The following is a 56,921-nucleotide window of genomic DNA, read 5'->3' on the forward strand; positions in this document are numbered from 1 at the left end:
TTGATGGTGTGCGCGGTGGTGGCACGGCGCTACGCCATGCAGGGCCACCACCGCGTCGTCGAGGACAGCCGCGAGGCCGACTGAGGCGACCCGCGGGCGTGGCCCGCCGCTACAGCCAGCGCCCGTATCGGCGGATGTAGATCACCTTCACCAGCTGGGTCAGCGCGCAATAGGCCAGCACGGTGGCCGCCAGCCATGCGTAGTACACCGGCGGCATTTCCAGCATGCCGAGCTTGTGGCCCAGCCCGGTATACGGGATCAGCATGCCGATCGCGATGATCGCGGTGGTCAGCCCCAGCACCGGCGCGGCCGCGCTGCTCTGCAGGAACGGGATGCGGCGCGTGCGGATCATGTGCACCACCAGGGTCTGGGTGAGCAGGCTCTCGATGAACCAGCCGGACTGGAACAGCGACTGGTGCGCCGGCGTGTTCGCGCCGAACACGAACCACAACAGCGCGAAGGTGGTGATGTCGAACACCGAACTGGACGGCCCCACCAGCAGCATGAAGCGGCCGATGTCGCTGGCGTCCCATTTTCGCGGCACGCGCAGGTACTCCTCGTCCATGCGGTCGAACGGGATCGACAGCTGCGAGATGTCGTACAGCAGGTTCAGCACCAGGATCTGCAGCGGCAACAGCGGCACGAATGGCAGGAACACGCTGGCAATCAGCATGCTCAGCACGTTGCCGAAGTTCGAGCTGGCAGTCATCTTGATGTACTTGATGATGTTGCCGAAGGTGATGCGGCCTTCCAGCACGCCCTCCTCCAGCACCATCAGGTTCTTCTCCAGCAGGATGATGTCGGCCGACTCCTTGGCGATGTCGGTGGCGGTGTCCACCGAGATGCCAACATCGGCATCGTGCAGCGCCGACGCGTCGTTGATGCCGTCGCCGAGGAACCCCACGGTATGGCCCTGGCGCTGCAGCGAGCGCACCACCGCGGCCTTCTGCAGCGGCGACATCTTGGCGAACACCGTGGTGCGCTTCACCAGTTCGTCCAGCGCCGCCTCGTCCAGCGATTCGATGTCGCGGCCCTGCACCGAGTGGGTGACGTCCAGCCCCACCTCGCGGCAGATCTTGCGCGTCACCGCCTCGTTGTCGCCGGTGATGACCTTCACCTCGACTCCGTGCTGGTGCAGGGCGTTGATCGCGGTGGCGGCCGAGTCCTTCGGCGGATCGAGGAAGGCGAGACAACCAACCGCGGTGAGCCCGTTCTCGTCGGCCACGCTCCAGGCGCGCTCGGCCGCCGGTTCGCGGCGCACCGCCACCACCAGCACGCGCAGGCCGTCCTCGTTGAGCCGGTGCGTCATCGCCTTGATCTCGCGGCGGCGCTCGTCGGTCATGGCCTCCACCCTGCCACCCACCTGCGCGAATGCGCAGATCGCCAGCATCTCCTCGACCGCGCCCTTGCAGATCAGCAGGTGCTCGCTGCCGCCGTTCGCCACGACGACCGACATGCGCCGGCGCTGGAAATCGAACGGGATCTCGTCCACCACGCGGTAGCGCGCCGCGGTCGGCTCCAGGTCGCGGTGCTCCAGCACCGCCTTGTCCATCAGGTTCTTCAGGCCGGTCTGGAAGCGGCTGTTGAGGTAGCCATACTCCAACGCCTCGTCGCTCTCCTCGCCGTCGAGGTCGAGGTGGCGCTCCAGCACGATCTTGTCCAGCGTCAGCGTGCCGGTCTTGTCGGTGCACAGCACGTCCATCGCGCCGAAGTTCTGGATCGCGTTGAGCCGCTTCACCACCACCTTGCGCTTGGACATCGCCATCGCGCCCTTGGCGAGGTTCGCGGTGACGATCAGCGGCAGCATCTCCGGGGTGAGGCCCACCGCCACCGACAGCGCGAACAGGAACGCCTCCCAGAAACCCTGCTTGTACCACTGGATGCCCAGCACCACCGGCACCATCACCGCCATGAAGCGGATCAGCAGCCAGCTCACCGAGTTCACGCCGCGGTCGAAACTGGTCTGCACGCGCTGGCCGCTCATGCTGTGCGCCAGCGAGCCGAGGTAACTGCGCGTACCGGTGGCCACCACCACCGCGCTGGCGGTGCCGGAGATCACGTTGGTGCCCATGTAGCAGACGGTGGGCAGATCCAGCGGATTGCCGACCGATTCGACGCCGTGCGCATGGATCGGCGCCACCTTCTCCACTGGCAGCGATTCACCGGTGAGGATCGCCTGGCTGATGAAAAGGTCCTTCGCCGTGAGCAGGCGCAGGTCGGCGGGCACCATGTCGCCCGCACCCAGATGCACGATGTCGCCCGCCACCAGCTCGCCCACCGGCACCTCGATCTGCTCGCTGTGGCCGTCGGAGGCCTGCCGCGTCACCGCGGCAGTGTTGCGCACCATCGCCTTCAGCTCCTCGGCCGCGCGCGAGGAGCGGTACTCCTGGGTGAAGGTCAGCACCACGCTGATACCCACCATCGCCGCGATGATGATCGGCCCAGTGAGGTCGCTGTCGTCGGCGAACAACTGCACGCCGGCCAGCACCAGCAGCACGATGATGAAAGGATTCTTGAACGCGCGCAGCAGCTGCAGCGACCAGTGCGGCGGCTTCTCGTGCGAAACCTCGTTGGCACCGTCGCGATGCAGCCGCTCGGTGATCTGCGCCTCGTCGAGGCCGGCCGGCGTGCTATCCAGCGCGGCCAGCAGCGCCTCGTTGTCGCGGAACGCCTCCTGCGCCACCGCCACGTGCAAGGGCGCCGACGCGCCCTTCTCGGCCGTCCTTGAGAGGGCGCCCTGGATGGATTGCTTGATCATGACCCGCTTCCGTGAATTCGCTGATGCCTGCCGCCGGGGCGAGTCCGCGGAATCAGTCCGCCAACCGCATCGACGCTGTTGCGCCTGGCCACGCATGCGGCCGGAACGGTTCCGCGCCTGGCGGAGGCCATCCCTTGCATGACGTCACGGCAGCCATCAGCGACTGGATACCAGCGCGAGATGGACGGATGATGGCAGCGCGTCGCCGCGGGCCCGGGTTGTCGCCGATGCATGGCCGCCGGCGTCGGCGCGGCGGTGCAGTTCGACCACATTGCTGCCGGCCGAGCGGTCCAGCGGGGCGGGCACGGTGATGGTGTAGGTAACGCGCACGGCCTCGCGACGGCCAGCCAGAAGCCGGCGCAGCATGCGCAGCAAAACGGAATCGCGAAGGAGCTTCATGGCCCATCTCCTCGTTACGGCGCCCGCGGCGCCGGAGAAGGTGGGCCGGTCTTCCCTAGTCGAGGAAAGCGCCAGCCGACCGCAGGCGGTCGCCGCAGATCATCAGCTTGTTATGCAATGCCGGCATCCGATGCTCGCGGATGTCGACGTTGCGACTAGGGTAAACGTCCATATGCCTTGGTTAGTCAGGACAGGGGGCCCGCCGACGCGGACGCGCCGGTGGGCGCGGGCATTGTCGTGCTGCGTTGCCGCAGTGTCAATCCCGGCAAGCGCTCCACACGAATGAAAGTTGTTGCGCATGCGGCCAGCATGTCCCGTTCCGCTCAGCCCAGCACCGCCGATGGGACCGCCTGCAGCAGCGGCGATACCAGCCAGTGGTCGACCAGCAGGAACGCGAACAGCGCCATCAGGTAGACGATGGAGTAGCTGAACACCTTCATCGCGTACAGCTCGTCCGGCGGATTCAACAGGCGCACCGCGTAATACAGGAACGCCCCGCCCAGCACCGCGGCGCCGCCCAGGTAGACCAGCCCGCTCATCCCGGTCATTGCCGGCAGCAGGGTCACCAGCACCAGCAGCACGGTGTAGAACAGGATGTGCCAGCGGGTGAACACCACGCCGTGGGTCACCGGCAGCATCGGCACCTGCGCGCGCGAGTAGTCGTCGCGGCGGAAGATCGCCAGCGCCCAGAAATGCGGCGGCGTCCACACGAAGATGATCAGGCACAGCTGCAGCGCGTACGGGTGCAGCGAACCGGTGACCGCAGTCCAGCCCAGCACCGGCGGAATCGCTCCTGCGAGGCCGCCGATCACGATGTTCTGCGGCGAGGCGCGCTTGAGGAACGCGGTGTAGATCACCGCATAGCCGATCAGCCCGGCAAAGGTCAGCACCGCGGTCAGCGTGTTTACCAGCAGCACCAGCACCAGCATCGAGGCGATGCCCAGCAGCAGCGCGAACACGAACACCTGGCGCGGATTGAGGTGCCCGGTGGCCAGCGGCCGGTGCGCCGTGCGCACCATCACCTTGTCGATGCGCTGGTCGATCAACTGGTTGAATGCGGCAGCCGAGGACGAGGCCAGCCAAATGCCCAGCGTGCCGAACACCAGCGCGCGCCACGGCGGCATGCCGGGCACGGCAAGGAACATGCCGATCACCGCGCAGAACACCAGCAGCGCAACGATGCGCGGCTTGGTCAACAACAGGTACTCGTGGAAAACGCTCATCTTCAGTGTCGCCCCAACGACAGGAACATCGATTCGTCATGCTGCCGCTGCGTGCGTGCCAGCGTGGCCAGCAAGGTGAACAGCAGCAAGGCCGCCACGCCATTGTGCGCGGTCGCCACCGCCAGCGGCAGGCCGAAGTACACATTGCTGATGCCCAGCAGCACCTGGCCCGCCAGCGCCAGCGCGATCGCCAGACCGCACAGGCGCAGCCCACGCCGGGCGGCCTTGATCGCCAGCCAGCCGAGGTAGCAGAACACCACCAGCGCACCGAGCCGGTGCGCGATCTGGATCGCACTGCGCGCGGCCATGTCCAGCACGCCGCCTTCGTAGTTCACGCCGATCCCGCGCCACAGCACGAATCCTTCGCGGAAATCGGTCGGTGGCGCCCACTGACCGAGGCACTGCGGGAACGAGCCGGGACCGTAGCCGCAGGCCAGCGCCGCGTAGTTCGCCGAAGTCCAGCCACCCAGCGCGATCTGGCACAGCAGCAACACCAGGCCGATCGCCACCAGCCGACGCAGATCGGCCAGACGATCGTCCACCGCCGCCACGCCGGCGAAACGCAGCGCGGCATACGCCAGCAGCGCGAACGTGGTCATGCCGCCGAGCAGGTGGCCCATCACCACGACGGGCTTGAGCAGCAGGGTCACCGTCCACATGCCGAGCATCGCCTGGAAGATGATCACCGCCAGCGCCAGCACGCAGATCTTCCAGGCGCCAGGCCGCGGCAGCCGGATCGCGGCAAGCAGCGGCAGCGCGATCGCACAGGCCGCCAGCAGCGACGACCACAGGTGCTCGCCGCGCATGTACAGGCCCACGCCGAGCGCCGCGAATACGGCGCCGGCGAGCACTGCCAACAGCGTGTCGCGCCGGCGCCCGCTCGCCAGCAGCGCCAGCAGCAGCACCAGCACGCCGAGCGTGCCGGCGAAGAAGCGGTGCACCTGCTCGCGCCAGGCCTTGTGCGCCTCGTACGGCCGATCCGGGAACGCCGCGTCGGCATGCGCCACCGCCTGCGCGTGCTGCGGCCAGGTCACCTGGCCGTAGCAGGTCGGCCAGTCCGGGCAGGACAGGCCGGCGTTCGACAGCCGCACGAACGCGCCAAACATCACCAGCCCGAACGCGAACACCGCCGCGAACAGCGCCAGCCAGCGGAGAATTTTCAGGGAGCGTGCCGACATCACTTGATCACCTTCACCATGTCCCGCAACAGCCCGGGGCCATCGAAGCCGGCCGGGTACAGCGACAACGCGGTGCCGTTGGACTCCACCAGCACGGCACTGACGCTGTCTGGCGTGGACGGCACGTAGGTTGCCAGTTTGCCGTCGACATCACGACCGAACGCCCAGTACGTGCTCATCGCCACGCGCCGGCCCGGGTCGACCGGTGGCGCACCGACATACAACAGGCGCAGGCGCGACTGATTGCGGTTGAGCATGACCCGTGCCTTGGCGATGCCGGTCAGCGTATCGAAGCAGCGCGCCGCGCAATCCGGGCCGGCCAGTGCGATCAAAGTGAAGCGCGGCTTGCTGTCGCGCCACGGCCACGAGCTGCCGTCATCCAGGCGCACCTGCAGCTGCTCGTCGACGAAATTGCGCTGCGGCAGGATCGGCTCGCCGTTGCCCCTGGTGCCGGGCTGCCAGCCGCTCCAGCTGAGCAGGCCGGCGACGATCATCGGCGCGGCGAACACCAGCCCGATCAGCAGCAGGAAGATTCGGCTCTTGCGCAAGGCGGCGGGATCAGCAGCTTTCATCGGACTTCATCGACCTTGGTGGAATCAGGATTTGCGCGGTTTGCGCTTGCGATGCACGACCAGCAGGATGACCACCGCGGCGAGCGCAAAGGTGAACCACTGGAATGCATAGGCACGATGCCGCGCCGGTGGCATCGAGGAAAAATCGAGGGTGTGCACGCGCTCGTAGATCGCGGCCGGGTCGGGGTCCAGCGCCAGCAACCGCGGGTACAACGGGCGACCGAGGTCGCTGGCGACTTCCGCCGGGTCCAGAAAGATGCTGTTCTTCGGCCACCGGGCCTGTCGCTTCAGCGCATCCCCGCCCATCTCGAAACCGACCGGCGGCGGCGGTACGTACAAGCCCTGCAGGCTCACCTCGCCAACGGGCAGCGCCGGCAGCTGCGGCGTCTTGCCATTGCCGTTGCCGGGCAGGAAGCCCAGGTCGACCAGCAGCAGTTGCGCATGGCCCTCCAGCGCCAGCGGCGCGAACACCTCCACCCCGCCGAGGCCGTCGTGCTTCGGGTTGTCCAGCAGGTACAGGCGGTCGGCAAGGTAGCGGCCACTCACCCGTACCCGCGGGAAGCCGTCGGCCGGCGGCGCTTCGGCCACCCTGGCGAAGTCCTGCAGCGGCGCGGCCGCCGATGCGGCATACCGCCGCAGAAGTGCTTCCTTGAAGTCGGCACGGTGCAGCTGCCACACGCCCAGACGTATAAACAGCAAGGCCCCGGCCACCGTCAGCAGCAGCGCCCACCACGAAGGACGGCGAAACCCGTTCACGCCGGACGCCTGCCAGCGACCGCTATACTGGCCATGTCGAACTGGATCGGATCAATCACGTGGAAACCATCTATAAAATTGCGCTGGTGGTAGTACTGCTGGTGGTCGTCTTCAGCCTCGGCCAGGCGCTGTACTTCATGATGACCGACAAGGACGACGACAAGCGCACCGTGTGGGCGCTGACCCGCCGCATCGGCCTGTCGCTGCTGTTCATCGCCATGGTCGCGTTCGGCATCTGGATGGGCTGGCTGCACCCGCACGACGTCGGCCAGTGATTGTAGCCGCCACCCGGCAGCCGTTTCCCGTCAAACGAAAAAGCCCGCCATCCGGCGGGCTTTTTCATGCCCGAACCCGATTCGGAGCAATGCTCTTCATGAAGGGTCCGGCCATGGATGGCCGGTTTTTGATCTTCGCTCTCCACGACAGGACGTCGCGTCGCCCTTCTGAAGAGTCCGGCCCGGACGGCCGGTCTTGCTCTTCGCGAGAGGACCTCGCGTCAAAGTATGTAGACGAACATGAACAGGCCGAGCCAGACCACGTCGACGAAGTGCCAGTACCAAGCCACCGCCTCGAAGCCGAAGTGATGGTCCTTGTTGAAGTGGCCCTTCAGCACGCGCAGCCAGATCACCGCCAGCATGATCGTGCCCAGCGTCACGTGCAGGCCATGGAAGCCGGTCAGCAGGAAGAAGGTGGAACCGTAGACGCCGCTGTGCAGGGTCAGGTTCAACTCCTTGTACGCCTCCATGTACTCGTGCGCCTGGAAGTACAGGAAGGTGGCGCCCAGCAGCACGGTCAGGCCCAGGAACAGCAGGATCTTGCCGCGATGGCCGGCGCGCAGCGCGTGGTGCGCGATCGTCACGGTGACGCTGGAGGTGAGCAGGATCAGCGTGTTCAGCAGCGGCAGACCCCACGCCGGCACGGTGCGGAATGCGCCACCGACCTGCTCCGGGCCGTTGCCGCCATTGGCACCCCACGACGCCGCGTAGTCGCTCCACAGGAACTGGTGGGTCAGCACGCCGTGGCCTTCGCCGCCCAGCCACGGCACCGAGAACATGCGGATGTAGAACAGCGCGCCGAAGAACGCGCCGAAGAACATCACCTCGGAGAAGATGAACCACATCATGCCCATGCGGAACGAGGTGTCGACCTGCGGGTTGTAGCTGCCGGCCAGTGATTCGTGAATCACCGAGCGGAACCAGCCGAAGAACATGGCCAGCACGCCGATCACGCCGACGGTCAACACGGTCTTGCCGAAGCCGGCCTCACCGGGCTCCGCGTTCAGCCAGTGCGCGGCACCGAACACGGTGGTGAACATGACCACTGCGGCCACGAACGGCCAATAGCTCTTGGCCGGAACAAAGTAAGCGTCGTGCTGCTGACCCATGGTGTAACCCCGTGGATTTCTCTTGATGACTTTTGCCCCGTCACGCCGCCCGGGGAACTGCATGCCGGACGTCGAAGCCGACCGGTCGAAAAAACATGTAGCGACTGCGCTGCTGCTATTTCATCAACACTATCTGCACGAACGAGATCAGGAAGAAGAACAGCACGATCGCCACCAGCACCGTCACGGTGCGCCGCACACCCTTGTGGCGATCGTTGTCGACATCGTCGGTGGCCGGGTGATTCGTGGTCTGCTGCGTCATCTCGGTTCGTCTCGTGCAGTGTCCCGGCCATTCGGCCGGGACGCTGCGGCAATGATCAATCGTTCACGTGGCCGTGCGCCAGTTCGTCGTCGTGAATCACCGGCGGCACTTCGAAGGTATGGTGCGGGGCCGGCGACGGCACCGTCCACTCCAGACCCTTGGCGCCTTCCCACACGCGGTCGGTGGCCTTCTTCTTGGAGAAGAACGCGCAGTGGATAAGCACGCCGATGAAGATCAGCTGGGTGGCACCGAACAGGAAGCCGCCGATCGAGCTGATCATGTTGAAGTTGGCGAACGCCACGTTGTAGTCGGGGATGCGGCGCGGCATGCCGGCCAGGCCCAGGAAGTGCTGCGGGAAGAACAGCACGTTGACCCAGATCACGCTGTTCCAGAAGTGCACCTTGCCCCAGAACTCGTTGTACATGTTGCCGGTCCACTTCGGCAGCCAGTAGTACGTGGCGCCGATGATCGCGAACAGCGCACCGGTCACCAGCACGTAGTGGAAATGCGCCACCACAAAGTAGGTGTCGTGGTACTGGAAGTCGGCCGGCACCAGCGCCAGCATCAGGCCGGAGAAGCCGCCGATGGTGAACAGGATGATGAACGCGATCGCGAACAGCATCGGCGTCTCGAAGGTCATCGAACCGCCCCACATGGTGGCGACCCAGTTGAACACCTTCACGCCAGTCGGCACCGAGATCAGCATGGTGGCGTACATGAAGAAGATCTCGGCGCCCAGCGGCAGGCCCACCGCGAACATGTGATGCGCCCACACGATGAACGACAGGAACGCGATGCAGGCGATCGCGAACACCATCGCCTTGTAGCCGAAGATCGGCTTGCGCGCGAAGGTCGGCACGATCTCCGAGATGATCCCGAATGCAGGCAGGATCATGATGTAGACCTCGGGATGGCCGAAGAACCAGAAGATGTGCTGGTACAGGACGGGGTCGCCGCCGCCGCCCGGGTTGAAGAAGTTGGTGCCGAAGTATTTGTCGGTGAGCAGCATGGTCACCGCACCGGCCAGCACCGGCATCACGGCGATCAGCAGGAACGCGGTGATCAGCCAGCTCCACACGAACACCGGCATCTTCAGCAGGTCCATGCCCGGCGCGCGCATGTTCAAGATGGTGGCGATGATGTTGATCGCGCCCATGATCGAGCTGATGCCCATCAGATGGATCGCGAACACCACGTAGGCCAGCGAATCGCTCTGCAGCGCCAGCGGCGGATACATCGTCCAGCCGCCGGACGGGCCGCCACCCGGCAGGAACAGCGTCGACAGCATCAGCAGGAACGCAAACGGCAGGATCCAGAACGACAGGTTGTTCATGCGCGGCAGCGCCATGTCCGGCGCGCCGACCATCAGTGGGATCATCCAGTTACCGAGGCCGACGAAGGCCGGCATGATCGCGCCGAAGATCATCACCAGCGCATGCATGGTGGTCAGCTGGTTGAAGAAGTACGGCTGCATCAGCTGCAGGCCGGGCTTGAACAGCTCGGCACGGATCGCCATCGCGAAGCTGCCGCCGATGAAGAACATCGTCAGCGCGAAGATCAGGTACAGCGTGCCGATGTCCTTGTGGTTGGTGGACATGCACCAGCGCTGGAAAAAACTTTTCGGCGCGCCGTGGTGATCGTCGTGCTGATCATGGGTGGCTGCGTAGGACATGGCCTTGCACCTCTAACCTGGAATATTGAATGCGACTGCGAAAAAACGTGTGCCGTGAGCGGCTGCGGGCGACGAGGGATCAGCCCTGCTTGCCGGCAACCGGAGCGGCGACCTGCGCGGTTTGCGGTGCCGGCGCCGGCGCGGCGGACTGCGCCTCCTGCTCGGCCAGCCACTTGGCGAAGTCCGCCTTGGACTTCACCACCACCACGATCGGCATGAAGCCGTGATCCTGGCCGCACAACTCGGCGCACTGGCCGCGGTAGGTGCCCGGCGCGGTGAAGTTGGCCCACGCCGCATTGATGATTCCGGGGATCGCGTCGATCTTCCAGCCGGTCGCCGGCACCCACCAGGAATGGATCACGTCGCCACTGGTGATCACGAAGCGGATCTTGGTGTCGACCGGCACCACCAGCGGCTTGTCGACGTTCAGCAGGTAGGTGCTTTCGTCGCCCACCTTGACCGCGAACGGGTCCATGCCCGAGCCGAGCTGGCGGGTCTGGTCGCTCTGCGAATCGAGCTTGGACATGAAGCCGACCTTGTCGATCGACTTGCCCAGGTAATCGACATAGTCGTAGCGCCACTTCCACTGGTAGCCGGTGACCTTGACGGTCATCTGCGAACCGGTGGTGTCGGCCCAGCTGGTGAGGCCGCCGGTGGCCAGGTAGGCCAGGGTGATCAGGATCAGTACCGGGATGGTGGTCCAGACCACTTCCACCGTGGTGTTGTGCGACCACTTCTCGGCCACCGCGCCGCGCGATTTGCGGAAGCGGAACATCGCGACGAACATCGCGCCGAACACCAGCACGCCGATTACCGTGCACACGGCGAGCGAAATGTTGTTCAGGTGGTACGGCACCTGCGACCAGGTGCTCGCGCCGCGCTCCATGTTCAGCTGCCACGGGCCGGGGGCGGCCAGGGCCACGCTGCCGAACGATGCAAGGGCGAGAGCCGCCGCTGCCGTGAATGATCGCCTGATGCCGCCAGATGTCATGTCTTGCACCTTTGTTGAACCTGCTTGCGTGGCTGGTTGAAGTCGGCCAGCAACACCATGAGTTTCTTCGACAGCTCGACGCGTTCCTGATCCGCCAGGAAAACGCCGATCTCCAGTTCGCGTCCGTGCGATGACAGCAGCAGGCGCTGGCGCCCATTGCCCGACTCCAGCAGCACGCGCACCCAGTACGACTGGAAACACATGCGGCGCCGGCCCGGCAGGGATTGCACCTCCAGCGACACGGCGTCGAGGGTGATGCGCTCACTACAGTCACCAGCCCGCCAGGCCACGCTCAAGGCGATGGCCACGGCGACGGATTCCACCAGGGCGAACAGCGGAGCGAACACATTCCCCTGCCACGCCCCCAGCCCAGCCGTCATCAGCACCAGCGCTACTAGAACCACGATCAGTCGACGCAGACCGCGCCGGCTGAGCGTGCGATTGGGCTTGAGCCACATCGTCACGCGGGGCAAGCCGGCGGTAGCTGGTCGAAGCACGATCATGGGGATCCGGCGTGCCTGGAACGCCGGAATGATAGGCCGCGGCGGCGCAACGGGCAAGAATGTCGCACCGGCTTGACCTGGATCAGGGAATCAGGCTGCACCGGCAGGGCGCGCTTCGATGGCCTCCCGATCCCCGCAGATTGCACCGCACGCGTACAATTGCGCGTTCCCCTCCGCCTGCGCGAACCCCAGCGACCAGCCCGTGACCCAAGCCATTCTCCGCCCCGAACTTCCCACCGATGGCACGCCAGCGCGCGCGCGCATCACCGCCGCCTGGCTGCGCGACGAGACCGAAGCCGTCAACGACCTGCTGGCCCAGGCCACCCTGCCGCCGGCCGAGCGCGAGCAGGTGATCGACGTCGCCGCCGGCCTGGTTACCCGCGTGCGTGCGCGTGCGAAGGACCAGAGCGCGGTCGAGTCCTTCATGCGCCAGTACGACCTGTCCTCCGAGGAAGGCGTGCTGCTGATGTGCGTGGCCGAGGCCCTGCTGCGCATCCCGGACAAGGCCACCGCCGACAAGCTGATCCGCGACAAGCTCGGCGAGGCGGACTGGAAGAAGCACCTGGGCCAGAGCGAGTCGCTGTTCGTCAACGCCTCCACCTGGGGCCTGATGCTGACCGGCCACCTGGTGAACCTGGCCGAGGACACCCGCCACGATTTCACCGGCGCGCTGAAGCGGCTGGTCGGTCGCGCCGGCGAGCCGGCGATCCGCCTCGCCGTGCGCCAGGCGATGCGCATCATGGGCCACCAGTTCGTGATGGGGCAGACCATCGACGAGGCGCTGGACCGCTGCGCGAAGAAGGAATACGCGGTCTACCGCTACTCCTACGACATGCTGGGCGAGTCCGCGCTCACCGCCGAGACGGCCGAGCGCTACCAGGAGGACTACCGCCGCGCCATCGGCCGCATCGGCGCGCGCGGCCCGTTCGCCAACCACACCGACGCGCCGTCGATCTCGGTGAAGCTATCTGCGCTGCATCCGCGCTACGAAGTGGCCAAGCGCGAAGACGCACGCCGCCTGCTCACCGCCAAGCTACTGGAACTGTCGCAGCTGGCGATGAAGCAGGGCATCGCGCTCTCGGTAGACGCCGAGGAAGCGGATCGCCTGGAGCTGTCGCTGGATATCATCGGCGACGTGTTCGCGCATCCGTCGCTCGAAGGCTGGAACGGCCTCGGCATCGTGGTACAGGCCTACTCCAAGCGCACCCCGTTCGTGATCGACTGGCTGGTCGAGACCGCACGCGCCGCCGGCCGTCGCTGGTACGTGCGCCTGGTCAAGGGCGCCTACTGGGACGCCGAGATCAAGCGCGCGCAGGAACAGGGCCTGGCCGGCTATCCGCTGTACACGCGCAAGCCGAATACCGACGTGTCCTACCTGGCCTGCGCGCGCAAGCTGTTCGACGCCGGGGTCGAGCTGATCTACCCGCAGTTCGCCACCCACAACGCGCACTCGATCGCCGCCGTGCATCACATCGCGCGCGGCCGCCCGTTCGAGTTCCAGCGCCTGCACGGCATGGGCACCGACCTGTACGCCGAGGTGATCGGCCTGCAGAACCTCAACGTGCCGTGCCGCGTGTACGCGCCGGTCGGCACCCACGAGGACCTGCTGCCGTACCTGGTGCGCCGCCTGCTGGAAAACGGCGCCAACACCAGCTTCGTCAACCGCGTGGCGGATGAAACCCTGCCGGTGCGCGAACTGGTCGCCGACCCCTGCGAGACGGTGCGCCGCTTCGCGTCCATTCCCCACCCGCGCATCCCCTTGCCGGTCAACCTCTATGGCGAACTGCGGAAGAATTCCATGGGCATCAACTTCTCCAACGACAACGAACTGAAGACGATGGCCGACGCGGTCAACGCGAACGCCGGTCCGTGGACCGCCGCCCCGCTGGTGCCCGGCGCAACGGCCGTCGGCCCGACCGTGTCGGTGACCAACCCGGCCGACCGCCGCCAGGTCGTGGGCAGCTACGTCAGCGCCGACAGTGTCACCGTCGACAAGGCAGTGGCCAATGCCGTCGCCGCCCAGCCCGGCTGGGATCGCCTGCCCGCCGCCAGTCGAGCCGCGATCCTCGAGCATGCGGCGGAGCAGCTCGAAGCACGTCGCGCCGAATTCATCGCCTTGTGCGTGCGCGAGGCCGGCAAGAGCCTGCCCGACGCGATCGCGGAAGTTCGCGAGGCGGCCGACTTCCTGCGCTACTACGCCACCATGGCGCGCCGCCTGTTCGGCCAGCCCGAGCAGTTGCCCGGCCCCACCGGCGAGAGCAATCAATTGTTCCTCAACGGTCGCGGCGTGTTCGTCTGCATCAGCCCGTGGAACTTCCCGCTGGCGATCTTCCTGGGCCAGGTCAGCGCCGCACTGGCCGCCGGCAACAGCGTGATCGCCAAGCCGGCCGAGCAGACTTCGCTGATCGGCCACGCCGCGGTGAAGCTGCTGCACGAGGCCGGCGTGCCACTCGATGTGCTGCAGTACCTGCCCGGCGATGGCGCCACCGTCGGCGCCGCGCTCACGAAAGACCCGCGCGTGGCCGGCGTGGCCTTCACCGGCTCCACCGAAACCGCCTGGGCGATCAACCGGAGCTTGGCCGCGCGCAACGCGCCGATCGCCGCGCTGGTCGCCGAGACCGGCGGCCAGAACGCGATGATCGCCGACTCCTCCGCCCTGCCCGAGCAGATCGTCAAGGACGTGATCGCCTCCGCGTTCCAGTCCGCCGGCCAGCGCTGCTCGGCCGCGCGCGTGCTGTTCGTGCAGGAGGACATCGCCGACAAGGTGGTCGACATGCTCGCTGGCGCGATGGCCGAACTGAAGGTCGGCGACCCCGGCCAGCTCTCCACCGACGTCGGCCCGGTGATCGACGAGGACGCGAAGAAGATCCTGGTCGACCACGCCGCGCGCATGGACGCCGAGGCAAAAAAGATCGGCGAAGTCGCGCTTGATCCGGCGACCACCGCCAACGGCACCTTCTTCGCCCCGCGCGCCTACGAGATTCCGTCGCTCGCCACGCTGACCCGCGAAGTGTTCGGCCCGGTGCTGCACATCGTGCGCTGGAAAGGCAGCGAGCTGGCCCAGGTGGTCGAGCAGATCAACGCCACCGGCTACGGCCTCACCCTGGGCGTGCACAGCCGCATCGACGACACCGTGGAATACATCCGCAGCCACGCCCGCGTCGGCAACTGCTACGTCAACCGCAACCAGATCGGTGCGGTGGTCGGCGTGCAGCCGTTCGGCGGCGAAAGCCTCTCCGGCACCGGCCCCAAGGCCGGCGGCCCGCACTACCTCTTGCGCTTCGCCGGCGAACGCACGCTCACCATCAACACCACCGCCGCCGGCGGCAACGCCTCGCTGCTGACCATCGGCGAGTAAGCGGCGGAATTCGGGAAACCCCGCGCCCTTCACCTTTCTCCTTCAAGTTCGCCTGGGGGAGAGGGTGTGGCGAGGGAGCTCTCCGACATTGCCGCGATGCCGATGCAGCGAGTACGTTGCATGCCATTGCACGGAGCGTTGGCATGACGAAACAGAGAAATGGGCAAGCCGAGTTCGCTCGCTGGATGGGACCTTTGCTGGATGCCCTGCGCGCACTCGGCGGTTCGGCCAAACCACAGGAAGTGTCTCGCTGGATCGCGCGCGAGCTGAGCCTCCCGTCCGAGATCACCGAAGCCACCCTCAAGTCCGGCGCCAATCGCTTCCACAACCAGGTGCAGTGGGCTCGCCAGTACCTGGTGTGGCAAGGCCTTCTGGACGACAGCAAGCGCGGCACATGGACCCTGAGCCCGTTGGGTTGGAAGACTCGTCTCGACGAAGACGCGGCGCGAACCCTCTTCCTCGACCGGGTAAAGATCCAGCAGGCCGAACGCAGACAGCACGCGACCACGGAAACTCGCGTCGAGTCCAAAACGGCCGATGCCGAATCACCTGGGGAGCTGCAGGATCTTGGCCTGCTCGATGTCCTGAAATCCCTGCCGCCCTATGGTTTCGAGCTGATTTGTGGCCGCCTGCTGCGCGAGCACGGGTTCGAGGAAGTCGAAGTCACCCAGCGTTCGCGCGATGGCGGCATCGATGGCTACGGCCTGCTGCGCCTCAGTGCCTTCGTGAGCCTGCGTGTGGCCTTTCAGGCCAAGCGCTACAAGGATGTCGTCGCACGAAGCGCGGTGGGCGAATTCCGCAATGCCCTGCTCGGTCGCGCCGAGAAAGGTGTATTCATCACCACCGGCCGCTTCACTCAGGACGCTGAGGCCGAGGCCACTCGCGACGGCGTAGTGCCGATCGAGCTGATCGATGGCGAACAACTGACCGAGCTGTTCCAGGACAAGCTCATCGGCGTGAAGCCTAAAATGGTATATGAGATCGACCATGCCTTCTTTGACGAATTCCGCCGTGAATCCTGAGCGAAGCGCTACGCGCGATGCGACGGACGCCGATCTCACCAGCATGCTGCAGCGCCTGCGCGAGGCGCAGGCACGCGAGCAGATGCCCGCCTGGCCACTGCGTGCGCAACGCCTGCATCAACTGGAGACGATGCTGCTCGAACAGCGCGAGGCATTCGCCACGGCGATCGACGCCGACTTCGGCCAGCGCCCGCGCGAGGAGACCGACCTGCTGGAGATCTTCCCCAGCCTGTCGGCGGTCCGCCACGCGCTCGGCCATGGCCGTCGCTGGATGAAACCACGACGGCGCCTGGCCGACCTGCTGTTCCTGCCTGCGCGCACCGAGCTGCGCCCGCAACCGCTGGGCGTGGTCGGCATCATCGTGCCGTGGAACTACCCGCTGTACCTGGCGATCGGTCCGCTGGTCGACGCGCTGGCCGCCGGCAACCGCGTGATGCTGAAGATGAGCGAATACACGCCGCGCTTCTCGGCGCTGTTCGCCGGGCAGGTGGCGAAGTATCTCCGGCCCGACGAAGTGGCCGTGGTGAACGGTGACGCGGACGTGGCACAGGCATTCTCCGCACTGCCGTTCGACCACCTGTTGTTCACCGGCTCCACCGCGGTCGGCCACCACGTGATGCGCACGGCCGCGGCCAACCTGACTCCGGTGACGCTGGAGCTTGGCGGCAAGTCGCCGGCGATCATCGGCCCCGGCGCGCGCTTCGAGCACGCGGTGGAGCGCATCGTGTTCGGCAAACTGGTCAACGCCGGGCAGACCTGCATCGCACCGGACTACGTGCTGCTGCCGCGCGCACGGGTGGCGGAATTCATCGACCTCGCCGGCAAGGCGATGGCGCGGATGTACCCACGACTGGAGCGGAACACGCAGTACGCCAGCATCGTCTCCGACCGCCAGTACCAGCGTCTCGCGGCGCTGCGCGATGGCGCGCTGGCGGCCGGCGCACGCGTGCACCCGCTCGGCGAGGCGACGGAAGATCCGGCGCGGCGATTGCTGCCGCCGCAGTTGCTGACCGAAGTCGACGACAGCATGGCGGTGATGCGCGAGGAGATCTTCGGCCCGCTGCTGCCACTGCTGCCGTACGACGCGCTGGACGACGCCATCGCCCATGTCGCCGCCCGCCCGCATCCGCTGGCGCTGTACCTGTTCGAACACGACCAGGCCCGCATCGACCGGGTGCTGGCGCGCACCCACGCCGGCGGCGTCAGTGTCAACGACACGCTGTACCACATCGCCCAGCACGGCCTGCCGTTCGGCGGCGTGGGTGCGTCCGGCATGGGTGGCTACCACGGCGAGGCCGGCTTCCGCACGTTCTCGCACCTGAAACCGGTGTTCCGCCAGGCCCGCTGGAACGGCGCCGGCCTGCTCAACCCACCGTACGGCGCACGCTTCCGCCGCATGTTGGCGCTGCTGCTCAACCGCGGTTGAGGCGCAACATCCGCACATAAAAAAACCTCCCCGCGCGAGCGGGGAGGTTTTTCACGGCACGCCGCGTGACGGCGCTCAGAACTTGTAGGTTGCCGACAGGCTCAGCAGGTTGCCGTAGTCGTCGAAGTTGCCGGTGACCACGTCGCCGGTGGAGCTGGTGCTGTTGATATGCGCCTGGTTCACGAAGATATGCGCGTACGAGGCGTTGACCTCGAAGTGTTCGCTGGCCTTGTAGCCGATGCCCACGGTCGCCAGCTTGCGGGTGGAATCCGGCACGCGCACGTCGCGCACGGCGTTGTAGCTCGGCGAGGTGTCCACCGCGATGCCGGCACGCAGGGTGATCTTGTCGTTGAGGTAGTAGTCGCCGCCGACCGAGGCGTAAACCGTGTTGCGCCAGTTGAACGTCTCGGCCGTATCCGGCTGGCCGGGGTTGCCGTACTTGACGCGCAGCTCCTTGAACACGTCCCATTTGGTGTAGGCCAGGTCGATGCCCAGGCCGAACTTCTCCGCCTGGTGCCAGTAGCTGGCGCTGATCACCGCCGGGGTGGTGAAGTCGGCGGTACCGGTGGTATGTGCGAACGGCGGGATGCTGCTGGCGAGTGCCGGATTGCTCAGCAGCAGGTCGTAGCCCGGGGTGGTGGTGAAGTTGCCGGTACCCTGCAGGTGATGGCTGATCTTGGAACGGTAGTTCAGCGCCAGCTTGTCGTTCGGGGTCAGCTTCCAGAAGCCGCCAACCTGGTAGCCGTAACCCCAGTCGTCGCCCTTGATCCGGGCGAAGCCGTCGACGCCCGGCGGAGTCACCGCCGCCACGCCGGCCGCGGCGGCCTGGCCTTGCTGCACGGCCGCCTGGATCATCGCGGTGCCCTGCGCCGGCGAGAGCTGGCCGGCCGCGATGGCTGCCTGGATCTGCGCAACACCAGCGGCGGTCTGCGCGCCGATGCCCTGCTGGATGCCCAGGCCCACGGCGTTGAAGTTGATGGCGCTGCTCAGCTCGGCCGAGGTGCGCTGCGCGATCGCGCTGACGCCCAGGGCGAAGCTGTCGGTCAGGTCGTACGAGGCCGAGAAGGTCGCATCGAGCGACTGGAACTTGGACTTGACGCCGTTGTAACGGCCGACCCAGTCACGGTCGTACTCGGTCTGGAAACCGAACGGCACCGAGAAGCCGAAGCCGAGGTGCAGCTTGTCCGACACCTTGGACGCGAGGAAAAACGCCGGGACCGGCAACGTGGTACCGGCGTCGCCGCCGTTGCCGCCGCTGATCGGGCGACCCAGCACGTCATGCGCGCTGCCGCTGAACTTGGCACTGAAGTTGATGGCCGTGACGTCGGCCTGGAAATAGGTGCCATCCAGCTCGCTCATGGCGGCGGGGTTGTTGGCCACCACCGAGGCGTCGCCGCCAGCGGTGGCGGAGCCGGCATAGGCCCGGCCCAGCCCCTTGGCGCTGTTTTCCTTGAGCTGGAACGCGCTGGCATCGGCATTGCCAGGTGCAAACAAGGCACCCATCACCGCAACGCTCAGCGCAGCCAGGGCCAGTGGACGGGCAGCGCCCGAGAAGGAACGGAAAGACGTGTGCATCGCTAGCTCCTGCATGTTGTTGGTGCAGCTCGGGACAGTAACCGGGGCATAACCGGCGAGAAACATGAATTCATACGTGCGTTTGAACTTCCTGCGCTGGACTCTGCCCTCTTGCACAGGGCGTTGCAAGTGCGCTCGCAACAATTTACTAACATCAGCATATCCGCCGGGTGGCGCAAACTGCCGATGCCCGGTTCATCGACGGGCACTGCTACCCTCGTCGCCCGGCAGCTCACCCTGCACTCCCTCCCCGATCCGACACGGTGTCGCCATGCCATGTTTCGTCTATGCCAGCCTGCGCAAAGCCGACAGCTACCTGTGGCTGGCGCAGCGAGATGCGTTCGACACGCTGCCCGAGCCGCTGCTGCTGCTGTTGGGCGAGCTGCGTTTCGTGATGGAGGTGCAGCTGGACGAGCAGCGCAAGCTGCCGGTCGAGGATACCGCGCAGGTGCTCGAACACCTGCGCACGCAGGGCTGGCACCTGCAGCTGCCACCGCAGGAAACCCTGGCCACCGCCAATCATCCCGCTTATACGCATTCGCCGAGGGATGATCGGGGCGAGTGAATCGCGCATCATGTCGCCGGCGTTAACACTTGGTTACCGCCTGCACAGCCAACGATTTCTATACTGCCCCCCATGACCCAGCCCAAATCGCGCCGCCGCCCTCCTCTCCTGCACGCCCTGGCCTGGTTCATTCCGGGCCTGCTCGCGGTCGCCGTCGCCGGCCTGGTCACCCATCCACTGACCCTGGTTCCATTGCTGCTGGCGAACGCGCTGACCATGGCCGCGATCTGCCATGCGATCGGCTTCGATCCCGAGCCGCACTTCGGCCGCACCGTGCTGCGCCGTGGCGCCGCCCACCTGGTGATGTTCACCGGCTACACCGTGCTGGTGTTCGTGCTGGTCGCCTGGCCAATGCTGCAACTGACCCACCAGCCCAGCCTCAGCGCGGCGCTGGTGCTGGCCGCGGCGCTGGTGCTGGCGCTGGTCGCGCTGTGGCGGCTGTGGCCGGCGTTCGGTCTGGTGTTCGTGTGGGACGACGCCTATCCAAGCCAGCGCGACGGCTCGTGGATCTTCACCGCCACCCTGCGCAGCATCGCGTTCGGCCGCCACCTTTCGCTCGAGGAGCGTTTCTTCAGCCACTTCCTGCCGGCCGCGTTCGCGCTGCTGGTGCTGGCCTTCGGCGCGATCGCGCTGACCGGCCTGTACGGCGTGCTGTCGCCGGAGCCGCGCGTCGCCGCGCTGGCGATCTATGGCGTGCTGCTGCTGCCGCTGGGCTGCCTGGTGATCGCCAACCGCACGCTGCGTGCGCTGCTGTGCGAACGCCACCAGCCGCGCCGGCGCAGCGATGTCGACGGCCGCGCCGCGCCCGCGCCGCGTCCGGTGCTGAGCGAGCAGGAGCGCACCGCCGGTACGCCGGAACAGGCCGCCGCGCTGCTGGCCGCCACTCGCGATGGCGACATCGAGCGCGCGCTGGCCCTGGTCGAGGCCGGTGCCGATCCGGACACCGCGCCGGGCACCGACGACCGCGACCAGCGGCCGGTGCTGATGCTGGCCGCACTACTGCCGGATACCCGCCTGTTGCGCACGCTGATCGCCAGGGGTGCCGACGTGAACCGCGCCAGCGGCGGCATCACCCCGCTGCTGGCCGCCACCCGTGACAGCTGGCACGGCCGCGCCGAGGCGGTGCTGACCCTGCTCGCCAACGGCGCCAGCCCGCTGGTCACCGATGCCGAGGGCAACACGCCGCTGCACGGTGCCGCGCTCAGCGGCGACGCCGGCGTGGCAGCGATGCTGCTGGACGCGGCCGCACCGATCAATGCATTGAACAAGGCCGGCATCAGTCCACTCGCCACCGCCTGCCGCGCCGCCAACTGGCCGCTGGCAAAATTCCTGCTGGAACGCGGCGCGAAGCCGGCCCCAGCCGACGGCGAACCGGCGCTGGTAGCCGCCGCCGGCATCGCCGACGACGATGCCGAAGGCGTGAAGCTGCTGCTCAAGCATCGCGCCGCGGTCAATGCGGTCGACGCGCGGCACCGGCATGCGCTGCTCGCCGCCGCCGCCGAAGGCCATGAGCAAGTCGCCCGCGTGTTGTGCGCCGCCGGCGCCGACGTGAACCTGGTCGACCGCCACGGCAGCAGCGCGCTGATGGAAGCCTCGCGCGCCGGTGCCGGCGGCATCGTGCAACTGCTGGCCGAAGCGCAAGCCGACGCCGGCCTGCGCGACAGCCACGGCCGCGATGCGTTGACCCTGGCCTGCCAGTCGCCGCGTGCGCACGCCGACACGGTACGCGCGCTGCTGGCCCTGGGTGCCGAGCCGAAGACCGCCGGCAGCGACGGGCGCAGCGCGCTCGATCACGCCGCCGGCGCCGGACGCTGGGATCTGGTTGCCCTGCTCGACCCCGACACGCCGCTGCCGGCCAGCCTCAGCCAGGACGTGCTGGGCGAAGGCAACGACACGCCCGCGCATTTGCTCGACGCGCTGCGTTTCGGCCACTGGGCGATCGTCTCCGGCTTCGTCGAGCGGGTGCGCGACTGGCCGCAGACGGAGCTGGCCCGGCTGTATCTGCAGCTGGCTGCGCCGGGTCTTGGCGCGGCGCGCCGCTGGTTGCTCGACCACGGCCTGGACGCCGAGGCGCGGCTGGAGGCACCGCGCATCGACGACGCTGAAACCGCCGACGCGCCGAGCCTGCCGCCGCTGGGACAGCGCCTGTTCGACGCCCTGCTGCCACAACTGCCGGACGCCACCGAAGCGCTGGACGACCTGCTGCAGGCCGGCGCCAGCCCGGCCGGCGCCGGCCTGCTGGCGCAGGCGCTGGCGCATCTGAACGGGGCCGCGCAAGGTGCCGCGCTGCCGCTGAACCTGCTCGAACGCGGCGCCGACCCGTTCGGCGCCGACGCCCGCGAGCGCACGCCGCTGCAACTGGCCGCGACCAATGCGCAGCTGCCGCTGCTGCAGGCCCTGCTGGCGCGCGGAAGCGACCCGAACACGCGCGACCGCGACGGCCGCACGCCGCTGTTCGCCGCGCTGGAGCACGGTGCGCAGGCGTTGCCGCTGGCGCGCGCGCTGATCGCCCACGGCGCCGATCCCGAAGCCACCGACGCGAATGGCGAGACCCCGCTGGGGCTGGCGCTGGAGCACCCGGCGGTGGAGCGCTGGCTGGACTGGCGCGACTGGCCGCGGCCGAACCGCGCGCTGCGTGCCGACGACCTGCCTGCCGCCGCCAAGGCCGGCGCACTGGCCAGCGTGCAGCGCCTGCTGGAACTGGGCTTCGCCGTGGATACCCGCGACGAGCAGGGCGCCACCGCCCTGCTGCACGCCTGCGGTGCCGGCCATCGCGACATCGCCGCCTGCCTGCTCGACGCCGGCGCGGACGCCACATTGCCCGCGCTCAGCGGCGTCACCCCGCTGGCCGCCGCAGTGGCCGCGCGCCGCGAGGCGCTGGTCGCGCTGCTGCTGCAGCACCAGGTCGCCGTCGACCAGCGCCTGCCGAACCAGGCCACCGCACTGATGGTGGCCGCCGCGATGGGCTATCCGGAGATCGTCGAACAATTGCTGGACGCCGGCGCGGCGGTCAATGCGGTCGACGACGCCGGCCGCAGCGCGCTGCATGCGGCGGCGCAATTCGGTTTCGAGCACAACGACAGCCTGCGCGCACGGCGCCTGTTCGACCGTCTGCTCCAGCACGGCGCCGACATCAACCACGCCGACCACGAGGGCAAGACGCCGCTGCTGCTGCTGCTCGGCGCGCAGTTGCGCCCGGGCAGCGCCTGTGACGCCACCCACCTGGGCGCGCTGGTGCCCCTGCTGCTGGAGGCCGGCGCCCGGGTCGAACATGCCGACCAGCGCGGGGTGACCGCGCTGCACGCCTGCGCCATGCATGCGCTGTTGCCGCCGGCGCGCGTGCTGCTGTCGCGCGGCGCCGACCGCAACGCGGCCGATGCATTCGGGCGCACCGCGGCCGACGTGGCGCGGCAGCTGGGCTACGTTGACATCGCCCACGAACTGGCCGCGCGCAGTGGGGCGATCCCCAGCGTGCGGCAGACCCTGCGTCAACCGGCACAACCGGCCGACTGAGCAGCCGCGGCTTCAGCACTACGCGGGGTTGGCGGCCAGCGCGCCGCGTGGCCGCAGTGCATGCCACGCGGCCACCACCTGTGCGGTATCGATTTCGTCCACCCGCCTGATCGCCGGTAGCCCGCCAAGCAGGTGCACCGCACTGCCGGATGCGCTGCGCGGCATCCACATGTGTGGTGATCGGGCACCCATCAGCACCACCAGTGGACAGCCCACGGCCGCGGCCAGGTGCGCCGGCCCGGTATCCACCGAAACCATGCTGTGGGCGATTTCCAGCAACGCTTTCAGCCGGCCGAGCGGCAGTGCGGCAGCGGCTACCTGCGACGCGCCCCTACCGGTGACCGCCATCACGGTACGGAGATAGCCGGTCTCGGCCGGCGATCCGCATAGCAATATCTGCGCCTGCGGCAACCGGCAGCTGATAGCGCGAACCAGCGAAGCCCAGCGTTCCGCCGGCCAGGATTTGTCGTCATCCTCGGCGGCACGCACGCCGTTCCAGCGCATCGTGCGTTTGTTGGCCGGCTGCAACAGCACCAGCGGGCGCCCGAGCATGCCCTGTGCGCGCAGCCACGCATCGCACTCGGCCCGCTCAGCCGCGCTGACCTGCAGCTCCGGCGCAGCACAGGCAGGGGCCGCAGGCAGCCCGGCGAGTGAGCGGAATGCGGCCGGCGTTGCGTCGCCGAAACGCAGCAACCAGTCCACCCAGTGCTCGTCCGCCTTCGACGGCATGTCTTCGATGAAGGTGCAGTGCTCGGCCGGCACGCCGGCGAGTGTCAGCATCGGACGGATCTTGGTGCGCGTGCGCAGCTGCGGCTCGCAGATGTAGAACGGCGCCGCGCGCAGGCGATGCAACGCCAGCGCCGCCCGCCACCGCCGCGGTCGCATCCAGATCGGCCCGTATTGCGAGCGCAGCGGAATGCACCCGGCCACCTCCGGCTGCGCCGAGTACAGCACCGGCGACCAGTCGCCCAGCGTCAGCAACTGGCACGGCCGGCCGTAGCGCCATCGCAGTTTGCGCAGCAGCGGTTGCAACAGGATGGTGTCGCCGAGCCGTCCGAAACGGATCACGACCGGGCCGGGTACTGCGGAGTCAGGAATCGCGGGCATGACAGCGAGCAACGCCGGACACCACCCGCGGTTGACGCGTCACCCCCGTTTTTTTATGTGCGGGCGGCCGACGACACCCTTCCAGCGCGTGCCTGGCGGGTCAATCCTCACCGCGGAGCGGGTCATCGACCTCGCGCTGGCGCTCGCGTTCCGCGCTGCGCTCGGCATCCGCCTCGAACAGCTGCTGCAGGTCGAGCATCGCCTCGCGCGTGCTCTGGATCAGCTTGGTCTCGTCGTCGTAGACCAGCGCCTGCTTCTTCAGCAAATCCTCGTCGTAGCGGCGGAAGCGCTCGACCCGGTCGGCCGCCAGCTCGTGCGGCAGGCCCAGCGCCTCCAGCGTCTTGCGGGTCATCTTGAGGCTGGAGTGGAAGGTCTCGCGGATCGGCTCCTCGACGCCCATGTCCATCAGCCGGAACACGTGCTGGCGGTTGCGCGCGCGGGCGATGATCTTCAGGTGCGGGTACTGCCGCCGCACCAGCCGCGCGGTGCGCAGGTTCGCCTCCGGATCGTCGGTGGCCAGCACGAACACCTCGGCCTTGTCGGCCCGCGCTGCGCGCAGCAGTTCCGGCCGTGCCGGATCGCCGAAGAACAGGTTGACGCTGCCGAAGCGGCGTGACTGGTCCACCTGGTCGGCCGAATGCTCCAGCGCCACGAACGGGATGTTCTGCGCGCGCAGCACGCGGGCGATGATCTGGCCGACCCGGCCGAAGCCGGCGATGATCACCCGCGGCGTGTCGGCCTCGATCGCATCGAACTCGCGCGACGGCTTGTTCGGCCTCACGTTCAGCGCCTTCGCCGCCAGCACCACCAGCAGCGGGGTCAACGCCATCGACAAGGTGATCGCCAGCACCAGCGCGTCGCGCTGGGCCACGCCGATCAGCCGCTGCTCGGCCGCCTGGCGCAGCACCACGAACGCAAACTCGCCGCCGCAGGCCAGCAGCACCACCAGGCGCAGCGTGTCGGAACGGTTGAGCCCGCCCAGCAGCCGCCCCAGCGGCCACAGCAGCACGCTCTTCAGCGCCAGCAGCGCCAGCACCAGGCCGAGCATCCAGACCGGCCGGTGCAGCAGCAGCGACAGGTCCATCGACATGCCCACGCTGATGAAGAACAGCCCCAGCAGCAAGCCCTTGAACGGTTCGATGTTCGATTCCAGCTCGTGCCGGTACTCCGAATCGGCCAGCAGCATGCCGGCCAGGAACGCGCCCAGGGTAGCCGAGACGCCGGCCATCTCCATCAGCAGCGCCACGCCCATCACCACCAGAAGCGCGGTGGCAGTGAACACCTCCACCGAATCAGCCTTCGCCACGAAACGGAACACCGGGCGCAACAGGTAGCGGCCGCCGACGATCACCGCCACGATCACCCCGATCGTGCGCAGCACTGCGAACAGGTTGAAATCCTGCGCGGTGGAGGAAGCCAGCAGCGGCACCGCGGCGATCAGCGGGATCGCTGCCAGGTCCTGGAACAGCAGGATCGAGAACACCTGGCGGCCGTAGGCGGAACCGGCCTCCTTGCGCTCGGCCAGAATCTGCAGGCCGAACGCGGTGGACGACAGCGCCAGGCTACCGCCCACGATCGCCGCGCCCTTGCCGCTGAGGCCGAACAGGAAATAGCCCGCCGCCGCGATCGCCACGCTGGTCGCCAGCACCTGCAGCATGCCGGTGCCGAACACCGAGCGGCGCATCACCCACAGGCGCTGCGGCGACAGTTCCAGGCCGATCACGAACAGCATCAGCTCGACGCCGAACTCGGAGATCGTGGCCACCCCTTCGGTGTCGTGGACCAGGCCCAGCAGCTGCGGCCCGATCGCCACGCCGGCGATCAGGTAGCCGAGCACCGCGCCCAGCCGGAAGCGCTTGGTCAGCGGCACCGCGATCACCGCGGCGAGCAGGAACACCACCGCGGTCTGCAGGAAATGATGGCTGTCCACGCGCTGGCGGCTCCGGTCGGGGGTGGCCGATTATTCCACGCGAGGGATGACCGCACGGCATACCCGCATCGTTTCCATGGCAGGTTGCCGAAAAAGACCGGGCCCGCACGAGGCGGGCCCGGTCTGCATGCGGGGGCAGCGTGCCGCTTAGTGTTTCGGCGCGTCCTTCAAGCCGCGGTTCTCCAGCATCGGCTCGATCTCGGGATCGTGACCGCGCCAGTCCTTGTACATCTTCGCCAGTTCCTCGGTGTTGCCGCGCGAGAGCACCATCGCGCGGAAGCGGTCGCCGTTCTCGCGGGTCAGGCCGCCGTGTTCCTTGAATCCGATGAAGGCGTCGTCGGCCAGCATCTGCGTCCACAGGTAGGCGTAGTAGCCGGCGGCGTAGCCGTTGCCCCAGATGTGCTGGAAGTAGCTGGAGCGGTAGCGCGGCGGCACGTAGCTGAGGTCAATGTGATCCTTCTTCAGCGCGGTGGCCTCGAACTGGTCGGCGTCCTGCAGCGGGGCGTCGGCGCCGAGCATGTGCCAGTTCATGTCGAGCATCGCCGCGGCGACCAGCTCGGTCATCTCGTAGCCCTTGTTGAACTTGCCGGCCTTCTTCATCTTGTCGACCAGCGCCTGCGGCATCGGCGCGCCGGTCTGGTAGTGCTTCGCGTAGTGGGCGAACACCTTCGGGTCAGTGGCCCAGTGCTCGTTGAACTGCGACGGGAACTCGACGAAATCGCGCGCCGTGTTGGTACCGGACAGGGTCGGGTACTGCTCGTCGGCGAAGATGCCGTGCAGCGCATGGCCGAACTCGTGGAACATGGTGATCACGTCGTCGAACGAGAGCAGCGCCGGCTGGCCCGCCGCCGGCTTGCTGAAGTTGGCGACGTTGTAGATCACCGGCTTGGTGCCCAGCAGCTTCGACTGGGTGACCAGGTTGTCCATCCAGGCCCCGCCGTTCTTGTTGTCGCGCTTGAAGTAGTCGGTGTAGAACAGCGCCATCGAGCTGCCGTCCTTGTCGAACACCTCGAACACGCGCATGTCCGGCTGGTACACCGGGATGTCATGGCGTTCCTTGAAGGTCAGCCCGTACAGCTGGTTGGCGGCGTAGAACACGCCGTTCTGCAGTACGTCGTCCAGCTCGAAGTACGGCTTGATCTGGTTCTCGTCGAGGTCGTACTTCGCCTTGCGCACCTGCTCGGCGTAGAAGTTCCAGTCCCACGGCTCAAGCTTGAAGTTGCCGTGCTGCTTGTCGATCAGCGCCTGGATGTCGCCCGCCTCGGTCTGCGCGCGGGTGGTGACCGCAGGCACCAGGTCCTGCATGAACTTCAACGCCGTTTCCGGCGTCTTCGCCATCTGGTCGTCCAGCTTCCACGCCGCGTAATTCGGGAAACCGAGCAGCTTCGCCTGCTCGGCGCGGATCTGCGCCAGCCGCTCGATGGTCTTGCGGGTGTCGTTAGCGTCGCCCTTTTCGGCGCGATTCCACGAGGCTTCGAACAGCGCCTGGCGAGTGGCGCGGTCGGCGAGGTCCTGCAGCTCCGGCTGCTGGGTGGTGTTCTGCAGCGACAGCACGTACTTGCCGTCCTGCTTGCGCTCCTTGCCGGCCTGCGCGGCGGCAGCCAGCTCGGCGTCGGACAGCCCGGCCAGCTTCGCCTTGTCGGCGATCACCGGCGCGGCGTCCCGGGTGGCGGCCAGCAGCTTGTTGGTGAAGGCGGTGCTCAGCGTGGACGCTTCCTTGTTGAGATCCTTCAGCTTCGCCTTGTCGGCGTCGGAGAGCTTGGCGCCGGCATGCACGAAGTTCTTGTAGACCACCTCGACCAGGCGGGCGGATTCCGGATCGAGCTTGAGCGTGTCGCGCTGGTCGTAAACCGCCTGCACGCGCTGGAACAGCTTGCCGTCGAGGTGGATCGCGTCCTCGTGCGCGGCCAGCTTCGGCGCTTCCTCTTCCTGCACCTTCTGCAGCGTGTCGTTGGTATTGGCACCGGTGACGGCGCTGAACGCCGCCATCACCCGATGCAGCATGGCGCCGGATTTCTCCATCGCCACGTAGGTGTTCTCGAACGTGGGCGCGGCGGGGTCGCTGGCGATCTTCTCGATCTCGGCCAGCTGCTGGCGCATGCCTTCCTCGATCGCCGGCTGGTAGTCACCGTCGTGGATCCTGTCGAACGGCGGCGCCTGGAACGGCAGCGTGCTGGCGCTGTAGAACGGGTTGCTGGTCATGGCGGTGGCGGTACTGCTGGCGGCGGCGACGGAGGCGGCCGGCGCGGGTGGATTGGCGGCTTCGTGCGGCTGCTGCGAGCAGGCAGCCAGGGCCATCGTGGTGGTGATCACAATCGTGCGCAGACGAAGCATCCGGTTTCCTCAGGTTGAGATGTACCCGCACGCGGGCACGGCAAGTCGTAGTCGCCGACTGTAGCGGCAGCGCGGGCACTTTTCCAAACCGCGCGAGGAGTCGCGTTCAGGCCGCGCGCAGGTCGCGCAGTTGCCACGCCGCGCCGATCAGCAGGTACAACCGGTGACGCACCACGCTCATCGGCAGGTCGGTGATGAGGTCCACGTCGGTGCGCAGGTCGGCGACCTTCGCCTGCACCTGCGCCGCCGGGTCGGTCGCGCCAAGGCTGGCGTCGACCGCATCCGGGTCGGGTTGCGCCGCACGCCAGCGCTGGAACAGGGTGTCGTCACGCAAGGCCTGCTGCAGCGCCGCGGCGAAGTCATCCGGGCCGGCGCCGTCGTACGCGAAGCGCGGGTCGCTACCGCGCGCATGGGCCAGGTCGGCGATCGACAGGTAGTAGTGGTTGCGGGCCATGGTGTCTCCGGGAGGCGAGCTGGGCTTCCATCCCAGCACGCGGCACGTGAAGTTCAGTCCAACGCCGCCACGGCAGCGCGCAGATAGCCAGCCGCCAGCGCCGGCGCCACGCCGTGCGGCAGCACGCCCAGGCATGGCGCCGGTAGCAGCTCGCACAGCGTGGACAGGTTTTCCTCCGGCGCGTCCATCGCTGGGTCGACGCGATTGCCGATCCAGCCGAGCAGGCGGCAGCCGTCGGCCACGATCGCACGCGCGCTGAGCTGGGCGTGGTTGAGGCAGCCCAGCCGCAGGCCGACCACCAGGATCACCGGCAGCTGCCACTGCCGGGCGATGTCCGAGGCGAACAGCCCCGGCGCCAGCGGCACCAGCCAGCCGCCCACGCCTTCCACCACCAGGCATTGATGGCTTGTGTTCAACCGTTCGAAGGCCGCGTGCAGCGGTGCGAGAGAAATTTCCACGCCATCGTGCGCCGCCGCCAGGTGCGGCGACAGCGGATCGCGCAGCGCCACCGGGTTGATCAGCGCATACGGCAGGTTCGCGTCGCTGCTCGCCGCCTGCAGCGCCAGCGCGTCATCGTTGCGCAGGCCATCGGGCGTCTCCGCGCAGCCGCTGGCGACCGGCTTCATGCCGCAGGCGCTGTAGCCCGCCGCACGCAAGGCATGCAGCAGCGTGCACGCCGCATGCGTCTTGCCGATGCCGGTGTCGGTGCCGGCGATGAACAGCGCGGGCGTCATGGCTGCGCTCCGTGCCGGCCGAAACGATTCGGCACCGCGGCGCCGCGAAGGTCTTCGCGCTGTTCGGCCAGGCTCACACCGCATCTCCGTCATGATCGCTCGGCGCATAATACGGGCTTTGCTGCAGGACCCGTCGCATGTTCGAACTGAAAACCCATACGTACGCCAGCAAGCGCGAGCACTACGCGGACCTGGTGCAACAGGCGCGCGGCATCCTCGCCGGCGAGCGCGACCTGATCGCGAACGCGGCAAATTTCAGTGCGCTGGTCTACCACAGCCTGGCGCAGGTGAACTGGGCCGGTTTCTACCTGTACGACGGCACCGAGCTGGTGGTCGGCCCGTTCCAGGGCAAGCCGGCGTGCATCCGCATCGCGCTCGGCCGCGGCGTCTGCGGCACCGCCGCGCAGACGCGGCAGACCCAGCTGGTGCGCGACGTCAACGCGTTCGCCGGGCACATCGCCTGCGACGCCGCCTCGCAGTCGGAGATCGTGGTGCCGCTGGTGAAGGCCGACGGCAGCCTGCTCGGCGTGTGGGACGTGGACAGCCCGGTCACCGACCGCTTCGACGAGGACGACCGCGCCGGGATGGAGGCGCTGTGCGCGGTATTCATGGCGTCGGTGCACGGCTGACCGCCGCGACGCGCCGCCTCAGCGCTCGCGCGGCTGCTGCAACAGGGTAGCCACCGCCTGCCGCGCCTCGTCCACGCCGGTGCCGGCGGTGGAGGAGAACACCTGCGCGGTGGCATGCAGGCCGTCGGGAAAGCTCTTGCGCATCGCCGCCAGCGCCTGCAGCGCCTGGTTGCGCGAAAGCTTGTCGGCCTTGGTCAGCAGCAGGTGGCAGGGCAGTTGGGTGGCGAAGCAGAAGTCCAGCATCATCCGGTCGAACTCCTTCAGCGGATGGCGGATATCGGCGATCAGCACCACGCCACGCAGGCTGCGCCGCTGGTGCAGGTAGGCGTCGATCTCCTGCTTCCAGTGCTCGCGCATCTCCAGCGGCACTTTGGCGTAGCCGTAGCCCGGCAGGTCGATCAGCCGCAGGTCGGATACCTGCTGGCCGTCGACGATGGCGGACGGTCGTGCCGGCGACACTGACACGTCCCGCGGCGGCGGCAGGCTGAACGCGACCATCTGCTGGGTGCGGCCGGGGGTCTTGGAAGTACGTGCCAGCCCCTTGTGCCCGGTCAGCGCATTCAGCGCGCTGGACTTGCCGGCATTCGAGCGTCCGGCAAACGCCACCTCGGCGCCCTGGTCGGCGGGAAGCTGGCTGATGCGGTGGGCGGCGAGCACGAATTGCGCGCCCTGCAGGGGATTCGACATGGGGATGGTTTGACCAAGGTAGGGTGGCACGGGATAATTCTGAGGTTTCTGCCTGTTGCTGGCTGCATGGCCGCAATCGCTGGCAGTGTTCGCAAGTCTCTCGGGAGTCAAGTGTATGAGTTTTCGGTCCGCTGGTTTTCGACCCACGGTTCTCGGGTCTGCCCTGGCCCTTGTGCTGGCGCTGTCCACCAGCGCCGTGATGGCACAAGACACCAAGCCGGAGACTGCCACGCCAGCCGCCGCCAGCACTGCGGCGGCACCCGCCAGTGCAGCAACGGCCGCGGCGCCCGCCACGGCCGTTGCCACCGCCGCGGTGAAGCCCGGTGACGCCACCGCCGGCCAGGCCAAGGCCGCGGTCTGCGGCGCCTGCCACGGCATGGACGGCAATTCCGCCGACGCGCAGTACCCGAAGCTGGCCGGCCAGAGCGAGCAGTACATCGTGCGTCAGCTGACCAGCTTCAAGGCCGCCAAGCGGCAGAACCCGATCATGATGGGCATGGCCTCGCCGCTGTCCGAGCAGGACATGCACGACCTCGGCGCCTACTTCGCCAGCAAGACCCCGCTGCCCGGCGTGGCCGACCAGGCGCTGGTGGAACACGGCCAGACGCTGTTCCGCCAGGGCGACGCCACGCGCGGCATCCCGGCCTGCATGGCGTGCCACAGCATCGACGGCCGCGGCAACCCGGGCGCGCTGTACCCGCAGCTGGCCAGCCAGCACGCGCAGTACGTCGAGGCCACGCTGAAGGCCTGGCATGACGGCACCACCTGGGGCGACGACGCCCATTCGCAGATCATGCCAACGATCGCCAAGCAGCTGAGCGCCGACGACATCGCCGCCCTGGCCAGCTACATCGAGGGCCTGCATAGCGCCGACAGCAAGCCGGTTGCCACGCCCTGATCGAATCCGCGCCGACCGAAGGGTCGGCGCTGTCGTTTTGCGTTCCGCCTTCTTGAGGTCTGCCATGTTGAAGCGTCTGCCGTTCCTGTGTGCCGCCCTGCTCGCGCTCGCCGCCTGCAGCCATGACAGCAACAGCGGCAACGCTGCTCCGCAGGCTGCGCCAGCGGCCACCAGCAGCGCCGAAGCCGCGCCGGCCAGCACCGCGACCAGCAGCACCGCACCGGCCACGGCCGGCACTGCAGCACCCGCCGCCACCGGCACGGCCACCGCCGCAACCACCGCTGCTGCGCCCGCGCCGGCCGTGGCCGCGGCGCCGTTCGTCGACAACGGCAAGTGGGTCGAGGGCAAGAACTACTTCCTGATCGACCCGGCGCAGCCGACCAGCCACCCCGGCAAGATCGAGGTGACCGAGGTGTTCTCCTACGGCTGCCCGGCCTGCAACGGCTTCCACTCCACCGTCGACCAGATCGCCAGGAGCCTGCCGCCGAATGCGGTGATGAACTACCTGGCCGCCTCGTTCCGCCCGGACGAGAACTGGCCGATGTACCAGCGTGCGTTCTACGCGGCGCAGGCGCTGGACCTGGTCGGCAAGACCCACGACGCGATGTTCGACGCGGTGTGGAAGAGCGGCGAGCTGTCCACCTACAACCTGAAGTCCAGCGGGCTGAAGCCGCACGAGGCGTGGCCGACCATCGAGGACGCGGCGAAGTTCTACGCCAAGTACGGCGTCGACCCGAAGGAATTCGTCGGCGTCGCCAACTCGTTCACCGTCAACACCAAGATGAAACGTGCCGACGACCTGATGAAGGCCTACGGGGTGGACAGCACGCCGACCATGATCGTCAACGGCAAGTACCGCTTCACGGCGAGCTCCGCCGGTGGCTACGCGCAGTCGATCGAGCTGACCCAGTGGCTGGTGGCCAAGGAAGCCGCCGGCAAGTAGGCCGGTTCGGTTAATCTGACCCGTACGGCGGCCCCATCGCCAACCCGCGAAGAGAAACCCATGTTCAAGCGATTCGCCCCCCTGCGTGTACTCACCCTGCTCACCGGCCTGCTGCTGGCCAGCGCCTGCACCGCGCAATCCAGCACCGCGCCGTACACCGAAGGCAACGAGTACGTCACCCTGCCCGCGCCGTACCAGCGCTACAGCAGCGAGGGCAAGGTGGAGGTGGTCGAGGTGTTCTCCTACGGCTGCATCCACTGCGCGCAATTCGCGCCGACTGCCGAGAAGCTGCGCAAGCAATTGCCGGCCGGGGTGGCCTTCGAGCTGATGCCGGCACCGTTCAACGCCGAGTGGCTGCCGTACGCGCGCGCGTACTACGCGGCGAAGCAGCTTGGCGCGGTCGAGCGCACCCACCTGAAACTGTTCGAGGCCAAGTTCGCCGAGCATTACCCGATCAACTCGCTGGACGAACTTGCCGACTTCTACGCCCGCGAAGGCGTCGACCGCGCCGGGTTCATGCGCTTGGCCACCTCACCCGAGGCCACCGCGAAGATGAAGGATGACCTGGCGCTGATCCAGAAGTGGCAGGTGGACGGCACCCCGACCATCGTGGTCAACGGCAAGTACCGCGTGGCCACCGTGCACTCGTTCGACGAGATGGTTGCGGTGACGCAATGGCTGGTCAAGCGCGAGCTGGCCGGCAAGTAGGCATCGCCCACCGCGCCGGGCGATGCGGCTGGCGCGCCGTTCATATCCGGTGGATCATGCTGGGCGCAGTGCCCGGCGCCTGAGCGTGCGCACCGGCATCCCCTTCCCGTGCAGTGTGTTGCAATGACCCGCGCCGCCACTCCCCAAGCCGCCCCTGCCGAGCGCCGCCTGCGCCTGCTGAGCTGCAACATCCTGGCCGGCGCCAGCGTGCAGCGCTATCGCCAGTACGTCACCCGCAGCCTCAACGCGGTGCTGCCGGGGCGCAGCAAGATGGATAACCTCGACCGCCTGGCCGAAGTGCTGGCGCAGTTCGACGTGATCGGCCTGCAGGAGGCCGATGCCGGCAGCCTGCGCTCGGGCTTCCTCAACCAGACCCGCTACCTCGCCGAGACCGCCGGCCTGCCGTTCTGGAGCCACCAGCCGAACCGCGCGATGGCCCGGCTGGCGCACTCGGCGAACGGCCTGATCAGCCGGCTGGAACCGCACACCGTGCTGGACTACCCGCTGCCCAGCCGGATCCCCGGCCGCGGCGCGTTGCTGGCCCAGTTCGGCGAAGGCGACAACGCGCTGGCGGTGATGATCGCGCACCTGTCGCTGAGCGCACCGGCGCGCGCGCGCCAGCTCGGCTTCATCGCCGAGCTGCTGCAGGATTTCCCGCACGCCGTGCTGATGGGCGACCTCAACACCGAACCGGGCAGTGCCGAGATGCAGCAGCTGTTCGCCAAATCCACCCTGCAGCCGCCGGCGCAACCGACGCCGACCTTCCCCAGCTGGAAGCCGCGGCGCGCGCTGGACCACATCCTCACCTCGCCGTCGATCCAGCTGGAGAAGACCTGGGCGCTGCCGCAGGCGTTCTCCGACCACCTGCCGCTGGCGGCGGAGATCCGGTTGCCGGCGCACGTCGGCGGCAAGGCCTCGCCGAGGCGCGCGCGATGATCGCGGCAGCGTGGCGACGGGCCTGGCCCTGGCTGGCCCTGCTGCTGGTGGCCCTGCTGGTGACATGGCTGCGCTACGGCATGGTCGAGTCCAGCGCGATCGGCCAACGCTGCAGTGCCGGCGGCCCCTGGTGGTGCCGCTGGCGGCAGTGGCTGGTGCTGGGCTTCCTGCACGACGTCTACGGCATCGCGGCACTGGCCGCGACCGCGCTGGCACTGTTGCGGAAACGCGCGTGGCTGGCCTGGCTGGCCGCTGCGCTCGGCATCGTCGCGCTGCAGTTGTACTGCGTCGAGAGCGGCGCGCTGGCGCTACTGGCCGGCTGCCTGTGCCTGCTGCACCGGCAGGCCGCGCGCGCGGCGCCATTCGAGCAGCACCGGCACGGCCAGCAGCAGGTTCAGTCCCAGCCATAGCCATGCCACCGCGGTGAGCCCGGCCTCCTGCACCAGCACGGCCGCCGCCAGCAGCGGCAGCCAGGGCGCGAGGAAGCGCTCCTCCAGCAGCGGCATCGCCGCCGCGTGCCGCTCGCCCAGCCAGCCGAGCAACGCGTAGCCCAGGCACGGCAGCCAGAACAGGCCCAGCGGGAAATCCCGGTAGCGGCCGTCGACCGCCAGCAGCAGTCCGTAATACGCCAGCACGAACAGCCAGCCGGCGCGCAGCCAGCGCGGCGGCGCGGCGGACGCGCTCGTGCCGGCCAGCCGCGCGGCGATCCGGCGCGCCAGCCGCAGCGCGGTGAGCAGGGCCAGTGCGCAGGCGGCGAACGACAGCGCCCACTCCCAGCCGTCGCGGCAGGCGTACAGCATCTGCCGGAACTGCCACGCCAGCGCGCAGCCGCTGGCCATGCCGGCCAGTGCCAGCGCCAGATGACCGCGCCGGCGTCGCTGCCGGCCGCCGGCCAGCATGAACAGCGCGGCGCCGGCGACGCCGGCGAGCCAGCCGGCCCACCAGCGCGGCTCCTCGGTCACCGGCCCCTGCATCGCGAACTTCGGCCGCGCCTGCACGTCGAAGATGCCCCAGTAGCCGCCCACGGTGCCTTCCTGCGCGCGTTTCCACGGCTGGTCGAACGCCTCGATCACGTTGTACGGCATGTGCACGGTGGCCGCGTAGCGCAGGAATTCGCGCAGGTAGCGCGCCTCGTTGACCACGCTGGCGCTGGCCGCCTGGCGCGGCCGCCCGGCGCTGGGCCAGCCGGTCTCGCCGATCATCACACGGCGGCCGGGAAACGCCTGCTGCACCTGCGCGTACGCCGTCGCCACATGCTGCACCGCGTCTTCGGGCGACACTGGCTGGTCTTCCCAGTAGGGCAGGATGTGGATGGTCAGGTAATCCACCGAGCCGGCCAGCTCGGGGTGGCGCAGCCAGAACTCCCACACGTCGGCATACGTCACCGGCACGTGGACCGCCGCGCGCACCTGGCGCAGATAGCCGGCCAGTTGCGCCGACGACAGATCGCCGCGCAGCAGCACCTCGTTGCCCACGATCACCCCGCGCAAAACCTGCGGATACTTGTTCGCGGTGGCGATGCCCAGCTCGACCTGCTGCGCGTTCGCCTTCGCGTCGCCGCCCAGCCAGATGCCCAGCAGCACCTTCATGCCGTAGCGCCCGGCGATCGCGGGCACCGCGCTGAGGCCCTGTCCCTGCGAGTACGTGCGTACGCAGTCGAAACGCTGCGACAACGCGCGCAGGTCCGCGTCGATGCGCTCGGGGCTGATGTAGGCGTTCACGTCCAGCGGCGTCTCGCCGGCCAGGCGGAACGGCGCATACGAGACGCAGGCGATCCGCGCCGACGGCGCATCCGGCAACGCCACCGGCCGGCCGATCGCCCACCACCAGTACACCCCGGCCAGCGTCGCCAGCAACAATGCCAGCCACGCCGGCCAGGTGCGACGAAAGACGGGCGAAGCTGCTGCTGACATGCCGATTCCGTGGATGCGGGAAGCCAAACGTCGCAGCTTACCAGCGCCGGCCAGCGCTACGCGCACTCACCGAATCGCGACAAGCGGTTCAGGCGCATCGACTACACTGCCCGCGATCCACCGCAGGAGTCCCCATGTCCGTTTTCCTCTTGCCACGGCGCATCCTGCTCGCCTGGCTGCTGCTCGCCGGCTGGCTGCTGACGAGCGCAGGGGCGCATGCCGCCGAACCCGCCGACGCCCGGCGCGCGGCCTTCAAACAGGCCTACGCCGCCGCCCAGCAAGGGGGTAACGACTGGCAACCGCTGGCCACCAGCCTGCACGATTACCCGCTGTATCCGTACCTGCCCGCGGCAGCGCTGCAACACGACATCCAGCAGATCGACCGCGCCAGCGTGGAGTCGTACCTCGCGCAGTACCCGGACAGGATCCCCGCTGCCGACCTGCGCCGCGCGTTCCTGCGGGAACTGGCGCGGCGGCAGGACTGGAGCACGTTCCTCGCGCTGTACCAGCCCGGCCTCGGCGACACGCTGGCCTGCGACGCGCTGCAGGCGCGCCTGGCCGGTGGCGGCACGCTGGATTTCGAGCGCGACCTGGCCACGCTGTGGGCCAGGCCGAGCCTGCCCGATGCCTGCGACCCGGTGCTCGCCGCCGCGCACGACCAGGGCCTGCTGACCGACGCGCGCTTGTGGACGCGGATCGACCGTGCGGCCGACGCCGGCCAGGCCGGCACCATCGCCAACCTGGCCGGCTGGCTGGCCGAACCCGGCCGCGCCAGCGCGCTGCAACTGGCGCAGGCACTGCGCGATCCGGCCGCCGCATTGAACGCCGCGCGCAGCTGGCCCGACCAGCCGCGCCAGCGCCAGGCGGCCACGCTGGCGCTGGTCCGCCAGGCCCGGCGCGACACCGACGCCGCCGACACCGCCTGGCAGCAACTGCGGCCCCGCTTCAGCTTCAGCGAGTCGCAGCGCAACCAGGTCATGCAGACCCTGGCGCTGTACCACGCCACCGATTTCGACGACGGCGCACTGGCCCGCCTGATCGCCCTGCCCGCCGCCGCGCAGACCGACGGCACCCGCGAATGGCGGGTGCGCGTGGCGCTGGCGCAGCAGGACTGGAGCGCGGTGCTGGCCGGCCTCGACGCGATGCCTGCCAGCCAGCAGCAGGACGGCGAGTGGCAGTACTTCCGCGCCCGCGCGCTGGCCGCGCTGGGCCGCGGCGACGAGGCACGCCGGCTGCTCGACGCCCAGGCCGACAAGCCCACCTTCTTCGGCTTCCTGTCCGCCGACCGGCTCGACCAGCCGTACGCGATCTGCCCACTGACCCTGGCCGACGACCCGCAACGCGAACAGGCGCTGCTGGCAAACCCCGGCCTGCTGCGCGCGTTCGAGCTGTACGCGGTAGACCTGCCGAAGCTGGCCCGGCGCGAATGGGCGCGCGCCTTGCAGGATGCCGACCCGGCCACCCAGCGGATGGCCGCCGACCTGGCCAACCGCCGCGGCTGGTACGACCGCGCCGTGTTCACCCTGAGCAGCGGCGACGCACTGCGCCTGTACGACCTGCGCTTCCCGCTGGCCAGCCAGGACGGCCTGGTGCCGCAGGCCGCCCAGGCCGGGATCGAGCCGGCCTGGGCCTACGGCATCCTGCGCGCGGAAAGCGCCTGGATGAGCGATGCGCAATCCGGCGCGGACGCGCGCGGCCTGATGCAGCTGCTGCCGGCCACCGCCGCGCTGGTGGCGAAGCGCAACGGCCTCGACTGGGGCGGCGGCGACACGCTGTACGACCCGGCCACCAACATCGCGCTGGGCACGCGCTACCTGGCGCAGATGGCCGCGCGCTTCAACGGTTCGCCGTGGCTGGCCAGCGCCGCGTACAACGCCGGGCCGAACAAGGTCGAGCAATGGCTGGCCGCGCGCGGCACGCTGGCGCCGGACTTGTTCGTCGCCACCATCCCGTACAAGGAAACCCGCGAGTACGTGGCACGGGTGATGGCATTCAGCGTGATCTACGATTGGCGCCTGAGCGGCGACACGGTGGTGCCGCTGGCCACCCGCATGGGTCCGATCGGCCAGCCATATGCGCTGCCGACCGCCGCGACGACGCGCCGGGCGGTCGCCTGTCCCGCCGAGGCAGCGCCGGCACCGGCCGTCGCCGGCAGCGTCTCACCCTGACGACTCACCAAGGACCGCCCGCATGGCCGCACAGCAACTCGTCATCCTCGGCGGCACCGGTTTCGTCGGCAGCCACCTGGTGCCGCGGCTGGCCGCCGACGGCCACCGCATCGTGCTGCTCAGCCGCAATCGCGAGCAGCACCGCGAACTCGGCGTGCTGCCCACGGTCAGCGTGCGCAGTGCCGACATCCACGACGACGACGTGTTGCGCCGGCAGCTGGTCGGCGCCGACGCGGTGATCAACCTGGTCGGCATACTCAACCCGCGCGGTCGCGACGGCTTCCAGCGGGTGCACGTGGAACTCACCCGCCGGCTGATCGCCGCCTGCCACGCCAGCGGCGTGGGCCGCCTGCACCAGATGAGCTCGCTGAAGGCCGGCCAGGGCCTGTCGCAGTACCTGAAGACCCGCGGCGAGGCCGAGGTGCTGGTCAAGGCCTCCGCGCTGGACTGGACGATCTACCAGCCCAGCGTGATCTTCGGCCCCGGCGACGGCCTGGTCAGCCGCTTCGCGAAATTGCTGCGGCAGCTGCCGGCGCTGCCGCTGGCGCGCGCGCTGGCGCGGATGGCGCCCACCTTCGTCGGCGACGTGGCCGAGGCGATCGCCCGCTGCGTCGGCGACGCGAAGCTCGGCGTGCAACGCAGCTTCGAGCTGTATGGCCCCGAGGTGCTCACGCTGGGCGAGATCGTGCGCGCGATCCGCGCTGCCGCCGGCCTGCACACGCCGGTCATCGCCCTGCCCGACAGCCTCGGCCGGCTGCAGGCGCAGTTCGCCGAGCTGCTGCCCGGCAAGCCGTTCTCGCTGGACAACTTCCGCTCGCTGCGCACCGACTCGGTTGGCAAGCTGGACGGCTACGCCGCGCTGGGCATCGTGCCGCAACCATTCACGCCGTGGCTGCCGGTACTACTCGGCGAGCCGCCGCGGCTACGCCGGCTGGCTGCGGCGCGTTCCTTGCGGCGCTGAGGCAAGGCGCGCGGCTCAGCGCGTGCCCAGCAACAACCGCAGACGATCCAGCTCGGCGCCGTAGCGCGCGGCCAGCGCCGGCTCACGCAGCCAGCGCTGGCGCTGCAATGCCGTACGCACCGGCGTCGACTCGTGCTGGAAGCCCAGGCAGGCCGAGTCATATTCAAGCCCGCAGAACGCCAGCAGCCGGCGCACTCCGGCCTCGGGCTCGGCCAGCAACGCCTCGTAGTCGTGCTGAAGGAAACGCCCGGGAAACAGCCGCTGCCAGTGCCGGCCGAGCCGCTCGTGATCGCGCCAGTAGCTGGCGATGTCGTCCAGGTCGTAACTGAAGTCGTGGCCGCTGGCGAACAGCTGGCGGTAGCAGGCGAAACAGGTTTCCAGCGCGTCGCGGCGGCAGTGCACCACCCGCGCGCCCGGCAGCATCGCCAGCGCCACGCCGATCACGCGCCCGTTCAGCCGGTTCGCGTCGATGAAGCGCGGCCGGTCGCGGTGCCCATGCCCGATGCGCGCCAGGTAATCCCGGCCCAGCCGTGCCCAGTCCGCGGGCGTGGCCGCGCCGACCCACTGCAGCAGTGGCTGCCCGCGCCGGACCGACTCCTCGCTGATCACCCGCTGCAACTCGGGCGACTCGTCGACGCCGCCCACGTCCGGGTGCGCTGCCAGGATCTGCCCGGCCAGCCCGGCACCGGCGTGCGGCAGCGCCATCAGCAAGATCACCTGCTCGCCCAGCGCGGCATCCGCCGCCCCGGCCAGCGGTTCGGCGAACGCCGCGAGCATGGCGTCGATGCGCGCACGCATACCCGCCGCGTTCCAGTTCAGCTGCCGGTGCCGCCATGCATTGGCCTTGCGTAGCGTGCGGAAGGCCGCGCGGTAATCGCCCTGGTCCTCCAGCGCGCGGGCCAGCGCGAAGCCGAGCTGGATGCGCGCGTGCGGCGTCGGCTGCGGCGCCTGCAAGGCTTGCTGCAAACGGGCCACGTCATCCTTGCCGAAATGCTCGGCGTCCAGCGCGGAGAGGCCGGCCCAGGCTTCCGGGTGGCCGGGCTGGCGTTGCAGCACCTCGCGATAGTTCGCGGCCGCCTGGGCGCTGGCGCCGAGGCTGGCCTGCGCCGAGGCCAGCAGCAGCCGCGCCGCCAGATGCTCCGGATCGACATCCAGTGCGCGGTGCAGCGCGGTGATCGCCCCGGCCGGGCGGCCCTGCAGCTGGAACATGCGGCCCAGGTTGAACCATGCCGGGGCGAAGTCGGGCGCGAGTTCGCAGGCCCGCTGCAGCGTCGACAAGGCCGCCTCGTTCTCGCCCCTGGCCTGCAGCGAAATGCCCAGGCTGATGTGCAGCAGGGCGTCGCGCGGAGCCTTCGCCAGCGCCTCGCGCAGGATCGCCACCGCCTGTGCATGGTCGCCGCGCAGCTGCTGCAGCTGGGCCGACAGGCGCAGCGCCTCGATGCTGTCCGGCGCCAGCGCCCGCACCGCGGCCAGCGCCGTCTCGGCGCGAGCCAGCTCGTCCGCGGCCATCGCGTCACTGACCTCGTCGAGCAGCCGCACCGCCTCCGGCGACAAACCCGCAGCACGATCCCGCAACAGCGGATGCGCCTGCTTTGCCATCATCGTCGAAGGCCCCCTGTCTGCCATCGGTTTCGACGGCCAGCTTACGTGAGCGGGACGGCGGCATAAAGCGCCACCGGGCGACACCACTCCCTCCCGCCCCGGCTACGCATGGCAGAATCCCTCCATGCACACCTACCTGGTCGGCGGCGCGGTCCGCGACAAATTGTTGAGCCGCCCGGTGGTCGACCGTGACCACGTGGTGGTCGGCGCGTTGCCGGAGGAGCTGCTGGCGCTGGGCTACCGGCCGGTGGGCAAGGATTTCCCGGTGTTCCTGCATCCGGCAACCGGCGAGGAGTACGCGCTGGCGCGCACCGAGCGCAAGAGTGGGCGCGGCTACCACGGCTTCGTGTTCCAGGCCGACCCGACGATCACGCTGGAACAGGACCTGGCCCGCCGCGACCTGACCATCAACGCGATCGCCGAGGACGAACACGGCACGCTGACCGACCCGTTCGGCGGCGTGCGCGACATCGCCGCGCGCGTTCTGCGCCACGTCTCGCCGGCGTTTGCCGAGGACCCGGTGCGGGTGCTGCGGGTGGCGCGTTTCGCCGCGCGCTTCGCGCCGCTGGGTTTCAGCGTGGCCGCGGAAACCATGGCGCTGATGCGGCAGATGGTGGCTGACGGCGAGGTCGACCACCTGGTGCCGGAACGCGTGTGGGCGGAAACGCGCAAGGCGCTGGGCGAGCCGCATCCGTCAATGTTCCTGCGCGTGCTGCGCGAGGCCGGCGCGCTGGCGGTGCTGTTTCCCGAAGTCGACGCGCTGTACGGCGTGCCACAGCGCGCCGAGTTCCACCCGGAGATCGACACCGGCGTGCACGTGGAGCTGGTGCTGGACGCGGCGGCGCAACTCGCGCCGGGCAACGACGTGGTCGGCTTCTGCGCGCTGACCCACGACCTCGGCAAGGCGCTGACCCCGGCCGCGGAACTGCCGCGCCACATCGGTCACGAACATCGCGGCGTGGCGCCGCTGCGCACGCTGGCCGCACGGCTGAAGGTGCCGACCGAACACGCCGCGCTGGCCGAGCTGGTCTGCCGCGAGCACTTGAACGTGCATCGTGCGTTCGAGCTGAAGCCGGCTACGGTACTGAAGCTGCTGGGCGCGCTGGATGCGCTGCGCCGGCCGGCACGGCTGGAGCTTTTCCTCGCCGCCTGCGAGGCGGACCAGCGCGGCCGGCTGGGCCACGAGCACGACGCCTACCCGCAGGCGGATTACCTGCGCGCGGCCCGTGCTGCGGCCGCGGCGGTGGAGTCCGCCGACTTTGTCGCCCGCGGCCTGGCCGGCCCGGCGATCGGCCAGGCGATGGAGGCAGCGCGAGCCCACGCCATCGCCGTGCTGAAAACCCGGCGCTTGTGAAGAAAACCACTTCCTGTGGTTTTCTTCACGGTTGAAAAGTTCACAACCTCGAAGCCTTCACCAGGCGGATCCGCGGTATAAAGCCCGGATGACGACGCCCGCCGCGGGCATACGTCGATCCCTTCCTGCTGGAGTTGCCCGTGTCGAGTGCCTTCACCCCGACCTCTCCCCTGCGTCAACGCTTCCGTCCACTGTGGTGGCTGGCGATCACCTACCTGGCGATCTCGTTCGCCACCCGCGTGGTGCTGCTGGTCATGTCCGGCAGCGAGGTGCCGCACACGCCGCTGAACCTGCTGTACGCGTTCGGCGTGGGGCTGGGCTACGACCTGGTCACCTGCATCTACGTGGCGTGGCCGCTGGTGCTGTTCCTGTGGTTCGTGCCGACGCGCTCCGGGCGCATGCCGGGGCTGTGGCGCTGGCTGTTGTCTGCCGCGGCGCTGGTGCTGACCTGCGCGATCTGCCTGGGCGTACTGCACCTGATGTACCACGCCACGCTCAAGACCACCTGGCCGGCGTTGCTGCCGTTCCTGTTCGTGTTGCCGCTGACGGCGTTCACCTATACCTCGCGCGCCGGCCAGTGGGTGCTGTACGGCTTCGCCCTGCTGCTGCTGTACGGACTGCTGTTCGTGGCGGCGTCCGAGCTGGTGTTCTGGAACGAGTTCGGCGTGCGCTTCAACTTCATCGCGGTGGACTACCTCGTCTACACCACCGAGGTGATCGGCAACATCCGCGAGTCCTATCCGATCGGCCGCTGGCTGGCCCTGCTGGCAGTGGTCGCGCTGGTGCTGTTCGCGCTCGGCCGGCGCACCCTGCGCGCGCGCGATGACGGCAGCCGCTTCTGGCAGCGCGGCAAGGTGGCCCTGCTGTGGCTGGTGTTGACGGTGATCTCGGTCGCCGCGGTGAACGGCGGCATGAAGGACCGCAGCGGCAACAACTACGTCAACGAACTGGCCGGCAACGGCATCTACCAGTTCTTCAACGCGTTCCGCAGCAGCCACCTCGACTACGCGAAGTTCTACCGCACGCTGCCGGACGACGAGGCGTTCCGCCGCGTGCGCGAGATGCTGAAGACACCCGAGGCGACCTACGTCAGCGACGATCCGCGCGACCTCACCCGCGCGATCCGCCACGCCGGCCCGGAAAAACGCCTCAATGTGGTGCTGATCAGCGTGGAGAGCCTGTCCGGCGACTACCTGGGCACGTTCGGCAACCAGGACCACATCACGCCGTACCTCGATGCGCTGGTCGGCCAGAGCCTGTTCTTCGACAACCTCTACGCCAACGGCACGCGCACCGTGCGTGGGCTGGAAGCGCTGTCGCTGTCGGTGCCGCCCACGCCCGGCGATTCGCTACTGAAGGAGCACCACAACGAGAACCTGTTCTCGCTGGCCAGCGTGTTCAACGACCGCGGCTACCAGTCGGACTTCGTCTACGGCGGTTACGGCGAGTTCGACAACATGAACTATTTCTTCAGCCACAACGGCTATCGCGCGGTCGACCGGCGCGACATCCCGAAGACCGCCACGATCCACAGCGAGAATGTGTGGGGTGTGGCCGACGAGGACCTGTACACGCTGGCGCTGGCCCAGATGGACCAGATCCACGGCGAGGGCAAGCCGTTCTTCCTGCACATCATGACCACCTCCAACCACCGCCCGTTCACCTTCCCGGAAAGCCGCGTGAAGCAGGCCAACGGCACCCGCCAGGGTGCGGTGGCGTACACCGACTGGTCGATCGGCGACTTCATCAAGCGCGCGCGGGAGAAGTCGTACTTTGACGACACCGTGTTCGTGATCACCGCCGACCACTGCGCCTCCAGCGCGGGCAAGACCAGCGTGCCGGTAAACCGTTACCACATTCCGTTGTGGATCTACGCACCGAAGCACATCCCGCCACAGCGGGTGGATCGCCTGATGGGCCAGGTCGACATCGTGCCGACCCTGCTCGGCCTGCTCAACTTCAGCTACCGCTCGCGCTTCTTCGGCTACGACCTGTTCCAGCTCGAACCCGGCCGCGAGCGCGCCTTCCCGGCCACCTACGAGAAGCTCGGCTACCTGCACGACGACGTGCTCACCGTGCTGGAACCCGGCCGCAAGCTGGAGCAGATGAAGCCGGACTACGCCACCGGTGACGCGGTGCCGCTGGTGCCGCAGAACGAGGAACAGATCGCCCAGACGATTGCCTACTACCAGGTGGCCAGCGAGCTGTTCAAGCGCGGCCAGCTGCTGCGCCGGCCGACCGACGCGACGCCGGTGGAACCGCTGCCGGCAGCGGCCGGTTCGGTGCCTGCGCCCACCGGCTCGACGGCGGCGCCGGCAACGGCTGGCTCAGTCCCCGCGCTGGCGCACTGACCACCCTTCCACGCTCGCCAGCACGCTGGCGAGCGGCGTGCGCAGCAGCAGCAGCGCGATGACGATGCCGGCGCCATCGGCCAGCACGTCCAGCGCATCGGCGTCGCGCGGCGGGTCCAGCCACTGCGCGAACTCGATGAAGATGCCGAAGGCCAGACAGCCCAGCGCGGCCCAGCCGCGCGGGCGGCGTGCGCGGTAGACGTTGCCCCACCAGCCCATCAGGCAGGTGAAGGTGGTCGCGTGCAGCAGCTTGTCGCCATACGGGAACGCCAGCGTGATGCCCGGGTCCGGCGTCAACGCCATCCACAGTGTCCACAGCATGATCGCGCCACCCAGCGCGACCCAGGCGCGATGCCAGCGCAGCCGTACGGACGTCTGGACGTCCATCGCATGGATCAAAGCCGGCCGCCCTGGTCGGCGGCGAGCAGCTCGGCTGGCAGCGGCAGCGCGTCGAGGCCGCGCGCCAGCAGCATGGCCTGGAAGCGCTCACCCATCTGCTCGGGCAGCATCAGCCGCTTCGCCTGCTGCGCCAGCCGGTAGCGGCCGTGCTCGTCGGCGATCGCCGCGTGCTCGCGCTCGAACACATCCTGCAATCCCGCGCCGATCAGGAACTGCGCCTGCGGCAGGTAGCCCGCCACGCCGAAGCCGGCGCTGTTGCCGGCCTCGGCCAGCGCGGTGAAGTCGACCGAGGCGGTGAGGTCGTTCATGCCCGGCAGGTACAGCGGATCGTCGTGCGCGTGGTGGCGGTAGTGCGCCATCAAGGTGCCGTCGTCGCGCTCGGGCAGGTAGTATTCGCGGCGCACGTAACCGTAGTCGACGAACAGCATCAACCCGGCGACCAGCGAACTGGCGATAGCCTGGATCCAGTACGGCAGCTGCGGCAGGACCTCCGAACGGTAGCCATCGACGAATTCGACGCCGAGGTCGCGTTCGATGTGGCGCACGGCGGCCGCCACCAGTGCATCGGCGGGACGGTCGACGCGCATCAGGCGGCCTTCGCCATCCAGCACGACGTATTCCTCGTAGACCTCGCCCTGGCGCATCGCGAAGCGCGTGGCCGGCAGCGCGTCGATCACCTCGTTGGCAAACAGCACACCGCGCCAGTCCTGTTCGGGTGGGCGATCCAGCCATTGCACGCGGGCGTTGAGCTCGGCCGGCAGGTGCGCCAGCAGGCGTTCGCGCTGGCGCTCGCGCAGGTCGGCGCTGGGCTCCAGGATCAAATACTGCCGCGGCAGCGTGCCGCCCGCCGCCAGCGCCTTCAGCGCCGCCTCGGCAAACGCGCCGCTGCCGCCGCCCAGTTCGAGGAAGTCCGCCTCGTCGCCCAGCATCGCCAGCACCGGCTGCACCGCGTTGACCACGCAACCGGCGAACAGCTCACCCAGCTCCGGCGCGGTGACGAAATCGCCGGCCGCGCCGAACTTGGTACGGCCGGCGCTGTAATAGCCCAGCCCTGGCGCGTACAGGCAACGCTCCATGTACTGCGAGAACGGCATCGGCCCGTGCGAGACAATCTGCTCGCGCAGCAGCTGCAGCAGGCGGTCGGAATGGGCGCGCTCGTCGGCGCTCGGTTCGGGGAGGCGGGATGGCATGGCGGTTGCCGATCATGAAAACGCGGCAAGCATAGCGGATGGACTGCAGCTCACAGCCTCCATCGGTGGGATCCGACGTCCGCGATGCATGGATGCGGCTCGCCGCTCCTGCCGTTCCTTTTCCCCATTCCCGTCCCTCAGAAATCCTTCTGCAGGCTGAGGTACACGCCGCGGCGCGGGCCGAACTGCGGCGCACCCACGCCGATGCCGCTGCCGTCACGCAGTTCGTACGTGCGATCCAGCGCGTTGACCAGCGCCAGCTGCGCGTGCAGCTGGCCGAGACCGTCGAATGCAAAATCGTGCGCGACGTTGAGGTTGAGCTGGAAGTACGCCGGCAGCGAGGCGCCGTTCGGCACGTTGCCGTCCTTGCGCAGGCCGCTGCCAAACAGGTAGTCGGCGCCGACCCGGGTGCTGTCGTTCAACGCATAGTTGACGCCGCCGGACGATGTCAGTTTCTGGTCGTGGTCGAGGAAGATCCAGTGGCTGTTGACGTAGGCCAGGTCGTCCGGCGCGAAGTTGTACTGGCTGGTGATGATGCGCTTGCCGATCGCCTTGCCGAGCGACGCGTTGAAGTAGGCCGACAGTGGCCCCTGCTCGTAGTTGACGGTGAACTCCAGGCCCTTCACCCGGCCCGCGGCGTAGTTGAAGGTGGAGTAGACCAGGGCGGAGCCGAACTGGCCCTCGTCCTGCAGGCGCTGCACCTTGCGGTAGTACGCGTCCACGCCGACCGTCCAGGCCGAGCCGAGGTTCTGCGAGATGCCGGCGTCGAAATAGTCCGAGCGCTCGGCCAGCGGCGTGTTGTTGCCGGTGTCCGCCACGGCGTTGGTGGTGCCGTTGAACTTGGCGATGTTCGAGCTGGCGATCATCTCGGTCGCCGGCGGGGTGAAGTAGCGCGAATAGCCGGCGTGCACGGTGGTGCTGCCGGTGGCCTGCCAGACCAGGCCCAGGCGCGGGCTCAGCTGGCTTTCGGTGCGCGCCAGCTGGTAGCGGTCGCCGCGCAGGCCGTAGTTCAGCGTCCAGTTGTCGCCGATGCTCCACTCGTCCTGCACGTAGGCCGACCAGGTTTTCGCGATGAGGCGGCTGTTGTCGAGGATGTTGAGCGGCGTGGTGCTGGCCTGGTTGCCGTCGGCGTCGGCCGGGAACACCCATGCGTCGTTGCCGCTGACCGCGCGCTCGAAGCTGCCGTAGATGCCGTAGCGCAGCGTGTGGCGGTCGCCCATCGGCATGGCGAAGTCGGCCTGCAGGGTGCTGGCGCGATTGCTGCGGGTGACGTCGGAGGCGACGCCGTTGAACATCAGCTCGCCGATGCGGTCCGGCGCGTAGGCGAGGCGGCTGTAGCGCTGGCCCACCGACACCTGGTAATCGGTCGCACCCAGCTTGCCCTGCAATGCCAGCACGCCGAAGCGGGTGTTCTCGCGCTGGCGTTCGTCGAGGTTGGCGGAATTGAAGTCGACTCGGTCGAGGTAGCCGAACTGCGGCGCCTGGTTCGGGTTGTTTGGGATCTGGAAGCGGTTGTTGGCGACGCCGAACAGGAAGCTCAGGCGGGTGTCGTTGTCGATCAGGTAGCTGACGTCGCCGAAGCCCTTCACCTGGTTGGTGTGGTCGTGGATCGGCTTTTTGCTCGGCGTGGGATTCTCGATGCCGGCATCGTTTTCCATGTAGTTGCCGGTGAAGAACCAGCTCCAGCGATCGTTGCTGCCCCACACCGACACGTTCGGGTTCAGCGTGGCGTTGCTGCCGCCGGTGATGCCCACGCTGCCGCCGTTGCCGAGGTCGTGGCCGCTCTTCGTGGTGATGTCGACCACCGCCGCCGTGCGCAGGCCGTATTGCGCCGGCAACGCGCCGTCGAGCAGCTTCACGTTGTCGATTGTGCGCGCATCGAGACTCTGGCCGAAGCCGCCGATCGACTCGGGAATGATCACGCCGTTGATGCGGTATTGCAGGTTAGCGTGGTCGCCGCGCACATGCAGGCCGCCGTAGGAATCCTGCACCACCCCCGGCGCCTGCAGCAGCACCTGGTTCATCGGCGTGGACGCGCCCAGCGGCAGCTGCGCGATCGCCTGGTGGTCGATCACGTACTGGCTGCTGCCGGTATCCGGCGACAGCGCATTGCGCGCCTGGTCCAGCGCGGCCGAAACCGAAACCGCGCCCAGGTCCTGCACCTTGGCCGGCTGCCTGTTGCGGCTGCCGCCGTCGGCCGGGTCGTCCCCGTTCGCGGTGACGGCGGCATTCATCGCCGGCGTCGTATCGGTGGCGTGGACGGTGGCCGTGCCCAGGGCAATGGCGAGACTCAAGGCGAGCAGGGAAGGTTTCATCGGCAGTTCCGGCAAAGGTAAATGAGGATGCTTATTTTGTTATGTTATAACATAACTTGAAAATGCTCTGCCCCACCTGCGCCAGAGGTCATGCCTGCCGGCGAGACCGTTGATCCCCGCTTCATGCGGCGGCTCTAGACTGCCGGGACACGTGCCGCGTCCAGCGCCCGATATGTCCCACGGAGCCACGCATGAGCCCGCGCAGCCAGCAGGTACCCGCCGTCATCGCACCGGTCGAGCACGGCCGGATCGCCGAGGCGATCCTGGATTTCGTCAGCCAGGTGCCCGACAGCAGGGTCGGCAACAGCAAAGACCCCTCCGGCGAGGCGCGCCGACTGGCCAGTCGCGCCGCCCAGCGCGCCGCGCTCACCGCCGGCTCGCTGGCCTTGCCGCCGGGGCCCCTGGGCTGGTTGACCCTGCTGCCCGAGCTGATCGCGATCTGGAAGATCCAGGCACAGATGGTCAGCGACATCGCCGCCGCCTACGGCCTCCACGCCACGTTGGGCCGCGAGCAGATGATGTGGTGCCTGTTCCGCCACACCGCGGCGCAGGCGTTCCGCGACCTGGTGGTGCGCCTGGGCGACCGGCTGGTGTTCCGGCGCATGTCTTACGGCGTGGCCCAGCGCGTGGCGAAACAGGTCGGCGTCAAGCTGAGCCAGCGCACGCTCAGCAAGGGTGTCTCGCGCTGGCTGCCGGTGATCGGTGCGCTCGGCGTCGGCGCCTACGCGTACTACGACACCGGGCAGGTTGCCGCCACCGCGATCGAGCTGTTCGAGAGCGAGGTCACGCTGGAGGATGGCGACACCGACGCGGTGAAGGCGGGGCCGCAGGCCAGGCCCCGCCGCCGGGTGGCGGACAGCCTGATCGACAAGGCTGTGGCCGGCGCCGCACGCAGGGTCGCCAGCACCGCGCGCAAGGCAGCCAACCGGAAACCGCGCAAGCCGCCGGCGGACTGAGCGCCGCAGCGGATGACGCGACTCCGGCTTTGCGGCAAGCTGGGGCTTGTGCAATCGCTGGAGCCGTCCGATGCCGCCACGCCACGATCGTCCCGTTGCGCTGATCACCGGCGCCGGCCGCCGCGTCGGCGCGGTGATCGCACGCACCCTGCATGCGGCCGGCTACGACCTCGCCCTGCACTACCGCCACTCCGCCGACGACGCCCGCACGCTGGCCGACGAACTGGAACGGCAGCGCGGCGGCAGCACCCTGCTGCTGCAGGCCGAACTGGCCGATCTGCCCGCCTTGCCGGCGCTGATCGAACAGCTGCTGGCGCACTACGGCCGGCTCGACGCGCTGGTCAACAACGCCTCGGCGTTCTTCCCCACGCCGCTGGGCACGGCGACGCCGCAGCAGTGGGACGCGCTGTTCGCCTCCAACGCACAGGCGCCGTTCTTCCTCAGCCAGGCGGCGATCCCGGCACTGCGCGAAGCGCGCGGCGGCATCGTCAACATGGTCGACATCTACGCCGAGCGGCCGCTGGCGGAACACCCGCTGTACTGCATGGCGAAGGCCGCACTGGCCGCGATGACCCGCTCGCTGGCGCTGGACCTGGGCCCCGCGATCCGCGTCAACGGCGTGGCGCCCGGCGCCGTGCTGTGGCCCAGCGACGGCAAGCCGTACGCCGACCAGCAGGCGATGCTGGCACGCACGCCGTTGCAGCACGCCGGCACGCCCGAGGATGTCGCCGGTGCGGTGCTGTGGCTGCTGCGCGATGCGCCGTTCGTCACCGGTCAGATCATCCGGGTGGACGGCGGGCGCACCTTGTCGGTGTGAATCAGCGCTTCGGACGGAACGCCGATTCCAGCAGCGCCTGGTCGAAGCCGACGCTGGCCTCGCCCGCTTCCGCGTAGCGGTACAGCGCGGCCGAGTAGATGCCCTGCAGCGACGCCTGGACCAGCCCGAGCAGGGTCAGCCCCAGCACTACCACGGTCACCGCCAGCACGATCGCCACGGCCGACTGCAGCGCGACCGCGCCGCCGATCAGCACCGCACCCAGCAGCACCGCCAGCACCATCAGCAGGCCGAACACCACGCCGATCCCGCCGTTGCCGATCAGGTTCTCGCCCCAGCTGCGCTTGAGCAGTTCCACGCTGCGCTTGACCGCGTCGACCGGACCCACGTCCTGGCTGGCCAGGATCGGCACCACCAGGAAGGTGGCCACGGTCCAGGCCAGGCCGATGAAGCCGACCACCAGCCGACCGATCAGGCCCAGGCGCTCCTGGACCATGCGCAGCAGCAGGCCGACGGTGGCGGCGATCAACGCGTAGCCGAGGATCTGCGGCAACTTCGCGCGGGCCAGCGCGAAGCCGGTGCCCACGCTGGTCGGCTCGCCGCGCAGGTGCATCAGCGCCACGCCGGTCAGCGCGGTCTGGAAGAAGATGATCACGAAATACTGCACCAGGTAGAAGCCGAACATCAGCAGGTAGGCACCCGCGGACATGCCCTGCCCGAACTGCTGCCCGGCGTGCTCGTTGCCGATCACCATCACCCCGACCGGGATCAGGAAACTGGCCGCCACCAGCAGCGTGCACAACCCCGACAACAACGGAAACACCAGCAACGACTTGTCCGAACGCAACACCGCCGCGCTCGCCTTCAGCAACGCCCAACTGCGTGCAAATTTACCGGCCATGCGTATCTCCCCCTTCGTCCGTGGATCGTGAGTGCGCCCTTTCTAGCACCCGTCGCACGCGCGCGACAGTGTGCTTCGCTCAGTCCGGCAGCGATTCGGCCTGCAGCGGCTCGCGCTCCGCCGGGAACGCCGCCCACAACTCGGCCATGCTCAGCCCGCTGACGGGATGCCGCAACGCCGGCGCGATGTCCGCGATCGGCCGCAGCACAAACGCATGCTGCAGTTCCTTGCGCGGAATCTGCAGGTGGCCGGGGCCGTCGAGCACCAGCGCGTCGTAGAACACGATGTCGATGTCCAGCGTGCGGTCCGCATAGCGCGGCACGTCGCGGCGGCGGCCGTGGCGGTCTTCCAGCGCGTGCAGCCAGTCATTCAGCGCTTCGGGCGACAGCTCGGTGTCCAGCCCCACCGCCAGGTTGACGAAGTCCGCACCGTCGAAGCCCACCGACTTGCTGCGATATGCCGGCGACACCGTGAGCTCGCCGAAGCGCGCGCGCAACTCGACGATCGCCGCGGGCAGATAGCGGCGCGGTTCAAGATTGGAGCCCAGGCTGAGGTAAACCCGTGCCATCAGGACGTTCGCGCACCACGCTCGATGCACACGCCGACCGCCTTCGCGCCGCGCACCGCACCCGGCTTGGACAGCTTCAGGCGCACCCAGGCCACGCCGAACTCCTCGCGGATGATCACCGCGCAGCGCTCGGCCAGCGTCTCGACCAAGCCGAAGCTGGACGCGCCCACGTAATCGATAAGGCGCTTCGACACGTCCTTGTAGTTCAGCGTCAGCGCGATGTCGTCGCTGCCCGCCGGCACCGTGTTGTCGAACGCCATCTCGATGTCGAACGCCAGCGTCTGCCGCACCCGGCGCTCCCAGTCATAGATGCCGATGACGGCGTCGATGCGCAGGTCTTCGATGAAAACGGTATCCATGGCGGTGATCTGTGGGGCGACAAGCCATACAGGGTCGGCGAGCCGGCGTGCGGATGCAAGTCGTCGCGCCAGAGGTTGACGCACGCCATTTTCGAATGTATATATTTAACTATTATATTAAATGATTAATTACTCATCGCCGCCGACCGTATCTTCGAAGCCCTCGCCTCCCGTCCACGCCGGGAAATCCTCGCCTACCTGTCCGCGCAGGAACTGACCGCCGGCGAGATCGCCAGCCGCTTCTCGATGAGTGCCCCGGCGATCTCGCGGCACTTGTCGGTACTGGATGCCGCCGGCCTGGTCAGCAGCGAGCGCCGCGGCCAATTCGTCGTCTATCGGCTCAACCAGGACAGCCTGGTGAACACGCTGACCGGCTTCGCGTTCGAGATCTGCCCCACGGCCGGCCCGCTGAAGCGCGAGTCGCGCAAGCTGGCCACGAAGAAACAGGGCGCCTGAGCAAGGACGCGCGGACCGGATCCGGAGCAAGGGGAACCCGATGGCAACGCAAACCAGACAGATACGGACCTTTCCATCCACGCAGATCCCTTCTTCATCCGGCGGACTGCCGGTGGAAGTCTCGCTGATCGCGCAACTCGGGCACGGCGCCGGCGATCAGCTATTTGCCGCTTCGCTGGTACGCCAGCAGGCCCATGCCGACTTCATCGACGAGCTGGACGAACCTTCCGCCCGGCTCGGCGGCACCCACCTGTCCAGCGGCGACGCGACGTCGCTGTATTCGTTCACCGTCGGCGCGAAAGGACATCCGTTCCACCGCCATGCCGGGCATCGCGTGTTCACCGCGATCTCGGGCAGCGGCGGTGCGCAGCTGCGATTCTCCACGGCTACACCGGCACAGCTGGAGCAGGATCCGCACAGCTTCATTCGGGCCTTGCGCCACATCAATATCCCGGCGGACTGCCTGTTCACCGTGAGATTCGGCGGCGATACCTGGCATCAGTTCGCCCCACTCGCGAAGCACTCGCTGCACCCGGCCTTCTTCGCCTTGTCGTGCCATACCAACGAACTCGGTGGCGACCTGCCGGATACGCTGCGCGAGCAGGTGCGAGCCGATGCCGCAAGCATCCCTGCGCTCACCGTGCTGCTGCCGGCCGAGGTCAGCGATCTGCTGCGCAACATCCCGGCCGGCCGGCTGCATGTGCCGACCACGTGGCTGTCGCTGGATGCGCCACCCGGCACGCCGCGGGGCCTGTTGTGCAAATCCGTGCGCTGCGTCGCGGGGTTGATCCGCGGCGGATGGGCTGCATGGCGACGCACGAGCGGATTTCTCGGCGAAAACGGCGGCCGGCTTGCCATCACCGAACTCGATCATCTTCCTGCCGACAGCATGCTTGCGCAGCAGCTGACCGGCGCGCCGCACCACCATCAGGACATGTTCGGCCTCACGCTCGCCCGCAGGGATGTCGCAAGCAACAGCGCCACGATTCTGTTGAGCCAGCTGCTGGACGGATTCCTGAGCCATCCGCCAGCCGGCGTCTCGCGCATGATGGCGCTGCGCAACCTGCTGGTGAAACCGATCGGCCTGCGCACCTCGCCGCTGGGCTGCCCGGTATCGTCGCTGCTGTCGTCGCCCGGGGGGCAGTTGTTCGACCGGCGCCATCCGGTGCTGGACCAGGCCATCGCCCACGACGACAGCCGCGCACAGGTGATCCTCGGCGCCGACGACAAGCACCTGGTCTTCCGCTCCTGCGTCGGCGTAAAGGTGTTCGGCTCCCGTGTGGAGATCACCCTGGGCACCCGTGTGCGATGCAGGAACCTGTTCGGTCGCGTGTACATGGCAGCGATCGATCACGTGCACCGCGCGTACGTCGCGCCCACCATGCTGCGGACGGCAGTCGAGCATGCGTTTCCGCTGGCGGAATCTGGCGACAAGCCGCAAGCATTCCTGCTTCCGGGCTAGGATCGCGGCGGCCGGGACGCATCGGGCACGCTGCGACCGCAGCAGGCGCCCGGCATTGATGCGATCATGGCGCATGACTTCGTTCACCTCGCTCCCACTCAAACCCGCCCTGCTCGCCAGCGTGGAAACCCTCGGCTACACGGAGATGACCCCGGTGCAGGCGCAAAGCCTGCCGCCGATGCTGCAAGGGCGCGACGTGATCGCGCAGGCGCAGACCGGCAGCGGCAAGACCGCGGCGTTCGGGCTGAGCCTGCTGCAGGCGCTGGACGCGGACACGATCCGGCTGCAGGCGCTGGTGCTGTGCCCCACCCGCGAGCTGGCCGACCAGGTCAGCAAGGCGATCCGCAAGCTGGCGGCGAACATCCCGAACGTGAAGCTCCTGACCCTGTGCGGCGGCATGCCGCTGGGGCCGCAGCTCGCCTCGCTCACCCACGATCCGCACATCGTGGTCGGCACCCCCGGTCGCGTGCAGGAACACCTCAAGCGCGGCAGCCTGCACGGCGGCGGCATCAAGGTGCTGGTGCTGGACGAAGCCGACCGCATGCTCGACATGGGTTTCAGCGAGGCAATCGACGACATCATCGGGCGCATCGCGAAGCACCACCAGACCCTGCTGTTCTCCGCCACGTATCCGGACGAGATCCGTGCGGTGAGCCAGCGCGTGCAGAAGGACCCGGTGGTGGTCACGGTGGAGGCGCCGGCCGAGCAGAAACCGGCGATCGAGCAGCAGTTCATCGAGGCGGAGCCGGCGCAGAAGCCCGATGCGCTGGCGCAGCTGCTCGCCGGTGAACGTGGCCAGCACGCGCTGGTGTTCTGCAACATGCGTCGCGACGTCGACGCGGTGGCGCAGGAGCTGGACCACCGCGGTTACTCCGCGCTGGCCCTGCATGGCGACATGGAGCAGCGCGACCGCGACGAGGTGCTGGTGCGCTTCGCCAACCGCAGCTGCAACGTGCTGGTGGCCACCGACGTGGCCGCGCGCGGGCTGGACATCGCCGCGCTGCCGCTGGTGCTGAGCTACGACGTCGCGCACGACCCGGACACCCACACCCACCGCATCGGCCGCACCGGCCGCGCCGGCGAATCCGGCCTGGCGATCACGCTGTGCACGCCGCGCGAGCGGCCGAAGGCGGCGAACATCGAGGAACTCGGCGGCACGCCGCTGCCGTGGCGTACGCTGAAACTCGCGCCGCCGCGCGGCAAGACCCTGCACCTGGCGCCGATGAAGACGCTGGTGATCGACGCCGGCCGCCAGGACAAGCTGCGCCCCGGCGACATCCTCGGCGCGCTCACCGGCGATGCCGGTCTGGAGGCGAAGGACATCGGCAAGATCGACGTGTTCGCCACCCGCGCCTATGTGGCGATCAGCCGCGCACTGGCGAACAAGGCACTGGAGCGCCTGCGCGCGGGCAAGATCAAGGGCCGCAACTTCCGCGTGCGTCCGCTAGGCTAGGCACCCCGACTCCCGGAAGCCGATCCGATGCCGCGCTGGTCCGTCCGCCTCCTCGCCTTCGCCCTGCTCGCCGGCAGCGCTGCCGCGCACGCCGCCGACATCCCGGTCTACGGCTACCGGATCGTGCACGCCTATCCGCACGACACCGGCGCCTATACCGAGGGGCTGTTCTACAAGGATGGCTACCTCTACGAAAGCACCGGCCAGGTCGGCCAGTCGACCGTGCGCAAGGTGGCGCTGGAGACGGGTGAAGTGCTGCAGCGCCACCGCCTGCCGAAACAGTACTTCGGCGAAGGCATCGTCGACTGGAAGGACCGCCTGGTGCAGCTCACCTGGCAAAGCGGCACCGGCTTCGTCTACAACCTGGCCAGCTTCACGCCGCAACGCAATTTCAGCTACCCCGGCGAAGGCTGGGCGCTGACCCGCGACGACACGCACCTGTACATGAGCGACGGCACACCGGTGCTGCGCGTGCTCGATCCGGACACGCTCGAGGTGGTGCGCCGCATCCACGTCACCGCCGACGGCGAGCCGGTGCACAACCTCAACGAGCTGGAGTGGGTCGACGGCGAGATCTACGCCAACGTGTGGCTCACCGACCGCATCGCGCGGATCGACCCGGCCAGCGGCCACGTGATCGGCTGGATCGACCTCAGCGGCCTGTTCGACATCAACCGGCTGCCGAACCCCGAGGACGACGTGCTCAACGGCATCGCCTGGGACGCGCAGCGCAAGCGCCTGTTCGTCACCGGTAAATGCTGGCCACAGCTGTTCCAGATCGAACTGGTGAAGCAGCCCTCGCACTGAGCCCAGGCAACGTCAAAGCGCGTCGAGATGCACCGGCCGCGCCTGCGGCACGTCATCGTCGCCCAGCGTGGCCGCCACGCCTTCGCGCGGCTGATGGCTACGCGCCCAGCAGCCGGCGCGCGGCCGCGCGGCCGGCGAGCAGGCCGCTGGCGAAGCAGGCAGTGAGCAGGTAGCCGCCGGTGGGCGCCTCCCAGTCCAGCATCTCGCCGACGCAGAACACGCCGGGGCGGGCGCGCAGCATCAGGTCTTCATCCAGCGCTTCCAGCCGCACGCCGCCAGCGGTGCTGATCGCCTCGGCGACCGGCCTTGGTGCGCGCAAACGCAGCGGCAAGGCCTTCAGTTGCGCGGCCAGCGCCAGCGGATCGGCCAGGGTGGGCTTGTCGGTGAGTTCGAACACCAGCGCGCACTTCGCCT

Annotated in this window: 50 protein-coding genes (2 of these 50 cut by a window edge); 23 read left to right on the forward strand and 27 right to left on the reverse strand. The window is 68.5% G+C overall.

Annotated elements, in window-relative coordinates; all coding sequences use genetic code 11:
• Nucleotides 1-84: the 3' end of a bile acid:sodium symporter family protein gene (locus IMW82_RS09685; protein WP_108471737.1), read on the forward strand. 918 nt of this gene lie to the left of the window's left edge; 84 of the gene's 1,002 nt are visible here — the last part of the coding sequence; the start codon falls outside the window, past its left edge; its stop codon occupies nt 82-84.
• 25 nt (nt 85-109) lie between these two features.
• Here IMW82_RS09685 and mgtA read toward each other — a convergent pair whose 3' ends face one another.
• The 6 genes from mgtA to IMW82_RS09715 form a co-directional block, all read right to left on the reverse strand.
• Entirely contained in the window at nt 110-2,758 is a 2,649-nt protein-coding gene (gene mgtA / locus IMW82_RS09690) for a magnesium-translocating P-type ATPase (protein ID WP_108471738.1), read from the reverse strand.
• A gap of 156 nt (nt 2,759-2,914) precedes the next feature.
• Nucleotides 2,915-3,157 carry a hypothetical protein gene (locus IMW82_RS09695; RefSeq protein ID WP_108471739.1) on the reverse strand — a complete coding sequence of 81 codons (243 nt, stop codon included), beginning with the start codon at nt 3,155-3,157 and terminating at the stop codon, nt 2,915-2,917.
• A 323-nt stretch (nt 3,158-3,480) separates the two neighbouring features.
• Nucleotides 3,481-4,380 (reverse strand): heme o synthase, encoded by a 900-nt coding sequence (cyoE, locus tag IMW82_RS09700; RefSeq protein ID WP_108471740.1) that lies wholly within the window; start codon nt 4,378-4,380, stop codon nt 3,481-3,483.
• A 2-nt stretch (nt 4,381-4,382) separates the two neighbouring features.
• Nucleotides 4,383-5,558, reverse strand: a complete 1,176-nt coding sequence (locus tag IMW82_RS09705) for a COX15/CtaA family protein (protein ID WP_108471741.1) — start codon at nt 5,556-5,558, stop codon at nt 4,383-4,385.
• The gene (locus tag IMW82_RS09710; protein WP_108471742.1) at nt 5,558-6,130 is read right to left on the reverse strand and encodes a hypothetical protein; all 573 of its coding nucleotides are present in this window, start codon (nt 6,128-6,130) and stop codon (nt 5,558-5,560) included. Before IMW82_RS09710 ends, IMW82_RS09705 begins: the two co-directional genes overlap by 1 nt.
• Nucleotides 6,131-6,154: 24 nt before the next feature.
• The gene (locus IMW82_RS09715) at nt 6,155-6,886 is read right to left on the reverse strand and encodes an SURF1 family protein (RefSeq protein WP_108471743.1); all 732 of its coding nucleotides are present in this window, start codon (nt 6,884-6,886) and stop codon (nt 6,155-6,157) included.
• Nucleotides 6,887-6,945: 59 nt separating this feature from the next.
• On the opposite strand from IMW82_RS09715, the gene IMW82_RS09720 reads away from it, so the two are divergent.
• The gene (locus tag IMW82_RS09720; RefSeq protein WP_108471744.1) at nt 6,946-7,161 is read left to right on the forward strand and encodes a twin transmembrane helix small protein; all 216 of its coding nucleotides are present in this window, start codon (nt 6,946-6,948) and stop codon (nt 7,159-7,161) included.
• Nucleotides 7,162-7,382: 221 nt separating this feature from the next.
• Here the strand turns inward: IMW82_RS09720 and IMW82_RS09725 are convergent, their stop codons facing one another.
• The 5 genes from IMW82_RS09725 to IMW82_RS09745 form a co-directional block, all read right to left on the reverse strand.
• A complete protein-coding gene (locus IMW82_RS09725) occupies nt 7,383-8,270 on the reverse strand; it encodes a cytochrome c oxidase subunit 3 (RefSeq protein ID WP_108471745.1) in 888 nt (295 codons plus the stop codon).
• A 115-nt stretch (nt 8,271-8,385) separates the two neighbouring features.
• Complete coding sequence (locus IMW82_RS09730) at nt 8,386-8,532, reverse strand: hypothetical protein (protein WP_159082185.1); 147 nt, start codon at nt 8,530-8,532, stop codon at nt 8,386-8,388.
• A 55-nt stretch (nt 8,533-8,587) separates the two neighbouring features.
• Nucleotides 8,588-10,204 carry a cytochrome c oxidase subunit I gene (gene ctaD, locus IMW82_RS09735; RefSeq protein ID WP_108471746.1) on the reverse strand — a complete coding sequence of 539 codons (1,617 nt, stop codon included), beginning with the start codon at nt 10,202-10,204 and terminating at the stop codon, nt 8,588-8,590.
• 79 nt (nt 10,205-10,283) lie between these two features.
• The gene (coxB, locus tag IMW82_RS09740) at nt 10,284-11,195 is read right to left on the reverse strand and encodes a cytochrome c oxidase subunit II (protein WP_108471747.1); all 912 of its coding nucleotides are present in this window, start codon (nt 11,193-11,195) and stop codon (nt 10,284-10,286) included.
• Nucleotides 11,192-11,653 (reverse strand): DUF2244 domain-containing protein, encoded by a 462-nt coding sequence (locus IMW82_RS09745; protein WP_108471748.1) that lies wholly within the window; start codon nt 11,651-11,653, stop codon nt 11,192-11,194. Before IMW82_RS09745 ends, coxB begins: the two co-directional genes overlap by 4 nt.
• Nucleotides 11,654-11,900: 247 nt before the next feature.
• On the opposite strand from IMW82_RS09745, the gene putA reads away from it, so the two are divergent.
• From putA to IMW82_RS09760, 3 genes are all read left to right on the forward strand, one after another.
• The gene (gene putA / locus IMW82_RS09750; protein ID WP_211004352.1) at nt 11,901-15,056 is read left to right on the forward strand and encodes a bifunctional proline dehydrogenase/L-glutamate gamma-semialdehyde dehydrogenase PutA; all 3,156 of its coding nucleotides are present in this window, start codon (nt 11,901-11,903) and stop codon (nt 15,054-15,056) included.
• Nucleotides 15,057-15,199: 143 nt separating this feature from the next.
• Nucleotides 15,200-16,078 (forward strand): restriction endonuclease, encoded by an 879-nt coding sequence (locus tag IMW82_RS09755; protein ID WP_108471750.1) that lies wholly within the window; start codon nt 15,200-15,202, stop codon nt 16,076-16,078.
• Nucleotides 16,068-17,504 carry a coniferyl aldehyde dehydrogenase gene (locus IMW82_RS09760; RefSeq protein ID WP_267895696.1) on the forward strand — a complete coding sequence of 479 codons (1,437 nt, stop codon included), beginning with the start codon at nt 16,068-16,070 and terminating at the stop codon, nt 17,502-17,504. The genes IMW82_RS09755 and IMW82_RS09760 overlap by 11 nt, the downstream gene beginning before the upstream one ends.
• Before the next feature lie 75 nt (nt 17,505-17,579).
• Here IMW82_RS09760 and IMW82_RS09765 read toward each other — a convergent pair whose 3' ends face one another.
• Nucleotides 17,580-19,079 (reverse strand): outer membrane protein transport protein, encoded by a 1,500-nt coding sequence (locus IMW82_RS09765; protein WP_108471752.1) that lies wholly within the window; start codon nt 19,077-19,079, stop codon nt 17,580-17,582.
• Nucleotides 19,080-19,350: 271 nt separating this feature from the next.
• Between IMW82_RS09765 and IMW82_RS09770 the strand changes: the two genes are divergently transcribed.
• Nucleotides 19,351-19,644, forward strand: coding sequence for a YcgL domain-containing protein (locus tag IMW82_RS09770; RefSeq protein ID WP_108471753.1), 294 nt, complete (start codon nt 19,351-19,353; stop codon nt 19,642-19,644).
• A 72-nt stretch (nt 19,645-19,716) separates the two neighbouring features.
• Nucleotides 19,717-23,157, forward strand: coding sequence for an ankyrin repeat domain-containing protein (locus IMW82_RS09775; RefSeq protein WP_211004353.1), 3,441 nt, complete (start codon nt 19,717-19,719; stop codon nt 23,155-23,157).
• A gap of 18 nt (nt 23,158-23,175) precedes the next feature.
• Here IMW82_RS09775 and IMW82_RS09780 read toward each other — a convergent pair whose 3' ends face one another.
• From IMW82_RS09780 to bioD, 5 genes are all read right to left on the reverse strand, one after another.
• A complete protein-coding gene (locus tag IMW82_RS09780; protein WP_345777125.1) occupies nt 23,176-24,225 on the reverse strand; it encodes a glycosyltransferase family 9 protein in 1,050 nt (349 codons plus the stop codon).
• A 139-nt stretch (nt 24,226-24,364) separates the two neighbouring features.
• Nucleotides 24,365-26,194 (reverse strand): monovalent cation:proton antiporter-2 (CPA2) family protein, encoded by a 1,830-nt coding sequence (locus IMW82_RS09785; RefSeq protein WP_211004355.1) that lies wholly within the window; start codon nt 26,192-26,194, stop codon nt 24,365-24,367.
• Between the two features lie 147 nt (nt 26,195-26,341).
• Nucleotides 26,342-28,528, reverse strand: coding sequence for a peptidyl-dipeptidase Dcp (dcp, locus tag IMW82_RS09790; RefSeq protein WP_211004356.1), 2,187 nt, complete (start codon nt 28,526-28,528; stop codon nt 26,342-26,344).
• 106 nt (nt 28,529-28,634) lie between these two features.
• A complete protein-coding gene (locus tag IMW82_RS09795; protein WP_211004357.1) occupies nt 28,635-28,982 on the reverse strand; it encodes a hypothetical protein in 348 nt (115 codons plus the stop codon).
• 53 nt (nt 28,983-29,035) lie between these two features.
• A complete protein-coding gene (bioD, locus tag IMW82_RS09800; protein ID WP_211004358.1) occupies nt 29,036-29,716 on the reverse strand; it encodes a dethiobiotin synthase in 681 nt (226 codons plus the stop codon).
• Between the two features lie 137 nt (nt 29,717-29,853).
• On the opposite strand from bioD, the gene IMW82_RS09805 reads away from it, so the two are divergent.
• Complete coding sequence (locus IMW82_RS09805) at nt 29,854-30,345, forward strand: GAF domain-containing protein (RefSeq protein WP_211004359.1); 492 nt, start codon at nt 29,854-29,856, stop codon at nt 30,343-30,345.
• An 18-nt stretch (nt 30,346-30,363) separates the two neighbouring features.
• Here the strand turns inward: IMW82_RS09805 and yihA are convergent, their stop codons facing one another.
• Entirely contained in the window at nt 30,364-31,032 is a 669-nt protein-coding gene (yihA, locus tag IMW82_RS09810; RefSeq protein WP_108471761.1) for a ribosome biogenesis GTP-binding protein YihA/YsxC, read from the reverse strand.
• Between the two features lie 115 nt (nt 31,033-31,147).
• Between yihA and IMW82_RS09815 the strand changes: the two genes are divergently transcribed.
• The 5 genes from IMW82_RS09815 to IMW82_RS09835 all read left to right on the forward strand — a co-directional run bounded on the left by IMW82_RS09815 (nt 31,148) and on the right by IMW82_RS09835 (nt 34,927).
• Nucleotides 31,148-31,930, forward strand: coding sequence for a c-type cytochrome (locus IMW82_RS09815; RefSeq protein WP_108471762.1), 783 nt, complete (start codon nt 31,148-31,150; stop codon nt 31,928-31,930).
• 64 nt (nt 31,931-31,994) lie between these two features.
• The gene (locus IMW82_RS09820) at nt 31,995-32,873 is read left to right on the forward strand and encodes a thiol:disulfide interchange protein DsbA/DsbL (protein ID WP_108471763.1); all 879 of its coding nucleotides are present in this window, start codon (nt 31,995-31,997) and stop codon (nt 32,871-32,873) included.
• A 60-nt stretch (nt 32,874-32,933) separates the two neighbouring features.
• Nucleotides 32,934-33,581 carry a thiol:disulfide interchange protein DsbA/DsbL gene (locus IMW82_RS09825; protein WP_211004360.1) on the forward strand — a complete coding sequence of 216 codons (648 nt, stop codon included), beginning with the start codon at nt 32,934-32,936 and terminating at the stop codon, nt 33,579-33,581.
• Nucleotides 33,582-33,704: 123 nt separating this feature from the next.
• Nucleotides 33,705-34,517 carry an endonuclease/exonuclease/phosphatase family protein gene (locus IMW82_RS09830; RefSeq protein ID WP_211004361.1) on the forward strand — a complete coding sequence of 271 codons (813 nt, stop codon included), beginning with the start codon at nt 33,705-33,707 and terminating at the stop codon, nt 34,515-34,517.
• On the forward strand, nt 34,514-34,927 hold the full coding sequence (locus tag IMW82_RS09835) for a hypothetical protein (RefSeq protein WP_211004362.1): 414 nt from the start codon (nt 34,514-34,516) through the stop codon (nt 34,925-34,927). The genes IMW82_RS09830 and IMW82_RS09835 overlap by 4 nt, the downstream gene beginning before the upstream one ends.
• Here the strand turns inward: IMW82_RS09835 and IMW82_RS09840 are convergent.
• Complete coding sequence (locus IMW82_RS09840; protein ID WP_211004363.1) at nt 34,826-36,430, reverse strand: glycoside hydrolase family 17; 1,605 nt, start codon at nt 36,428-36,430, stop codon at nt 34,826-34,828. The two genes, IMW82_RS09835 and IMW82_RS09840, sit on opposite strands and share 102 nt — an antisense overlap.
• Nucleotides 36,431-36,564: 134 nt before the next feature.
• Between IMW82_RS09840 and IMW82_RS09845 the strand changes: the two genes are divergently transcribed.
• Entirely contained in the window at nt 36,565-38,598 is a 2,034-nt protein-coding gene (locus IMW82_RS09845; protein ID WP_211004364.1) for a transglycosylase SLT domain-containing protein, read from the forward strand.
• Between the two features lie 22 nt (nt 38,599-38,620).
• Nucleotides 38,621-39,559, forward strand: coding sequence for a complex I NDUFA9 subunit family protein (locus IMW82_RS09850; protein WP_211004365.1), 939 nt, complete (start codon nt 38,621-38,623; stop codon nt 39,557-39,559).
• Nucleotides 39,560-39,574: 15 nt separating this feature from the next.
• Here the strand turns inward: IMW82_RS09850 and IMW82_RS09855 are convergent, their stop codons facing one another.
• Nucleotides 39,575-41,161 carry a sulfotransferase gene (locus IMW82_RS09855; RefSeq protein WP_211004366.1) on the reverse strand — a complete coding sequence of 529 codons (1,587 nt, stop codon included), beginning with the start codon at nt 41,159-41,161 and terminating at the stop codon, nt 39,575-39,577.
• A 124-nt stretch (nt 41,162-41,285) separates the two neighbouring features.
• On the opposite strand from IMW82_RS09855, the gene IMW82_RS09860 reads away from it, so the two are divergent.
• Entirely contained in the window at nt 41,286-42,515 is a 1,230-nt protein-coding gene (locus IMW82_RS09860; protein ID WP_211004367.1) for a multifunctional CCA addition/repair protein, read from the forward strand.
• 140 nt (nt 42,516-42,655) lie between these two features.
• Complete coding sequence (locus IMW82_RS09865; RefSeq protein ID WP_345777126.1) at nt 42,656-44,866, forward strand: LTA synthase family protein; 2,211 nt, start codon at nt 42,656-42,658, stop codon at nt 44,864-44,866.
• Here the strand turns inward: IMW82_RS09865 and IMW82_RS09870 are convergent.
• The 3 genes from IMW82_RS09870 to IMW82_RS09880 all read right to left on the reverse strand — a co-directional run bounded on the left by IMW82_RS09870 (nt 44,843) and on the right by IMW82_RS09880 (nt 48,770).
• A complete protein-coding gene (locus IMW82_RS09870) occupies nt 44,843-45,253 on the reverse strand; it encodes a VanZ family protein (RefSeq protein ID WP_211004368.1) in 411 nt (136 codons plus the stop codon). The two genes, IMW82_RS09865 and IMW82_RS09870, sit on opposite strands and share 24 nt — an antisense overlap.
• 8 nt (nt 45,254-45,261) lie before the next feature.
• Nucleotides 45,262-46,455 (reverse strand): SAM-dependent methyltransferase, encoded by a 1,194-nt coding sequence (locus IMW82_RS09875; protein WP_211004369.1) that lies wholly within the window; start codon nt 46,453-46,455, stop codon nt 45,262-45,264.
• Between the two features lie 137 nt (nt 46,456-46,592).
• Entirely contained in the window at nt 46,593-48,770 is a 2,178-nt protein-coding gene (locus IMW82_RS09880) for a TonB-dependent receptor (protein WP_211004370.1), read from the reverse strand.
• 191 nt (nt 48,771-48,961) lie between these two features.
• Between IMW82_RS09880 and IMW82_RS09885 the strand changes: the two genes are divergently transcribed.
• Nucleotides 48,962-49,726 (forward strand): hypothetical protein, encoded by a 765-nt coding sequence (locus tag IMW82_RS09885; protein WP_108471775.1) that lies wholly within the window; start codon nt 48,962-48,964, stop codon nt 49,724-49,726.
• Between the two features lie 70 nt (nt 49,727-49,796).
• Nucleotides 49,797-50,543, forward strand: a complete 747-nt coding sequence (locus IMW82_RS09890) for a pteridine reductase (RefSeq protein WP_108471776.1) — start codon at nt 49,797-49,799, stop codon at nt 50,541-50,543.
• A gap of 1 nt (nt 50,544) precedes the next feature.
• On the opposite strand, the gene IMW82_RS09895 is transcribed toward IMW82_RS09890, so the two are convergent.
• From IMW82_RS09895 to folB, 3 genes are all read right to left on the reverse strand, one after another.
• Nucleotides 50,545-51,402, reverse strand: a complete 858-nt coding sequence (locus tag IMW82_RS09895; RefSeq protein WP_108471777.1) for a DUF6159 family protein — start codon at nt 51,400-51,402, stop codon at nt 50,545-50,547.
• A 79-nt stretch (nt 51,403-51,481) separates the two neighbouring features.
• Entirely contained in the window at nt 51,482-51,970 is a 489-nt protein-coding gene (folK, locus tag IMW82_RS09900; protein WP_108471778.1) for a 2-amino-4-hydroxy-6-hydroxymethyldihydropteridine diphosphokinase, read from the reverse strand.
• Complete coding sequence (gene folB, locus IMW82_RS09905) at nt 51,970-52,329, reverse strand: dihydroneopterin aldolase (RefSeq protein ID WP_108471779.1); 360 nt, start codon at nt 52,327-52,329, stop codon at nt 51,970-51,972. The genes folK and folB overlap by 1 nt, the downstream gene beginning before the upstream one ends.
• Nucleotides 52,330-52,464: 135 nt before the next feature.
• On the opposite strand from folB, the gene IMW82_RS09910 reads away from it, so the two are divergent.
• From IMW82_RS09910 to IMW82_RS09925, 4 genes are all read left to right on the forward strand, one after another.
• Complete coding sequence (locus IMW82_RS09910) at nt 52,465-52,785, forward strand: metalloregulator ArsR/SmtB family transcription factor (protein ID WP_108471780.1); 321 nt, start codon at nt 52,465-52,467, stop codon at nt 52,783-52,785.
• Nucleotides 52,786-52,897: 112 nt separating this feature from the next.
• Nucleotides 52,898-54,247 (forward strand): DUF2867 domain-containing protein, encoded by a 1,350-nt coding sequence (locus IMW82_RS09915; RefSeq protein WP_325051458.1) that lies wholly within the window; start codon nt 52,898-52,900, stop codon nt 54,245-54,247.
• Nucleotides 54,248-54,320: 73 nt separating this feature from the next.
• The gene (gene dbpA, locus IMW82_RS09920; protein WP_108471782.1) at nt 54,321-55,700 is read left to right on the forward strand and encodes an ATP-dependent RNA helicase DbpA; all 1,380 of its coding nucleotides are present in this window, start codon (nt 54,321-54,323) and stop codon (nt 55,698-55,700) included.
• A gap of 27 nt (nt 55,701-55,727) precedes the next feature.
• Complete coding sequence (locus IMW82_RS09925; RefSeq protein ID WP_108471783.1) at nt 55,728-56,507, forward strand: glutaminyl-peptide cyclotransferase; 780 nt, start codon at nt 55,728-55,730, stop codon at nt 56,505-56,507.
• 97 nt (nt 56,508-56,604) lie between these two features.
• Here the strand turns inward: IMW82_RS09925 and IMW82_RS09930 are convergent, their stop codons facing one another.
• Nucleotides 56,605-56,921, reverse strand: partial view of a TIGR03862 family flavoprotein gene (locus tag IMW82_RS09930; protein WP_108471784.1) — the 3' end only. It continues 922 nt past the right edge of the window; 317 of the gene's 1,239 nt are visible here — the last part of the coding sequence; the start codon falls outside the window, past its right edge; the stop codon is at nt 56,605-56,607.

The sequence above is a fragment of the Rhodanobacter sp. B2A1Ga4 genome (assembly GCF_018101315.1).
GTDB lineage: Bacteria > Pseudomonadota > Gammaproteobacteria > Xanthomonadales > Rhodanobacteraceae > Rhodanobacter > Rhodanobacter thiooxydans_A.

What these genes read in the sequence shown, in the direction of transcription:
- mgtA (WP_108471738.1), bottom strand. Translation starts at nt 2,758, where the DNA reads ATGATCAAGCAATCCATCCAGGGCGCCCTCTCAAGGACGGCCGAGAAG.
- IMW82_RS09695 (WP_108471739.1), bottom strand. Translation starts at nt 3,157, where the DNA reads ATGAAGCTCCTTCGCGATTCCGTTTTGCTGCGCATGCTGCGCCGGCTT.
- cyoE (WP_108471740.1), bottom strand. Translation starts at nt 4,380, where the DNA reads ATGAGCGTTTTCCACGAGTACCTGTTGTTGACCAAGCCGCGCATCGTT.
- IMW82_RS09705 (WP_108471741.1), bottom strand. Translation starts at nt 5,558, where the DNA reads ATGTCGGCACGCTCCCTGAAAATTCTCCGCTGGCTGGCGCTGTTCGCG.
- IMW82_RS09710 (WP_108471742.1), bottom strand. Translation starts at nt 6,130, where the DNA reads ATGAAAGCTGCTGATCCCGCCGCCTTGCGCAAGAGCCGAATCTTCCTG.
- IMW82_RS09725 (WP_108471745.1), bottom strand. Translation starts at nt 8,270, where the DNA reads ATGGGTCAGCAGCACGACGCTTACTTTGTTCCGGCCAAGAGCTATTGG.
- IMW82_RS09730 (WP_159082185.1), bottom strand. Translation starts at nt 8,532, where the DNA reads ATGACGCAGCAGACCACGAATCACCCGGCCACCGACGATGTCGACAAC.
- ctaD (WP_108471746.1), bottom strand. Translation starts at nt 10,204, where the DNA reads ATGTCCTACGCAGCCACCCATGATCAGCACGACGATCACCACGGCGCG.
- coxB (WP_108471747.1), bottom strand. Translation starts at nt 11,195, where the DNA reads ATGACATCTGGCGGCATCAGGCGATCATTCACGGCAGCGGCGGCTCTC.
- IMW82_RS09745 (WP_108471748.1), bottom strand. Translation starts at nt 11,653, where the DNA reads ATGTGGCTCAAGCCCAATCGCACGCTCAGCCGGCGCGGTCTGCGTCGA.
- IMW82_RS09755 (WP_108471750.1), top strand. Translation starts at nt 15,200, where the DNA reads ATGACGAAACAGAGAAATGGGCAAGCCGAGTTCGCTCGCTGGATGGGA.
- IMW82_RS09765 (WP_108471752.1), bottom strand. Translation starts at nt 19,079, where the DNA reads ATGCACACGTCTTTCCGTTCCTTCTCGGGCGCTGCCCGTCCACTGGCC.
- IMW82_RS09770 (WP_108471753.1), top strand. Translation starts at nt 19,351, where the DNA reads ATGCCATGTTTCGTCTATGCCAGCCTGCGCAAAGCCGACAGCTACCTG.
- IMW82_RS09775 (WP_211004353.1), top strand. Translation starts at nt 19,717, where the DNA reads ATGACCCAGCCCAAATCGCGCCGCCGCCCTCCTCTCCTGCACGCCCTG.
- dcp (WP_211004356.1), bottom strand. Translation starts at nt 28,528, where the DNA reads ATGCTTCGTCTGCGCACGATTGTGATCACCACCACGATGGCCCTGGCT.
- IMW82_RS09795 (WP_211004357.1), bottom strand. Translation starts at nt 28,982, where the DNA reads ATGGCCCGCAACCACTACTACCTGTCGATCGCCGACCTGGCCCATGCG.
- bioD (WP_211004358.1), bottom strand. Translation starts at nt 29,716, where the DNA reads ATGACGCCCGCGCTGTTCATCGCCGGCACCGACACCGGCATCGGCAAG.
- IMW82_RS09805 (WP_211004359.1), top strand. Translation starts at nt 29,854, where the DNA reads ATGTTCGAACTGAAAACCCATACGTACGCCAGCAAGCGCGAGCACTAC.
- yihA (WP_108471761.1), bottom strand. Translation starts at nt 31,032, where the DNA reads ATGTCGAATCCCCTGCAGGGCGCGCAATTCGTGCTCGCCGCCCACCGC.
- IMW82_RS09815 (WP_108471762.1), top strand. Translation starts at nt 31,148, where the DNA reads ATGAGTTTTCGGTCCGCTGGTTTTCGACCCACGGTTCTCGGGTCTGCC.
- IMW82_RS09820 (WP_108471763.1), top strand. Translation starts at nt 31,995, where the DNA reads ATGTTGAAGCGTCTGCCGTTCCTGTGTGCCGCCCTGCTCGCGCTCGCC.
- IMW82_RS09825 (WP_211004360.1), top strand. Translation starts at nt 32,934, where the DNA reads ATGTTCAAGCGATTCGCCCCCCTGCGTGTACTCACCCTGCTCACCGGC.
- IMW82_RS09830 (WP_211004361.1), top strand. Translation starts at nt 33,705, where the DNA reads ATGACCCGCGCCGCCACTCCCCAAGCCGCCCCTGCCGAGCGCCGCCTG.
- IMW82_RS09835 (WP_211004362.1), top strand. Translation starts at nt 34,514, where the DNA reads ATGATCGCGGCAGCGTGGCGACGGGCCTGGCCCTGGCTGGCCCTGCTG.
- IMW82_RS09840 (WP_211004363.1), bottom strand. Translation starts at nt 36,430, where the DNA reads ATGTCAGCAGCAGCTTCGCCCGTCTTTCGTCGCACCTGGCCGGCGTGG.
- IMW82_RS09845 (WP_211004364.1), top strand. Translation starts at nt 36,565, where the DNA reads ATGTCCGTTTTCCTCTTGCCACGGCGCATCCTGCTCGCCTGGCTGCTG.
- IMW82_RS09850 (WP_211004365.1), top strand. Translation starts at nt 38,621, where the DNA reads ATGGCCGCACAGCAACTCGTCATCCTCGGCGGCACCGGTTTCGTCGGC.
- IMW82_RS09855 (WP_211004366.1), bottom strand. Translation starts at nt 41,161, where the DNA reads ATGATGGCAAAGCAGGCGCATCCGCTGTTGCGGGATCGTGCTGCGGGT.
- IMW82_RS09860 (WP_211004367.1), top strand. Translation starts at nt 41,286, where the DNA reads ATGCACACCTACCTGGTCGGCGGCGCGGTCCGCGACAAATTGTTGAGC.
- IMW82_RS09870 (WP_211004368.1), bottom strand. Translation starts at nt 45,253, where the DNA reads ATGGACGTCCAGACGTCCGTACGGCTGCGCTGGCATCGCGCCTGGGTC.
- IMW82_RS09875 (WP_211004369.1), bottom strand. Translation starts at nt 46,455, where the DNA reads ATGCCATCCCGCCTCCCCGAACCGAGCGCCGACGAGCGCGCCCATTCC.
- IMW82_RS09880 (WP_211004370.1), bottom strand. Translation starts at nt 48,770, where the DNA reads ATGAAACCTTCCCTGCTCGCCTTGAGTCTCGCCATTGCCCTGGGCACG.
- IMW82_RS09885 (WP_108471775.1), top strand. Translation starts at nt 48,962, where the DNA reads ATGAGCCCGCGCAGCCAGCAGGTACCCGCCGTCATCGCACCGGTCGAG.
- IMW82_RS09890 (WP_108471776.1), top strand. Translation starts at nt 49,797, where the DNA reads ATGCCGCCACGCCACGATCGTCCCGTTGCGCTGATCACCGGCGCCGGC.
- IMW82_RS09895 (WP_108471777.1), bottom strand. Translation starts at nt 51,402, where the DNA reads ATGGCCGGTAAATTTGCACGCAGTTGGGCGTTGCTGAAGGCGAGCGCG.
- folK (WP_108471778.1), bottom strand. Translation starts at nt 51,970, where the DNA reads ATGGCACGGGTTTACCTCAGCCTGGGCTCCAATCTTGAACCGCGCCGC.
- folB (WP_108471779.1), bottom strand. Translation starts at nt 52,329, where the DNA reads ATGGATACCGTTTTCATCGAAGACCTGCGCATCGACGCCGTCATCGGC.
- dbpA (WP_108471782.1), top strand. Translation starts at nt 54,321, where the DNA reads ATGACTTCGTTCACCTCGCTCCCACTCAAACCCGCCCTGCTCGCCAGC.
- IMW82_RS09925 (WP_108471783.1), top strand. Translation starts at nt 55,728, where the DNA reads ATGCCGCGCTGGTCCGTCCGCCTCCTCGCCTTCGCCCTGCTCGCCGGC.